This is a genomic window from Sediminibacillus albus (assembly GCF_900101125.1).
Lineage (GTDB): Bacteria > Bacillota > Bacilli > Bacillales > Amphibacillaceae > Sediminibacillus > Sediminibacillus albus.
Genome location: NZ_FNFL01000008.1, coordinates 57,672 through 115,342, shown reverse-complemented (window position 1 = coordinate 115,342; position 57,671 = coordinate 57,672). Strand labels below are relative to the sequence as shown.

At 40.6% G+C, this 57,671-nt stretch carries 55 protein-coding genes and 6 tRNA genes (2 of these 61 cut by a window edge); 7 read left to right on the top strand and 54 right to left on the bottom strand.

Annotated features, from left to right (window positions below):
- The 11 genes from BLR93_RS16520 to BLR93_RS16470 all read right to left on the bottom strand — a co-directional run.
- A protein-coding gene (locus BLR93_RS16520) for a peptidoglycan D,D-transpeptidase FtsI family protein (RefSeq protein WP_093216996.1) crosses the window boundary here: on the bottom strand, positions 1 to 747 show its beginning. The gene continues 1,386 nt to the left of window position 1, outside the view; only the first 747 of its 2,133 coding nucleotides appear in the window; it begins with the start codon at positions 745 to 747; the stop codon falls past the left edge of the window.
- Between the two features lie 72 nt (positions 748 to 819).
- Positions 820 to 2,094, bottom strand: a complete 1,275-nt coding sequence (locus tag BLR93_RS16515) for an MFS transporter (protein ID WP_093216993.1) — start codon at positions 2,092 to 2,094, stop codon at positions 820 to 822.
- Positions 2,095 to 2,257: 163 nt separating this feature from the next.
- Positions 2,258 to 2,869, bottom strand: a complete 612-nt coding sequence (gene sodA, locus BLR93_RS16510; RefSeq protein ID WP_093216990.1) for a superoxide dismutase SodA — start codon at positions 2,867 to 2,869, stop codon at positions 2,258 to 2,260.
- Between the two features lie 203 nt (positions 2,870 to 3,072).
- Positions 3,073 to 3,148, bottom strand: a tRNA-Phe gene (locus BLR93_RS16505).
- Between the two features lie 198 nt (positions 3,149 to 3,346).
- Positions 3,347 to 3,439, bottom strand: a tRNA-Ser gene (locus BLR93_RS16500).
- 9 nt (positions 3,440 to 3,448) lie between these two features.
- Positions 3,449 to 3,525 (bottom strand) — tRNA-Ile (locus tag BLR93_RS16495).
- Positions 3,526 to 3,541: 16 nt separating this feature from the next.
- Positions 3,542 to 3,617: transfer RNA gene (locus BLR93_RS16490), tRNA-His, on the bottom strand.
- 10 nt (positions 3,618 to 3,627) lie between these two features.
- Positions 3,628 to 3,704 (bottom strand) — tRNA-Met (locus tag BLR93_RS16485).
- Between the two features lie 3 nt (positions 3,705 to 3,707).
- Positions 3,708 to 3,782 (bottom strand) — tRNA-Asn (locus BLR93_RS16480).
- Between the two features lie 255 nt (positions 3,783 to 4,037).
- Complete coding sequence (locus tag BLR93_RS16475; RefSeq protein ID WP_093216987.1) at positions 4,038 to 5,663, bottom strand: Na/Pi cotransporter family protein; 1,626 nt, start codon at positions 5,661 to 5,663, stop codon at positions 4,038 to 4,040.
- Positions 5,664 to 6,047: 384 nt separating this feature from the next.
- Positions 6,048 to 6,680, bottom strand: a complete 633-nt coding sequence (locus BLR93_RS16470) for an NfeD family protein (RefSeq protein WP_093216985.1) — start codon at positions 6,678 to 6,680, stop codon at positions 6,048 to 6,050.
- A 121-nt stretch (positions 6,681 to 6,801) separates the two neighbouring features.
- Between BLR93_RS16470 and BLR93_RS16465 the strand changes: the two genes are divergently transcribed.
- Complete coding sequence (locus BLR93_RS16465) at positions 6,802 to 7,170, top strand: hypothetical protein (RefSeq protein WP_093216982.1); 369 nt, start codon at positions 6,802 to 6,804, stop codon at positions 7,168 to 7,170.
- A gap of 116 nt (positions 7,171 to 7,286) precedes the next feature.
- On the top strand, positions 7,287 to 8,396 hold the full coding sequence (ispG, locus tag BLR93_RS16460; RefSeq protein WP_093216979.1) for a flavodoxin-dependent (E)-4-hydroxy-3-methylbut-2-enyl-diphosphate synthase: 1,110 nt from the start codon (positions 7,287 to 7,289) through the stop codon (positions 8,394 to 8,396).
- Between the two features lie 42 nt (positions 8,397 to 8,438).
- On the opposite strand, the gene BLR93_RS16455 is transcribed toward ispG, so the two are convergent.
- Positions 8,439 to 8,885 (bottom strand): DUF308 domain-containing protein, encoded by a 447-nt coding sequence (locus BLR93_RS16455; RefSeq protein ID WP_093216977.1) that lies wholly within the window; start codon positions 8,883 to 8,885, stop codon positions 8,439 to 8,441.
- A 135-nt stretch (positions 8,886 to 9,020) separates the two neighbouring features.
- Complete coding sequence (locus BLR93_RS16450; RefSeq protein WP_245690183.1) at positions 9,021 to 9,758, bottom strand: transglycosylase SLT domain-containing protein; 738 nt, start codon at positions 9,756 to 9,758, stop codon at positions 9,021 to 9,023.
- 210 nt (positions 9,759 to 9,968) lie between these two features.
- Between BLR93_RS16450 and BLR93_RS16445 the strand changes: the two genes are divergently transcribed.
- A complete protein-coding gene (locus BLR93_RS16445; protein WP_093216974.1) occupies positions 9,969 to 10,253 on the top strand; it encodes a DUF2624 domain-containing protein in 285 nt (94 codons plus the stop codon).
- Between the two features lie 122 nt (positions 10,254 to 10,375).
- Here BLR93_RS16445 and BLR93_RS16440 read toward each other — a convergent pair whose 3' ends face one another.
- Together BLR93_RS16440 and BLR93_RS16435 are read right to left on the bottom strand one after the other, a co-directional pair.
- Positions 10,376 to 11,269 carry a deoxyribonuclease IV gene (locus BLR93_RS16440; protein ID WP_093217177.1) on the bottom strand — a complete coding sequence of 298 codons (894 nt, stop codon included), beginning with the start codon at positions 11,267 to 11,269 and terminating at the stop codon, positions 10,376 to 10,378.
- A 52-nt stretch (positions 11,270 to 11,321) separates the two neighbouring features.
- Entirely contained in the window at positions 11,322 to 12,635 is a 1,314-nt protein-coding gene (locus BLR93_RS16435; protein WP_093216972.1) for a DEAD/DEAH box helicase, read from the bottom strand.
- A gap of 238 nt (positions 12,636 to 12,873) precedes the next feature.
- Here BLR93_RS16435 and BLR93_RS16430 point away from each other — a divergent pair, with 238 nt between their 5' ends.
- Positions 12,874 to 13,824, top strand: a complete 951-nt coding sequence (locus BLR93_RS16430) for a 4-hydroxy-3-methylbut-2-enyl diphosphate reductase (protein WP_093216969.1) — start codon at positions 12,874 to 12,876, stop codon at positions 13,822 to 13,824.
- A 426-nt stretch (positions 13,825 to 14,250) separates the two neighbouring features.
- On the opposite strand, the gene BLR93_RS16425 is transcribed toward BLR93_RS16430, so the two are convergent.
- The 24 genes from BLR93_RS16425 to rpsU form a co-directional block, all read right to left on the bottom strand.
- On the bottom strand, positions 14,251 to 15,375 hold the full coding sequence (locus BLR93_RS16425) for a Nif3-like dinuclear metal center hexameric protein (protein WP_093216967.1): 1,125 nt from the start codon (positions 15,373 to 15,375) through the stop codon (positions 14,251 to 14,253).
- Complete coding sequence (locus tag BLR93_RS16420; protein ID WP_093216964.1) at positions 15,372 to 16,064, bottom strand: tRNA (adenine(22)-N(1))-methyltransferase; 693 nt, start codon at positions 16,062 to 16,064, stop codon at positions 15,372 to 15,374. Before BLR93_RS16420 ends, BLR93_RS16425 begins: the two co-directional genes overlap by 4 nt.
- Before the next feature lie 98 nt (positions 16,065 to 16,162).
- Entirely contained in the window at positions 16,163 to 16,555 is a 393-nt protein-coding gene (gene cccA, locus BLR93_RS16415) for a cytochrome c550 (protein ID WP_093216962.1), read from the bottom strand.
- Positions 16,556 to 16,658: 103 nt separating this feature from the next.
- Positions 16,659 to 17,186, bottom strand: a complete 528-nt coding sequence (locus tag BLR93_RS16410) for a hypothetical protein (RefSeq protein ID WP_093216959.1) — start codon at positions 17,184 to 17,186, stop codon at positions 16,659 to 16,661.
- A 197-nt stretch (positions 17,187 to 17,383) separates the two neighbouring features.
- Complete coding sequence (rpoD, locus tag BLR93_RS16405) at positions 17,384 to 18,505, bottom strand: RNA polymerase sigma factor RpoD (protein WP_093216956.1); 1,122 nt, start codon at positions 18,503 to 18,505, stop codon at positions 17,384 to 17,386.
- 31 nt (positions 18,506 to 18,536) lie between these two features.
- Complete coding sequence (dnaG, locus tag BLR93_RS16400) at positions 18,537 to 20,360, bottom strand: DNA primase (RefSeq protein WP_093216954.1); 1,824 nt, start codon at positions 20,358 to 20,360, stop codon at positions 18,537 to 18,539.
- Positions 20,361 to 20,862: 502 nt separating this feature from the next.
- Positions 20,863 to 21,675, bottom strand: coding sequence for a pyruvate, water dikinase regulatory protein (locus BLR93_RS16395; RefSeq protein ID WP_093216951.1), 813 nt, complete (start codon positions 21,673 to 21,675; stop codon positions 20,863 to 20,865).
- Between the two features lie 12 nt (positions 21,676 to 21,687).
- Positions 21,688 to 22,317: a transcriptional regulator CcpN gene (gene ccpN / locus BLR93_RS16390; protein ID WP_093216950.1), complete on the bottom strand. Its 630-nt coding sequence runs from the start codon at positions 22,315 to 22,317 to the stop codon at positions 21,688 to 21,690.
- A 79-nt stretch (positions 22,318 to 22,396) separates the two neighbouring features.
- Complete coding sequence (gene glyS / locus BLR93_RS16385; RefSeq protein WP_093216947.1) at positions 22,397 to 24,484, bottom strand: glycine--tRNA ligase subunit beta; 2,088 nt, start codon at positions 24,482 to 24,484, stop codon at positions 22,397 to 22,399.
- Positions 24,471 to 25,364, bottom strand: a complete 894-nt coding sequence (glyQ, locus tag BLR93_RS16380; RefSeq protein WP_093216945.1) for a glycine--tRNA ligase subunit alpha — start codon at positions 25,362 to 25,364, stop codon at positions 24,471 to 24,473. Before glyQ ends, glyS begins: the two co-directional genes overlap by 14 nt.
- 287 nt (positions 25,365 to 25,651) lie before the next feature.
- The gene (gene recO, locus BLR93_RS16375; protein WP_342720727.1) at positions 25,652 to 26,404 is read right to left on the bottom strand and encodes a DNA repair protein RecO; all 753 of its coding nucleotides are present in this window, start codon (positions 26,402 to 26,404) and stop codon (positions 25,652 to 25,654) included.
- Between the two features lie 276 nt (positions 26,405 to 26,680).
- Positions 26,681 to 26,830, bottom strand: coding sequence for a YqzL family protein (locus tag BLR93_RS16370; protein WP_093216940.1), 150 nt, complete (start codon positions 26,828 to 26,830; stop codon positions 26,681 to 26,683).
- Positions 26,831 to 26,968: 138 nt separating this feature from the next.
- The gene (gene era, locus BLR93_RS16365) at positions 26,969 to 27,874 is read right to left on the bottom strand and encodes a GTPase Era (RefSeq protein WP_093216937.1); all 906 of its coding nucleotides are present in this window, start codon (positions 27,872 to 27,874) and stop codon (positions 26,969 to 26,971) included.
- Between the two features lie 316 nt (positions 27,875 to 28,190).
- On the bottom strand, positions 28,191 to 28,580 hold the full coding sequence (locus tag BLR93_RS16360) for a diacylglycerol kinase family protein (RefSeq protein ID WP_093216935.1): 390 nt from the start codon (positions 28,578 to 28,580) through the stop codon (positions 28,191 to 28,193).
- Complete coding sequence (gene ybeY, locus BLR93_RS16355; RefSeq protein WP_093216932.1) at positions 28,558 to 29,022, bottom strand: rRNA maturation RNase YbeY; 465 nt, start codon at positions 29,020 to 29,022, stop codon at positions 28,558 to 28,560. Before ybeY ends, BLR93_RS16360 begins: the two co-directional genes overlap by 23 nt.
- Complete coding sequence (locus BLR93_RS16350) at positions 29,022 to 31,166, bottom strand: HD family phosphohydrolase (RefSeq protein WP_093216929.1); 2,145 nt, start codon at positions 31,164 to 31,166, stop codon at positions 29,022 to 29,024. Before BLR93_RS16350 ends, ybeY begins: the two co-directional genes overlap by 1 nt.
- Positions 31,167 to 31,246: 80 nt before the next feature.
- Positions 31,247 to 32,203, bottom strand: coding sequence for a PhoH family protein (locus BLR93_RS16345; RefSeq protein ID WP_093216927.1), 957 nt, complete (start codon positions 32,201 to 32,203; stop codon positions 31,247 to 31,249).
- Between the two features lie 2 nt (positions 32,204 to 32,205).
- Positions 32,206 to 33,441 (bottom strand): sporulation protein YqfD, encoded by a 1,236-nt coding sequence (yqfD, locus tag BLR93_RS16340; protein ID WP_093216924.1) that lies wholly within the window; start codon positions 33,439 to 33,441, stop codon positions 32,206 to 32,208.
- A 36-nt stretch (positions 33,442 to 33,477) separates the two neighbouring features.
- Complete coding sequence (gene yqfC, locus BLR93_RS16335; RefSeq protein WP_245690182.1) at positions 33,478 to 33,759, bottom strand: sporulation protein YqfC; 282 nt, start codon at positions 33,757 to 33,759, stop codon at positions 33,478 to 33,480.
- 178 nt (positions 33,760 to 33,937) lie between these two features.
- A complete protein-coding gene (locus BLR93_RS16330) occupies positions 33,938 to 34,438 on the bottom strand; it encodes a hypothetical protein (protein ID WP_093216922.1) in 501 nt (166 codons plus the stop codon).
- A 34-nt stretch (positions 34,439 to 34,472) separates the two neighbouring features.
- Positions 34,473 to 35,459: a flotillin-like protein FloA gene (floA, locus tag BLR93_RS16325; protein WP_093216918.1), complete on the bottom strand. Its 987-nt coding sequence runs from the start codon at positions 35,457 to 35,459 to the stop codon at positions 34,473 to 34,475.
- Positions 35,456 to 36,784, bottom strand: coding sequence for an NfeD family protein (locus BLR93_RS16320; RefSeq protein WP_093217172.1), 1,329 nt, complete (start codon positions 36,782 to 36,784; stop codon positions 35,456 to 35,458). The genes floA and BLR93_RS16320 overlap by 4 nt, the downstream gene beginning before the upstream one ends.
- 237 nt (positions 36,785 to 37,021) lie before the next feature.
- Positions 37,022 to 37,468, bottom strand: coding sequence for a GatB/YqeY domain-containing protein (locus BLR93_RS16315; protein ID WP_093216915.1), 447 nt, complete (start codon positions 37,466 to 37,468; stop codon positions 37,022 to 37,024).
- Between the two features lie 20 nt (positions 37,469 to 37,488).
- A complete protein-coding gene (gene rpsU, locus BLR93_RS16310) occupies positions 37,489 to 37,662 on the bottom strand; it encodes a 30S ribosomal protein S21 (protein WP_067837072.1) in 174 nt (57 codons plus the stop codon).
- 248 nt (positions 37,663 to 37,910) lie between these two features.
- Here rpsU and BLR93_RS16305 point away from each other — a divergent pair, with 248 nt between their 5' ends.
- Positions 37,911 to 38,840 (top strand): Na/Pi symporter, encoded by a 930-nt coding sequence (locus BLR93_RS16305; protein ID WP_175559400.1) that lies wholly within the window; start codon positions 37,911 to 37,913, stop codon positions 38,838 to 38,840.
- Between the two features lie 50 nt (positions 38,841 to 38,890).
- On the opposite strand, the gene deoC is transcribed toward BLR93_RS16305, so the two are convergent.
- The 13 genes from deoC to gpr all read right to left on the bottom strand — a co-directional run bounded on the left by deoC (position 38,891) and on the right by gpr (position 54,163).
- Positions 38,891 to 39,562 (bottom strand): deoxyribose-phosphate aldolase, encoded by a 672-nt coding sequence (gene deoC / locus BLR93_RS16300; RefSeq protein ID WP_093216910.1) that lies wholly within the window; start codon positions 39,560 to 39,562, stop codon positions 38,891 to 38,893.
- Between the two features lie 169 nt (positions 39,563 to 39,731).
- Positions 39,732 to 41,087 carry a tRNA (N(6)-L-threonylcarbamoyladenosine(37)-C(2))-methylthiotransferase MtaB gene (mtaB, locus tag BLR93_RS16295; protein WP_093216907.1) on the bottom strand — a complete coding sequence of 452 codons (1,356 nt, stop codon included), beginning with the start codon at positions 41,085 to 41,087 and terminating at the stop codon, positions 39,732 to 39,734.
- A 2-nt stretch (positions 41,088 to 41,089) separates the two neighbouring features.
- A complete protein-coding gene (locus BLR93_RS16290) occupies positions 41,090 to 41,845 on the bottom strand; it encodes a 16S rRNA (uracil(1498)-N(3))-methyltransferase (protein WP_093216905.1) in 756 nt (251 codons plus the stop codon).
- Positions 41,846 to 42,802: a 50S ribosomal protein L11 methyltransferase gene (prmA, locus tag BLR93_RS16285; protein WP_175559399.1), complete on the bottom strand. Its 957-nt coding sequence runs from the start codon at positions 42,800 to 42,802 to the stop codon at positions 41,846 to 41,848.
- Positions 42,803 to 43,030: 228 nt separating this feature from the next.
- A complete protein-coding gene (dnaJ, locus tag BLR93_RS16280; RefSeq protein WP_093216900.1) occupies positions 43,031 to 44,158 on the bottom strand; it encodes a molecular chaperone DnaJ in 1,128 nt (375 codons plus the stop codon).
- A gap of 247 nt (positions 44,159 to 44,405) precedes the next feature.
- The gene (dnaK, locus tag BLR93_RS16275; RefSeq protein ID WP_093216897.1) at positions 44,406 to 46,229 is read right to left on the bottom strand and encodes a molecular chaperone DnaK; all 1,824 of its coding nucleotides are present in this window, start codon (positions 46,227 to 46,229) and stop codon (positions 44,406 to 44,408) included.
- 30 nt (positions 46,230 to 46,259) lie between these two features.
- Positions 46,260 to 46,808, bottom strand: coding sequence for a nucleotide exchange factor GrpE (gene grpE / locus BLR93_RS16270; protein WP_093216895.1), 549 nt, complete (start codon positions 46,806 to 46,808; stop codon positions 46,260 to 46,262).
- A 188-nt stretch (positions 46,809 to 46,996) separates the two neighbouring features.
- Complete coding sequence (gene hrcA / locus BLR93_RS16265; RefSeq protein ID WP_093216892.1) at positions 46,997 to 48,028, bottom strand: heat-inducible transcriptional repressor HrcA; 1,032 nt, start codon at positions 48,026 to 48,028, stop codon at positions 46,997 to 46,999.
- 77 nt (positions 48,029 to 48,105) lie between these two features.
- Complete coding sequence (hemW, locus tag BLR93_RS16260; RefSeq protein ID WP_093216889.1) at positions 48,106 to 49,263, bottom strand: radical SAM family heme chaperone HemW; 1,158 nt, start codon at positions 49,261 to 49,263, stop codon at positions 48,106 to 48,108.
- Positions 49,264 to 49,404: 141 nt separating this feature from the next.
- Positions 49,405 to 51,219 (bottom strand): translation elongation factor 4, encoded by a 1,815-nt coding sequence (gene lepA / locus BLR93_RS16255; protein ID WP_093216887.1) that lies wholly within the window; start codon positions 51,217 to 51,219, stop codon positions 49,405 to 49,407.
- A gap of 188 nt (positions 51,220 to 51,407) precedes the next feature.
- On the bottom strand, positions 51,408 to 51,755 hold the full coding sequence (locus tag BLR93_RS16250; protein ID WP_093216884.1) for a DUF3679 domain-containing protein: 348 nt from the start codon (positions 51,753 to 51,755) through the stop codon (positions 51,408 to 51,410).
- A gap of 12 nt (positions 51,756 to 51,767) precedes the next feature.
- Positions 51,768 to 52,958: a stage II sporulation protein P gene (spoIIP, locus tag BLR93_RS16245; protein WP_245690181.1), complete on the bottom strand. Its 1,191-nt coding sequence runs from the start codon at positions 52,956 to 52,958 to the stop codon at positions 51,768 to 51,770.
- Positions 52,959 to 53,065: 107 nt separating this feature from the next.
- Positions 53,066 to 54,163 carry a GPR endopeptidase gene (gpr, locus tag BLR93_RS16240; RefSeq protein ID WP_093216880.1) on the bottom strand — a complete coding sequence of 366 codons (1,098 nt, stop codon included), beginning with the start codon at positions 54,161 to 54,163 and terminating at the stop codon, positions 53,066 to 53,068.
- A 166-nt stretch (positions 54,164 to 54,329) separates the two neighbouring features.
- Here gpr and rpsT point away from each other — a divergent pair, with 166 nt between their 5' ends.
- Positions 54,330 to 54,596 (top strand): 30S ribosomal protein S20, encoded by a 267-nt coding sequence (gene rpsT / locus BLR93_RS16235; protein ID WP_093216877.1) that lies wholly within the window; start codon positions 54,330 to 54,332, stop codon positions 54,594 to 54,596.
- 136 nt (positions 54,597 to 54,732) lie between these two features.
- Here rpsT and holA read toward each other — a convergent pair whose 3' ends face one another.
- Complete coding sequence (gene holA / locus BLR93_RS16230; protein WP_093216874.1) at positions 54,733 to 55,779, bottom strand: DNA polymerase III subunit delta; 1,047 nt, start codon at positions 55,777 to 55,779, stop codon at positions 54,733 to 54,735.
- A 330-nt stretch (positions 55,780 to 56,109) separates the two neighbouring features.
- On the opposite strand from holA, the gene BLR93_RS16225 reads away from it, so the two are divergent.
- Positions 56,110 to 56,244, top strand: a complete 135-nt coding sequence (locus BLR93_RS16225; RefSeq protein WP_093216872.1) for a YqzM family protein — start codon at positions 56,110 to 56,112, stop codon at positions 56,242 to 56,244.
- Positions 56,245 to 56,362: 118 nt separating this feature from the next.
- Here the strand turns inward: BLR93_RS16225 and BLR93_RS16220 are convergent, their stop codons facing one another.
- Positions 56,363 to 57,671, bottom strand: partial view of a DNA internalization-related competence protein ComEC/Rec2 gene (locus tag BLR93_RS16220; RefSeq protein WP_093216869.1) — the 3' portion only. 1,070 nt of this gene lie beyond the right edge of the window; the window shows 1,309 of its 2,379 coding nt (coding positions 1,071-2,379); its start codon lies off the right edge, out of view; the stop codon is at positions 56,363 to 56,365.

Genomic DNA, 57,671 nt, shown 5'->3' with positions numbered 1-57,671 from the left:
TTCACTCGGAATTCCTCGTTCTGAAGTAGAAATATTCCCGATGATGTCCTGGAAGGTTCCCTCCACAGCAGAAATCCTATTCCAATCAATAGTAGCATCGATACCCGTAAGTTCGTTTAAATGCTCAGACACCTGTGCATACTCTTCTTCAGTCACATTTTCATTTTTTACAATATGGGGGGATAACTCTGAGGCAGCATCCAATTCTTTCTTGATGGCTATCACTTCAAGCAGCGAATCATCCCATTCTATTTCCGCTAATTCTTCATCGGTAATTCGGTCAAGCATGGCCTGGTACTGTTCAGATACATCCATGTCTTCTGCTTCTTCAGCAGACAATTTGTCTTCTGATTCTTTTTGGTTCAATAAATACCAGTATTCTTTCTTATCTCTTTCCCTTACTTCATCTTCAGCGTCTTCTATATCAATAAATTCGGCTAATTTTTCTGCTAAGTCGAGCCTTTCTTCGGCTGAAGCTCCTCGTTTAGGCGGTGTATAAGTAATCGACCTGACCGGCTCGTTATCTAGCACAAGGCGCCCAAATCGATCATACATTTTGCCGCGCGGAACAGGAATATCAGAAACAGTATTCTCTGTTCGATTAATTTTGTCTTGCGCTTCTTCTCCATTAAGTATCTGCACGACTCCAAGTTGAAGAATTAACCCAGAAAACAGTAAAAAGACAAACAAAAACAATATATTTAAACGAAAGGGAAGTTGTGCTCGCTTCTTTTTTTTCTTTCCCATATCGCTCCCCCTTTTGTGTTAATAACATTACTACGATTATAACATCTTTAGCAGGAAGCGACTATCCTTTCACTATCTATTCTTTTCTTCAGAAAGTTCTTTAGCTACTGCTGGCTGTTTTCTAGGTTCGGTTACTTTCAGGTCAATATCTTTCACAAAAAAGTAAATGATAAAATGTCCAATTCCTACCACCATTAATAAATATGGGATGGCCGTTTCTGCCGAATAAAAACTAACAGCAATCAGAAACAAGCCAATAGAAGTAATTCTTCCAAAATTGAGGAAGACCTCTCTGACAACAATATACTCTATTCTCATTTCTCCAGCTTTCCTTGCCTTGCCAATCACATCGTATGTCATTGAAGCATAAGGAACAAATAAAATCGGGTAGGAAAAGCCAATGATTCCTGCGTATATTAACAAGGTTGTATAATCCATATGGAGGATAATCAAATAAAGCGATAAATACAATGATAACCCACCCACAAAGATAGCCTTTTTTCGCATCCGCGGCTTGATTAATCGTGTTGCTGCATAATAAAAGAGAAAAGAAAAACCAGAAAAAATTAAATTAAATGTACCAAGCGCCAACTCACTTTGCGTAGTAATAAATACCCACACAGAAATGACAAAAACAAAGACGCCTTCTCTCAATCCTTGAAAGGAATGGGCATAAAGAATTCTTTTCCAGTCTTTATTTCTTTTCCTCTCCTTGAATATTGTAAAAAAACGGAAGTCTCCCTTCGCGGATCTTCGATTCAAGAAAAACGTACAGACGACTGCCGAAATAAATAAGCAGAAGGAAATGGCGAAAATTACAGTATAGCCTTGGAACGATTCGAGGCGAGAAATCACATACCCAGCAAGTATAGGCCCGATCATTCCGCCCAGGGACTGCAAGAGCCCTTGAAATCCATTAAAAAAATCCCTTGTTTCAGGCTCTGTTACTTCAAAAGTCAATACATTAAAAGCAAGCCAGTAAAATCCGTACCCAATTCCAAGCAACCCGCCCAGCATCATATTATAGGTAGCTGCTTGTTCGCCTACGATTAATACAGTCATAAAAAAAAGGGACAGAAAGACTACCCCTAAACGTAATACGATCACCCTATCAACTTTTTTCGCCCACCTGCCGGCTAGTATAAATGTGAGGGGCTGCATAATATAAATAGAAATATTATAAAGTGCAATCGCGACATAATCACCTGATTGTTTCCATAAATAGATATTTACGAAGGTATTGGAAAGAAATATACCTAAAGAATATAACCCGCCTATTGTCAGCAGTAGCTTTAGATCACGGTCTACCTCAATGTCTCCTAGTAACAAGTGCAAAGTTTTCTTCATATTTCCCGTCTCCTTTACTGTTATCTTTATTGTTTTCTAATCCAAGGCAGATATACAAAGGAAATACAGAGAAAACGATTATACAGGAACATTGTCCGTTTGCAGACATAAAAACAAAAAGGGCTGGATGGCAGATGCCATCCAGCCCTTTTATAATTGTAGATTACTTAGCAGCTTCGTAACGCTTAGCCACTTCATCCCAGTTAACAACGTTCCAGAAAGCAGAAACATAGTCAGGACGTTTATTTTGGTACTTAAGATAATAAGCATGCTCCCAAACGTCAAGGCCAAGAATAGGTGTCTTACCCTCCATTACTGGTGAATCTTGATTAGGAGTGCTGGTAATTTCAATTTCACCGTTGTTTACAACAAGCCAAGCCCAGCCAGAACCAAAACGGCCAGTTGCTGCGCTTCCAAACTCTTCTTTAAACTTGTCGAAGCTTCCAAATTTAGCTTTAATTTTATCAGCTAATTCTCCTGATGGTTCGCCGCCGCCATTCGGAGAAAGAATAGTCCAGAATAAAGAGTGGTTCGCATGGCCGCCGCCATTGTTGCGGACAGCTGTACGGATATCAGCAGGAACACTGTCAAGGTCTGCCAGCAATTGTTCTAAAGACTTGCTTTCCAAGTTGCTGTTCCCTTCAATTGCACCATTTAATTTTGTAACATAAGTGTTATGGTGTTTAGTGTGATGAATGTTCATCGTTTCCTTATCAATGTGTGGTTCCAATGCATCATATGCGTATGGTAGCTCTGGTAGTTCAAATTTAGCCATTTCAATTCCTCCTTATTTAGTATGTACAGGAAGGATTTCAATTCTCCCTTCCATTTAACCCAAGATTATCAAAGGGAGTTTTTTCTTGCAACTTTTATGCATTATGGAAATAAAACTTAATGAAGGTTCCATGTTCAGATAAAAACAAAAAAGACAAGCAACTATCTGCTTGTCCGTAAATTTATGTATATCATAAAGTAAAATGGTGGCTCGGGACGGAATCGAACCGCCGACACACGGATTTTCAGTCCGTTGCTCTACCGACTGAGCTACCGAGCCATAGTAAAATGTTCGTTATTTATGTTGCTTGAAGTGTTTCTCCAATGTTCTGTGCGTTAAGTTATAGCTCATCCAGTGAAGAAGCGCTTCTCCCAATCCTGCACATAGCAGGTTTTCGAGAAGATCTCATTGGCTCTCAATTGGCTGAACTGCCGATTCAAGCATTTCTTCGCCGTTCAACATACCTCATTATGTAAATGGAGGAGGATGAGGGATTCGAACCCCCGCGGGCCGCGAAGCCCCTGGCGGTTTTCAAGACCGCTCCCTTCAGCCAGACTTGGGTAATCCTCCTCGAGTAAATGGTGGACCCTGCAGGACTCGAACCTGCGACCGATCGGTTATGAGCCGATAGCTCTAACCAGCTGAGCTAAGGGTCCAGTTTATTAATTATTATGGGGCGACCGGTGGGAATCGAACCCACGAATGCCGGAGCCACAATCCGGTGCGTTAACCACTTCGCCACGACCGCCATAATTATTTGGTAGCGGCGGAGGGGATCGAACCCCCGACCTCACGGGTATGAACCGTACGCTCTAGCCAGCTGAGCTACACCGCCATATGGCTCCACAGGTAGGACTCGAACCTACGACCGATCGGTTAACAGCCGATTGCTCTACCGCTGAGCTACTGTGGAAAATTATTATGCTAATGAACGCTTTGTTTACTAAGTTATTAAGTATTCGATGAAGCGACGAAATATAATTTATCATGTTTATGTAATAATGTCAACGGTTTTAAAGAAAGTTTTTAAATCGGCAACAAAAATAATATAGCACGTCCTCTTACAGCATTCAAGAGTTTTTTACCTTTTTATCAAATTCATTCCGATGTTTATGAATGAGAAAAGGGGCAGAGATTCATCTCCACGCCCCTTTTCCCGACTGTTCATTTATTCACCAAGTACTTCTTCTGCTATATTAACAGCATGATCACCGATACGCTCCAGGTTACTGATAATGTCAACAAAGACAATACCAGCCGGTCCGGAACATGATCCCTCGTTCATCCTAATAATGTGTTTCTTACGGTATGCCCGCTCCATTTGGTCAATCTGGTCTTCTTTTTGGACAACTGCCAATGCTTCTTCTCTATCCATTTCACCAAGAGCTTTAATTGCTTGCTTTACCGTTATTAACGTTAAATCGAACATGTCATTCAAGTCCTGTTGTGCTTGCTCAGTAACAACGACTTTGTTGGAAATTTTATAATCCACTAGTTCGACAATATTTTCAAAGTGATCGCCAATTCTTTCGATGTCCCGCACTGAATCCATTAGCGCTGAGTGTTTCGCGCTGTCCGCATCAGAAAAAGAAGTTCCTGACAGGCTGACTAAATATTCGGTGATTTCCTTGTCAAGATTATTTAGTGCCCCCTCAATTTGCAACGCCATATCTGCATGTTTTTGACTATGATTGTTCAAATATAAGCTGGATTCTTCCAATCCTTTGTGAGCGTACTCGCCCATCCGGATAACTTCTTCCTTTGCCTGGTCAAGGGCAACAGAAGGAGACTGCTGGATAAAAATTGGATCTAGATGTTTTGGCTTATATTCGATAATTGCGTCTTCCCCAGGTATCAGCTTAGTCACAATATAAGCCAACGCTCCTATGAAAGGAAACTGGATGATAGTATTAGCTATATTAAAGCTGCCGTGAGCAAAAGCAATAGTCATTTCCGGGTTAAGATCCCAAGTTTGTTGTAAGTAAACAACAAAGCGTGAGTATAGTCCTAGGAAGATTAAGAAAATACTCGTCCCAACAACATTAAAAATAACATGAGTGAATGCCGCACGTTTTGCAGCAATCGTAGCACCAATTGAAGCTAGAATAGCTGTGATTGTCGTACCGATATTATCTCCGAACAGGACTGGCAGTGCAGCTTGAAGATCAATCGCACCTTGGTCGAACAATCCTTGGAGAATACCGATGGTAGCACTTGAGCTTTGGACTATAAAAGTAAATAGTGTACCAATAACTACCCCTAACACAGGGTTTTCGCTCATGCTTAATGTTAATTCATGAAATGCTTGTACTTCCCGCAACGGAGACATTCCGCTGCTCATTAATTCGAGTCCGTAGAATAATGAACCAAAACCAAAGATAGTTTGTCCAATATAAGATACTTTATTGTTTTTAAAAAAGAAGAGCATGAATGCACCGGCTGCCATGATTGGCAACGCGTATTCTCCTAGATCAATCCCGATGATGAAGGCTGTTACCGTTGTTCCGATGTTAGCACCCATAATGACACCGATCGATTGTCTCAAGGTCATAAATCCTGCATTAACTAAGCCCACCGTCAATACAGTAGTACCGGAACTGCTTTGGATTAAAATAGTAACAATAATACCTGCTAACACACCCATAAATGGGTTGCTAGTAAATCGGTCTAAAATATCCCTAAGCCGGTCGCCTGCTGATTTTTGCAGGCCATCACCCATAAACTTCAGTCCGAGCAGGAATATACCAAGCCCGCCGACAAACTCAAAAATTAAAGCTTGCACATTAATATCCAACGTTCCCCATCCCTTCACATGCTGTTTAAGTTCCAAATGCCCTTCTCATTATTAATTAAACCAGAAGAGTTTGTAAAGATTTTTCGCGAAAATTTACGTTAAATTTACATTTCTCTTAAAAACAAAGCAATTAATTTCCTTAAGGTGGAAAAACAACCAATCTAATACCGGCAATAGTTCGTTATTTTCTCTCTGCTAAATATCTCCTTTCCTTGATATGTACCCCATAAGTTTAGTTGCAATCTTGCCGCATGCAAAAAAATCGATAAATCCGCATAAAAAACTTATAATATCGTAAGAACTGCGGCTGGGCTTAGCCACGGCGCGTCCAAAAAAGCATTACATCCATAGATGTAATGCTTTTTTGTGTTTTATTATCTTGTGTTACTTTGTCTGTTTTGATACAAGAATTTTCGTTCCATCTACTTGAATCACTTGTACAGGGGTGTTTCTTTCAATCCACTGCCCATTGGTTACCGCACTATATTCCGACTCTCCGATTTTAATCGTTCCTACTGGACGCATGTCAGTCAAAGTAAGCCCCTGCCTTCCTAAAAGCATTTCGTAGGTTTGATTCATCGAATTATACCCTTTGTCCCCTGTTAGCTGATCCGCCAAAGCGAGCTTAGTCCACATATCTCTTCTTTTGAAAACCTTAAGAAAAAACAGAGAACAAAAGCCCCCGACAATTACGCCAATTATGCCATAGAGCCCTGCTGTCCAATTGGGAGAACTCAAGCCAATGGATAAAATCATACAAACCGCTCCGATCGTCGCAAGCGTTCCATCATTAAGTAATTTTCCATCAATAATAATTAAGAGTAAACCCACCAGATATATTACCAGCATAGCAATAAACGCGCCAGGCGCTAAATAAGACAGAAAATACACAGTAATAAAGCCTAAACCAAGTAAGCCGAATAAGCCTCGCATGTTTATTAATAATTCCCCGAACAAAAACAGCGTTCCTAATCCAGTTATAATGAAACATATCCAATCAGCCGAAAACCCCTCCATGTAAATCGCTCCCTCTTTAAACGCTTATCTATATTACGAGCGTACATTATTTTTCGTTTCAAAAAAAGGTATTTAAATTTTTTGTAGAAATACTATATAGAAGGCGAGGGGGCAGCAGATAATGGGATTTTTTAAAAAAACTTTTATCTTCATTCTAATTATATTATTTATATCGAGTGTTTATAAGGATTTAACTGTCGGTACTCCTGTTCCAGGAAAAGATAATGGAACGGCTGTTTCAATGCCTGAAAAGCCTGAACAATCTTCGGGAAATAAACAAAAGGAAACCGACGCATTTCAAATATTAGAAGTAAAAGTGCACCCCGGTGATACAGTGCTTACTATTGTAGAGGATATCAATCGGAGAGATACACAACTTTCAATCGAACAGGTAATCAAGGATTTTCAGACACTTAATCCGGACGCTGACCCCCATCAAATAGAACCAGATATGATATATAAGTTTCCAGTATATAATAACCAACCATAGAAATACGTTACTTTTTAAGGTTTGTCACTTCTCATTTCTGCTTTTTCCCCTTATAATAAGCAATGGTACGTAAATTACCACTTTTTTTCGCGATTAAGCAAAGGAGCGATTCATTTATGGCAATAACCCACAGAAAAAATACACGTCCAGTCAAGGTAGGAAATGTGATGGTCGGGGGTAAAAATGAAGTTGTCATCCAATCAATGACAACAACGAAAACACATGATGTTGAAGCAACTGTTAATGAAATAAATCGTTTGGAAGAAGCCGGCTGCCAAATTGTCCGTGTCGCATGCCCGGATGACCGTGCAGCAGATGCGATTCCCGAAATTAAGAAAAGGATTAATATACCATTAGTCGTTGATATTCATTTTAATTATAAGCTTGCCTTGAAAGCAATTGAAGGCGGTGCTGATAAGATTAGAATAAATCCAGGAAATATCGGTAAACGCGATAAAGTCGAGGCTGTTGTCAACGCTGCAAAGGCTAAAGGCATCCCGATTCGGATCGGTGTTAATGCTGGATCATTGGAAAGACATATTATTGAAAAATATGGCTATCCAACTGCCGATGGTATGGTTGAAAGTGCTTTGCACCATATCAAAATTCTGGAAGAGCTTGATTTCCACGATATAGTTGTTTCCATGAAAGCATCTGATGTTCCATTGGCGATCGAAGCTTATGAGAAAGCAGCCGATGCAATTGATTATCCGCTCCATCTCGGCATAACCGAATCCGGTACATTGTTTGCCGGAACAGTCAAGAGTTCTGCCGGTCTGGGAGCTATCCTAAGCAAAGGGATTGGCAACACAATGAGAATTTCCTTGAGTGCTGATCCTGTGGAGGAAGTTAAAGTAGCGAGGGAATTACTAAAATCCTTCGGGCTCGCTTCCAATGCGGCGACATTGATATCCTGCCCTACCTGTGGGCGGATAGAAATTGACTTGATCTCCATTGCTAACGAAGTCGAGGAGTACATCTCGACGATTAAGGCGCCAATAAAAGTAGCAGTGCTAGGTTGTGCTGTTAACGGGCCAGGCGAAGCAAGAGAGGCGGATATTGGCATTGCCGGCGCCCGCGGTGAAGGCTTATTGTTCCGTCACGGAGAAATAATCCGCAAAGTACCGGAAGAAACCATGGTTGATGAATTGAAAATTGAAGTTGACCGGATTGCCGAAGAATATTTTGCTAAGCAAAAAGAAGAAGAAAACAAACAAGAAGCATAAGCAATGAAAAGAGCTGGTTCCAGTAAGGAACCAGCTCTTTCTTTATACAAAGGGGGCTAAAAATAACGAAATAATAATGGAAACAGCACCAGCAATAATTGCTGTGTTTCCTAAAGTGTGTGCACCACGATTTCTTGAAACGAAACCAAAAATGACAGCGGCAGCTCCAAGTACGACTGGAAGCATGAAAAAAGACAGCACTGCCAAAATGACAGCTAACCATCCAAAGCCTGTTTGTACTTCGGATTTCATATTTGTTTCCTTTTCTCCTGAGCTTACCGGCTGATTAAATTCAGTAGCGGTGAGCTCTTGCGCCATTTCTTCGTCCCTTTTATAAGGTTCATCCAGAATATACTGCTCATCTGGATCCCGGGGAGGCATAGACTGGGCGCCTTGTTGTCTTGCTGATACAGGACCTGGTGATTCCTCTCCAAACTTTGGAGCATCCTCTATATCGTCATTTTGTTTGTTTCTTGGCGTCTCATCCATAGTAACATCCTCGCTTTCTTATCAAGGTGCTTCTATAGTTTATGAAGATCAACGCTGATATTACGCGGTAGATAATTCTAATCAAGGAAAAAACAATTAGGGCTGATCTTTTTATAAGGTCAGCCCTAATGTTCGTCAGTCTGCTGAAACAACCGCTTGTTGTGTTTTTGCTTTTGAAAGGATTTCTACAGCATACCAGCTTTTCGCATCTCCGTTTTCCTGTACATATTGTTCTAAACCACCCATCCCTCGATGATAAGCGGTCAAGGCTTCTTCCCAATTTCCATACTCATGATGTAAATAATCTAAATAAACTATCGATAGCTGCATGGAATAATAAGGATCAAATAACAACTCTTCGCTGTATGGAAGTCCTGCCATCTCTGCGACCCATGGTGCGGTGTTTTTCATGAATTGGCCCATTCCATAGGCACGGCCATACTTTGTCTCGGGTCCGACTAATTCTGTGTCAAAAGTTCCTCCTGTTTCCACTTTCAACAATTCATAAACAACTTTTGGGTCAATCTCAAATTTTTGAGACTCCTTCACTAAATAAAGGGCCCAGGACTTTTTGAAATTCCCATTGCTCTCTTCTACAAATGTATCAGCAATTTGTTCTATTTTCGGCCACGTCAAATACCCGCTTTTTTCCTTAGTTTTCACTTCTTCGGTTTGTAGATACTCATTTTGGGACCGTAATTGTTTATTTTCCTGTTTTAATTGCGTGATTTCTTGTTTTATTTCGTTCTTTTCTTGCGCAATTGCATCCATTTCCTGGTTCCCATCTGCATAGCCATTCATAATAAATAATAAGAGTGCACAAAAGATTAATATGGCTAGTGGTTTGGAACCAGTATTATTTCCAAAACCCAAAGTAATTCACTCCTTACTGCTCCAACATATCATCCAATCACAAGAATCCATACTATCGGCTGCTAAAACATATTGCAATTAATTTTACTTATCCTCTTCGGCCGGCACAAATCAACAGGCTGCTTCATACAGTATGAAGAACAGAAAATCCGTATGTAAAAGGTGACTTTAATTATTTACAGATTTCCTAAATGAAGAAAGGGTTTTTGTATGAACAGCATGATAAAAACGATGATTCTGAAAAAATTAAAACAAATAAGTACAGAAGACTTGCTCTATTATAGTGAGCAATATGATATTTCTCTTTCCAGAAAACAAGCAGCTCAAATATCCGCTTACTTACAAAAGGCTGACTTTGATCCATTCAATGAAGAAGACCGAATGATGCTTTTCAAACGCTTGGCCAAAATTACTAACGTGGAAACAGCACAAAAAACAAATCGACTATTTAAACAGCTGACAAAAGAGTACGGAATTGACTCTTGGTTCAATTAATTTCCCTCTTTGTCTGCTAAGTAAACATTTCTTAATTTAATGAAAATTAAAATCAACGAAGAACCGGCACAAGCTAAAATAAAAACAGCTGCCTGTTAACAGGCAGCTGTCCATTCTGATAATTATTGAGTAACTATTTGTTCCTTTAAGTCGGTTACGAACGATTTTCCTTTTAGCATATCAATTTCAAATTTATAAGGAGGCCTTTTACTCTTTTTATCTTCGCCTACATATGGTGTTTCCAAGATTTTAGGCAGTTCTTCCAACTGCGGGTGGTGTACAATATAACGGAGTGCGTCAAATCCAATGTATCCAAACCCAATATTCTCATGGCGGTCTTTTCCGGCTCCGCAGGTATTTTTGCTGTCATTAACGTGGACAACCTTTATCCTTTCCAAGCCTATTATTCGGTCAAACTCATTTAGCACACCATCAAAGTCATTAATAATATCATAGCCTGCATCATGAGTATGACAGGTATCAAAGCATATAGATAGCTTCTCGTTATGAGTAACACCATCAATAATTCTGGCCAGCTGTTCAAAATTCCTGCCAATTTCTGATCCTTTCCCAGCCATTGTTTCTAATGCTATTTGCACTTTCTGGTCTTTATGAAGCACTTCATTTAGCCCTTCAATGATTTTTTCTATTCCTTTTTCTTCCCCGGCTCCAACATGGGCACCTGGATGAAGAACAATCTGATCAGCTCCAATCGCTTCCGTCCGTTCAATTTCACTTCTTAAAAAGTTGACGCCCAATTCAAAAGTCTCTTTTTTATTAGAATTTCCTATATTAATAATATAAGGGGCATGGACGACTATATCTGCTATACCCTTTTCTGTCATGTGCCTGCGTCCCTCTTCAATATTCAATTCTTCAATTGGGCGGCGCCTAGTGTTTTGCGGTGCTCCAGTATAAATCATAAAAGTATTTGAACCATAGGAAGCAGCTTCTTCACTGGAACCTAACAGCATCTTTTTTCCGCTCATGGAAACATGGGAACCTAATTTCAACAATCCCTCCACCTTCTTTCTCTCTTTATCTAAAAAGATTATAACATAATAATGATTATTTTTTGTACTTATTTCTATTTAACTTTTTCTTAACCTTTTGTTGTTCTTGTTTCAATTTCTTTTTATAACCGGGTTTTACTTTTTTAGGTTTTTTAACCTTGCGCCAAGCTTCCTTTTCAGTATCCGATTCTGTTTTCTTTCTTGTACTACGTTCATTCCAAGACTTCGTCTCTATCCATTCACCCTGTTTGATATCATAGCTGGTAAACGTTAACCCTTTTTTCTCCAACTTTTCAATTAACTGAATATCACTGTCCGCGAATAAATTGATAGCTGTTCCTTCCATTCCAGCTCTTGCCGTTCTGCCGACCCGATGGATATAAAATTCTTCCTCTTTGGGAAGCTGTGCGTTGATAACATGGCTGACCCCTTTTATATCAATGCCTCTAGCAGCTAAATCGGTTGCTACGATATACTGATAGCGTAAATTCTGAATCTCTTTTAAAACTCTTTTTCTCTCCCTAGGCGATAATCCGCCATGGATAAGACCCACTTCCATTCCTCTTTCTGTCAATTCCTTGGCCAACTGATTAGCAAGTTCCTTCCCATTCGTAAAAACTATCGCTAAATATGGATGAATTGCCTCAGAAATACGGAAAACCATCTCGGATGTAGAACGATGCCTTAACGGAACCAGCCGGTGTTCCATCGTTTCTGGAGAAAGTTTTTGTTCATCGGCCTTCAAGTATGCCGGACTTTCCAAGTATTTCTTTAAAAATGGCTGAAGCCTTTCAGGGATAGTCGCAGAAAAAACGAGCAGCTGAATTTCCTGGTTTGTTTTGACTAAGATTTGGTCTACTTCTTGAATAAAACCTAAATCAAGCATCAAATCAGCCTCATCGACTACAAATGATTTAGCAGCAGAAAAATCCAAAGCACCCTCATTAACAAGGTCCAGAATTCTCCCAGGAGTACCTACTACAATGTGAGGTTGTTCTTTTAATTTTTCAATTGAACGTTTTTTATCCGTTCCGCCAATTAACAGTTTGGCATGCCAACGGTGATCTTTATTTGCGTAGTGGATAATTTTCCTTACTTCGTCATGGATTTGGATTGCCAATTCCCTAGTAGGGGCAGTTATAACAAATTGCACTTCATTTTTCGCTTCATTTATTTGATTAAATAAAGGTAGTAAATAAGCATGTGTTTTGCCAGACCCTGTATGCGATTGGCCAATCACACTTTCCCCCCTTAAGACCGCCGGAATGACTTTTTCCTGTATAGGGGTTGGTTTATGGAATTCTAAACGATCAATCGTTTCATTTATTATTGGATGCAAAGAATATTGTTTAAATTGGTGACTCTTCATTTACAAACTCCTTTAAGTTGACTTATGCTACTTACCTATTATAGGGCAGACAGGTTTTTTTTGCACGATAATCCTGAAATTTCAATTCAACAAGCCTTTTGCCTTATATATTTTGAACTCCTCTAAGCTTTTCCTTCAATAATTTTTGTCATATACTAGCTTTGCCTTTATAATAAATGTGATGCCCTTAAAAACTAAAAAATGAATGTGCGAATATATATCAGAGGGGGAACCAATCATGGAAGTAATTAAAATAGCCCCGCGCGGTTATTGTTATGGAGTAGTAGATGCAATGGTCATTGCCCAAAATGCTGTAAAGGATCCAAATCTACCTAGGCCTATTTATATTTTAGGAATGATTGTCCATAATTCACATGTGACCAAAGCTTTTGAAAGCGAAGGCGTAATCACGCTAGATGGAAAGAATCGAGCAGATCTCCTTGATGAGATTAATGAAGGCACGGTTGTTTTTACTGCTCACGGAGTTTCACCAGAGGTAAAAGAACGTGCCCGAAATAAAGGGTTAACTGTATTAGATGCTACATGTCCTGACGTAACGAGAACCCATGATCTTATCCGTGAAAAGGTACAAGAAGGCTATGAAGTGGTTTATATCGGGAAAAAGGGCCATCCAGAACCTGAGGGTGCCATCGGAGTTGCACCAGGCCATGTACACCTCGTACAAACGGAAGAAGATGTCGAACACCTGGAAATGGATTTTGAAAAGATCATCGTAACCAACCAAACAACTATGAGTCAATGGGATGTTTATGACGTTATGCAGAAGGTAAAAGAAAAATACCCGCAGACAGAGATGGTCCAGGAAATCTGCATGGCTACTCAGGTGAGGCAGGAAGCTGTCGCAGAACAAGCAAAAGATGCCGATCTTACCCTGGTTGTGGGAGACCCACGCAGCAACAATTCCAATCGGCTTGCCCAGGTTTCACAAGATATTGCGGGCACTAAAGCTTATCGGATTGCAGACGTTTCTGAAATCAAATTAGAATGGTTGGAAGGAGTCAGCAAGGTTGCTGTAACTGCTGGTGCATCAACTCCAACACCAATCACTAAGGAAGTCATTCGTTTCATCGAAAACTTTGAAGCAGCGAATGAAAAAACTTGGGACCTGCAGTCGAAAGTTGAACAAAAGAAAATACTGCCAAAAGTAAAAGTAAAAAAAGCAAAATAAATTTTGGTTAGCAAAAGGCATAACGTGGAACACCCACGTTATGCCTTTTTAAAACAATTATCCTAGACCGGTCCGTCCACTCAATTCGTCGCTAACCGGGTGTCCTCCGTTTTTCTATTGTCTAACTGCGGACACCAGCGACCCGCTTGACTTCCTTCCCTGTCCCTTCAATAAGTCAAGCACAAAAAGTTCAAGCGTCTTTTTGGCTATCCTTTATCTCGGACCGGTCAGTCCACTCAATTCGTCGCTAACCGGGTGTCCTCCGTTTTTCTATTGTCTAACTGCGGACACCAGCGACTGCCTTGACTTCCTTCCCTGTCCCTTCAATAAGTCAAGCACAAAAAGTTCAAGCGTCTTTTTGGCTATCCTTTATCTCGGACCGGTCAGTCCAGTCCATTCGTCGCCAACCAGGTGTCCTCCGTTTTTCTATATAAAATGGAATGGTTCGGTGTTTGCTTTGGATATGATTACTTCTGTATCCACTTGTAATTCCTGTAATAGTTTTTGTAAGTAGTCTTTTACGGCTTGCTTCATAAATTTTTCGACATGGTGTCCTGGGTCAATGATATTTAACCCGGCTTGCCATGCATCCTGTGCTTCGTGAAAGGTTAAATCACCCGTGATATATACATCTGCACCTTGTTGATATGCCTGATTAATAAAATCCTCTCCGCTTCCGCCTAGAACAGCTATTTTTCTCACTTCTTGCTCCAGGTTTCCGACTACTCTGACTGTTGGTACATCCAGCCGTGTTTTGACATGATTGCTTAATTCCTGCAGTGACATGCTCGCTGGAAGGTTGCCGAGACGGCCAACGCCGGTACTTTTCCCTTTATTTTCTAATGGCAGGATATCATATGCCGGTTCTTCGTAAGGATGAGCTTCAGTCAAAGCTGTCAAAACATCGGATAGTTTACTTTTAGGGATAATTGTTTCTAATTTCTCTTCTTCCACGCGCGCCAGTTCATCCTGAGATCCAATGAATGGCTGTGTTCCCTCCTGTGGCTTAAATGTTCCTTCGCCAACTGTGCGGAAGCTGCAATGGCTGTAATTCCCGATATACCCAGCCCCACGGACTGCCATTGCCTCCCTGACACTGTCTGTATAATCTACCGGAACAAATACGGCAACCTTTACCAATTTGTCCTCTCCCGAAGGTACGAGTACAGACGTTTCTTTTATGCCAAGCTTGTCTGCCAAAATATCACTGACACCGCCTCTGGTGATATCTAAGTTAGTATGCGCAGCATAAACCGTAATGTTGTTTTTTATCAGTTTTTCGATGACTTTTCCCTTCGGATCTTCCAAGTTGATTTGTTTCAAGGATTTAAACAGCAGCGGATGATGTGCAATAATCAGGTTCACATCGGCTTCTATCGCTTCATCTACCACATTTTCCAGTACATCTAAGGTAACCATTACTTTGTTGACCGGGTTGGACAAAGTTCCTACTTGCAATCCGACATTATCCCAATCATATGCCAGCTTTTGGGGAGACCACGCCTCGAATAACTCAATGATGTGCTTTCCGGTTGCCAGCTTCCCATTCACGCTAAAACCCCCTTAATAATTTCTATTTCTTCTTTAAATTGGTCGATTTTTGCTTTGTCGGGTGAGGATGCATGGCGCATTTGATAAACTACATTCTCTCTCTTCTTTATTTCTGATTCCCACTTGTTGATGAAAGCCATTGACTTTTCTTTTAATAAAAACGGACCGCAGAGTAATTCTACTTCATTCATAGCCGCTTTCACTTCAGATTTATCAGCTGCTAAAACCTCATATATATGGCCTGCCTCTTCAATTATATCTTCACCTATCAATTTGTACCCATTTTCCTGAAGCCATACACGGATGGATCTTGCCTCTAGATTCGGCTGAGTGATAATCCGGCCAACAGTCGAGAGTTTATTTTTCCCATTTTCAAGTATGTCCGTTATAAGACTGCCACCCATCCCGGCTATAACAACCTGTTCTACTTCATTTGCCTTTAAAATGGACAGGCCATTGCCTTTTCGGACTGCAATCCTAGCCGATAGCCCTTGCTCCTCAACATTTCTTTTTGCACTTTGGAATGGCCCTTCATTTAACTCTCCCGCAATAGCCAAGGCTTGCTGATCCTGCCGGCATACATATACAGGCAGGTAAGCATGGTCTGATCCTATATCCGCAAACACTGCGCCTTCAGGCAAGAAAGAAGCAACACTTTTCAGCCTGTCGGACAATAATCTTCCATTCATCTTGTAACTCCTTTCTAAATAGACAGGTAATTTAGCCTGTATACTACCTGGCAAAAAAGAAAAAGCCTCCTGTATACAGAAAGCTTTTCCTTCTCTGGTTATTGATGTTCTGAGAGCCACTGAGCAAGCAAGTCTGCTTCTTTTTCTTCTACTAAACCGCCCGGCATGGCAGTACCCTCAATGCCATTAATGATGATTTCTTTGATTTCATCCTTCGAGTACCGGCTGCCAACTTCTTGTAAGTTGGGGCCTGCACCACCAGATAAATCTCCGCCATGGCAGCTTGCACAGTTATTTTGGAAAATAGCTTCCGGATCATCCGATGCTGTTTCTTCTCCTCCGCCTTCTCCAGACTCCTCCTGCTGGCTTCCTTCTTCTCCAGCTTCCTGAATATCCTGGTATTGATCAAGTCCAACAATAGATAAAACAATCATAGTAAGTATTCCCAATACTGCGATAATTGCAAAAGGGATAACTGGGTTTCTTTTCATGTCTTTGTCCTCCTTATGTAATCCCCATTCTTGTCCTAGCAGACCAAACTATATTTATTTTACTTGAAAATATAAGAAGAGAAAAGGGAAATGACAAGAAATTTTAATTAATAATATAGAATGTTAACAAAATCATACCAATCATTCCTACTGTAAACAAGTACTTGTCTTTTTGTTTGCGTCCGAGCAGCATCCACCCGACAAATTGGATATACATCATTCCTGCGATTATCCAAATATTCCTGGAAATGAATCCAATTATATAAATGGAAACTAAAAGCGAAATTAGGAGCAAAATGATAAGCGAAAAAGGTATTTTTAAAAATTTGACCTTACTAAAATACTTATAGCAGGCAAATGAACCTGCAAAAAAAATAAATACCAGGAAGATTTGCAATCCCTTTCCGATTTCAGTAAAATTAATGACAAGATATGTTAACGGTAACAACATTATATTAGAAAAGAGCAGCAACAATAGCTTTATGTTTATCGCTGGTAAAACTTTCTCGTCAATTCCCTCTCCTTGAGAATAGAGAGCCAGCAGAAAATCACAATATTTACTTGGCAGCAGCTTACTCTGTTTCCAGCTGATTATTTCCTGTATGATGATTTCTTTTTTATCATCGGCCATTTTCTTCCCCCATCCTGTTTGCATTAAGCCAGCCAATAAAGATGTTTTTATGCTTTAAGCTTATCAAATCCCGGCAGAAATTGGAATGCCAAGCAGCTATGAAGACGGATGGGAAAATGGCACTAAAGAAATCGAAGCCATTGCACATAAAGCACAATGACTTATTCCCATATCATGAAAATGGAATGCCAGCCGATTTATTCAAGAAAGTCTTTTAAACGTTTACTGCGGCTAGGGTGGCGCAGCTTGCGAAGAGCCTTAGCTTCTATTTGCCTAATTCGCTCTCTGGTTACGCCGAACACTTTTCCGACCTCTTCCAGTGTCCTGGTTCTTCCATCATCTAAGCCGAAGCGCAGACGCAACACGTTTTCTTCACGATCTGTAAGTGTATCCAATACATCTTCCAGTTGTTCTTTCAGTAATTCGTAAGCAGCATGATCAGAAGGAGAAGTGGCTTCCTGGTCCTCGATAAAGTCTCCTAAATGAGAATCATCTTCTTCTCCAATCGGCGTCTCAAGGGAGACAGGCTCTTGGGCGATTTTCAAGATTTCACGTACTTTATCAGGAGTCAATTCCATTTCTTTTGCTATCTCTTCTGGTATTGGTTCCCTGCCTAAGTCCTGCAGTAATTGCCTTTGTACCCGAATCAACTTATTGATTGTTTCTACCATATGCACCGGAATCCGAATCGTTCTTGCCTGATCAGCGATTGCTCTGGTAATTGCTTGTCTAATCCACCAAGTGGCATACGTACTGAATTTGTAACCCTTACGGTAATCAAATTTTTCAACTGCCTTGATAAGGCCCATATTACCTTCCTGAATAAGATCCAGGAATAGCATTCCCCGACCGACATACCGCTTAGCAATACTAACAACTAATCTAAGGTTAGCCTCAGCCAATCTTCTTTTTGCCTCTTCTTCGCCTTCTTCTATCCGTTTGGCTAAGTCAATTTCATCGGTGGCAGATAGTAAATCTACTCGTCCGATTTCTTTTAAATACATGCGGACAGGATCATTAATCTTGATTCCTAGAGGAACACTCAAATCATTAAGATCAAATTCCTCTTCTTTTGAAAGTTGTTGCATACTCGGATCCTCTTCTGAATCTCCGATAACTTCTACACCTTGTTCATTCAGGTACTCATAAAACTCGTCCATCTGATCTGATTCCAACTCGAAGTTGGACAAACGCTCTGCAACTTCTTCATATGCTAACACCCCGCGTTTTTTTCCCAGCTCAAGCAGTTGATCCTTTGCTTGCTCCAGGGTGAGCTCATTTTCATTTTCTTTAGAACGTGATGGCTTGTTATCTGCCATGAGTCCCCCTCCTTCCAGACTTACTTCTATATCAATGATTTGAATTCTTTAATTGCTTTCTGATCTCTAAGATTTCCATGGCGATTTGGGCAGCCTTGACAGGTTCATTTTGTTTTTCAGCCATCTTTTGCTCCGCCTTTAGAGATTTAATTTTGGCTTCATCACTATGTTCATTACGGATAAGCCTAATATAATCATTAATCTCCCTATCGCTGATATCTTGATGGATAGGCATCATTGCAATTTCCACAACTAAACCTTGGATAGATGGATCAGGTAATTTCTCCACAAAATGGCTGACGTTAGGACCATGACCTTCCTCATAATGGGCATATAAATATGTGACAATCACTTGGTGATTCTCCACATTAAATGCTCCGCCCAATTCTTCTTTTACCTTCTCGGCTATCGTCCGGTCATTCAGCATGTATGAAATCAACTGCTTTTCTGCGTTATGGTAAGCAGGCAGCAGCTTTTTAGCTTTATAAGGAGCTTTTGCCATAATAGTATTGCTCTTTTGGCCTATCTTATCCTGCCTAGGGCCTATCTTTTGCCTTCTCGCCTGTATTTCTTGAGACAAAGTATCCATAGATAATTCAAATTCATTAGCTAACTCTTTTAAATAATGTTCCCTTTCCACTGGTCTTTCAATTAAGGCAACTTCATCAAGTACACTTTCAACATATTGTATGCGATCTCCTTCCAAATTTAGATTATAATCTCTTTTTAAGTATCTCATTAGGAAGGACATGTACGTGTCGCTTAAATCGATTACTTCCGTTTTAAAACGCTCACCGCCGTATTGTTGAATGAACTCATCAGGGTCTGTGCCATCAGGCATGTTGGCGACCTTAACTGTGCATCCAGCGTTTTTTAATATTTTGGCTGCCTTATAAGAAGCCTGGATACCGGCCTTATCTGCATCATAGCAAATAACTACAGTATCTACATATCTCCTAAGCAGTTTGGCCTGCGCTTCGGTTATCGAAGTACCCAATGTTGCCACGCCGTTAGTAACACCGGCTTTGTAGGCTGATATAACGTCTACATAACCTTCAAATAAAACGGCTTCTTCTTTTTTTCTAATATTGCTTCTTGCCAGATCAAAGTTATATAATAATTTTCCTTTATGGAATAACTCTGATTCAGGACTGTTGAGATATTTGGGTTCCTGATTGTTAATTGATCGCCCGCCAAATGCAATGCTTTTTCCTAGATGATTTCTAATGGGAAAGATAACCCTTCCCCGAAACCGATCAGAAATTTGCTGTTGATCATTCATGGACAATAGACCTGCCTTCACCATCGTTTGGGGATGAAAGCCTTTTTTTTCAAGGAATTGCACAATGAATTCCCTTGAACTTGGTGAAAATCCCAACTGAAAAGTATCTATAATATTATCTGTAAAACCTCGATCAATTAAATATTGATACCCTTCCTTACCTTCCTTCGTATGACGAAGTAAATGGTGATAAAGCTTGGTCAGCCATTCATATGCCCGCAGGACGTCCTGGTTTTCTGTGCTGACATTCTGCTGACTGTCTGAGGCTTGATAGCTTTCCGGCAAGGACAGCCCGCTCTTATCAGCCAAGTGCTTTAGTGCATCAAAAAAACTGTAACCTTCGATTTCCATAAGAAAGGTGACGGCATTGCCTCCCTTTCCACATCCAAAACAATGAAAAATCTGCTTGTCCTGTGTCACTGAAAAAGAAGGAGTTTTCTCACCATGAAAAGGGCACAACCCAAAATAGTTTCTACCCTGTTTCTTTAATTGAACGTACTCCCCGACTACATCGACGATATCATTTGATTTTCTGATTTCTTCAATCGTTTCTTCCGGGATTTGGCCACTCATTTAATAATCACCATGCTCTACGTTTATTCTATAAAGACTAAGAAAACCCTGCAAAATTCGACAATCTTTTTTAAAAAAATTTAACTTAGTGATTAATAAATAGTCTTGCAAATTAAATAGCTGGGTCATGCAAAAAGCTATCTAATCATAATGTAACCTTTGAATATGCAAATGAAACCAATCACGCTCTAGGAGGAATTAGTCAAAGCATCAAAAAGGGAAATGACTAGTTTGTTATTCTACATAAAGTAAAATAATCCTTCCTTTTTCCTATCTTTTTATTTTTCAGAATTTATTTACTATCCTGATAGGAAGAACGACGTAAATAAACTTTAATGAAATATATCATAGAAACATTTTTTCACAAAAATTAATTATAATACAGGAAAAAAGAAAATGCTAATATTTTTTCTTTTAATGACGAATAATTTGCGGTGCATGAGGAAACCCCTGCCGCCTATTTCATCATCGCAAGGGTTTCCGGGTCTCACATTACTCTAACTTATAAAGAAGAGTTTTTGGTTATGTTAAGAATAACATTAGCTGTTTCTTCTACTGCTTTATTTGAGACATTGATCACATGGCAGCCAATTCGTTCGACGACTGTTTCAAAGTGCTCCAGCTCTTGCATGATTCTATTCATATTGGCATAACTCGCCTGATTCCCAAGCCCTAATGCCTTCAACCGCTCTTTTCTAATATCATTGAGCTTTTCCGGACTGATTTTCAATCCTATGCAACGGCTTGGATCAACATGAAACAATTCTTCAGGCGGATTGACTTCAGGGACTATGGGGACATTGGCCACCTTCAGCCGTTTGTGGGCAAGATATTGGGACAGCGGCGTTTTAGAAGTCCTGGAAACACCAATCAATACAATGTCCGCCTTTGAAATTCCTCGTGGGTCCCGGCCATCGTCATACCTTACTGCGAACTCAATAGCTTCGACTCTTTGAAAATAATCTTCGTCTAACTTATGAACGAGGCCAGGTTCAAGCTTAGGCTTCTGTTTAAATACCTTTTCCATCGCATCCATCATCGGACCCATAAGATCAATACATTCCACACCCTTGGTTTTGCACTGGTCCAGAACATACTTTCTAAATGCAGGATTAACGAGGGTAAAACCAATAATCCCTCCATTATCACTAGCAAGTTGAATGGTTTCCTCTAATATTTCCATATTTTCAACATAAGGTACTCTGTGAAGTTCTAAATCCCGTCTATTGTCAAACTGGCTTAACGCAGCCTTTACAACCAGCTCTGCGGTCTCTCCAACAGAGTCAGACACTATATAAACGAAAGGTTTTTCCATTTGGCTACCTCCCTATCTCCTGCGATTCCCTGCTAATTCAACTAACGCCTTTGTCATATTTGACTTTGTAATTCTTCCAACTACCTGCAGTCCCTCTGGTGTTTGATCGACAACAGGCAAGCCATCAATCTGTTTCTCAATCAATTTGCTGGCAGCATCTAATAAATAATCATCTTTTTTACAGATAGCCACATTCGGCATTCTGGTCATAATGATATTCACCGGCAGACTGGCTAAATCCTGATTGCCAAGGCTCGCTCTTAGAAGATCTTTTCTGGAAACAACTCCTGTCAGTAACGCCGCCTCATCGATAACAAACAACGTCCCGACATCTTCTAAAAACATCGTACTAATCGCATCATAAACGGAATCATTTTCTTTTATCACGATGGGGATGGATTGATACTCCGCCACTGTTATTTTTTTAAGTTTGTCAGCAAGCAATTCATTTCCTGTTTTCCCTGTAAAGAAATAACCCACACGCGGCCTGGCATCAAGAAAACCAGCCATAGTAAGGACGGATAAATCAGGACGAAGGGTAGCTCTAGTCAAATTCAGTTGATCAGCAATGTGCTCCCCTGTAATTGGTCCGTGTGATTTAACAATTTCAATAATTTGCTGTTGGCGCTTTGAAAGTTCCATCCTTCCACCACCCTCCACTCCCATTGTGGCATGCTTTTATATTATAGACAAACAGAGATACCTTATAAACAGCGGACTGTTAATATTGCTGCTTCCATTGTACTTTTGTCAAGTCGGCATACGTTTGAATCATGATCGCAATACTGTTTAATAAGGCCAGCCGGTTGTTCTTTAGTGCTTCATCCTTTGTCATTACCATTGTATGATCAAAGAAACCATGAATCGGTTGGGCGAGTTCTTCAAGAAAATCCAGAGCTTTTTCAGCTTGACGAGCGGCTATCGCATTTTGATATTGATGTGTTACACGTTGATAAGCTTCATATAGCAGCCTTTCTGATTCATTTTCAAACAACTCGGTTTTAATACGGTCTGTTGTAGCTTTGTCTGCCAAATTAATCGCCCGGACTAAAGCTTCTTGTATCGTTTTAAAATTCTCATCCTGCCGCTTATCCTTTAATAACGATGCTTTTTCGAAAGTGAAATCAAAATAACCAATACCCGCATCCAATGTTGCCTCTATAACGTCCTGTTCGATATTCGCATCCTTCATTATAAAAGATGCACGATGTTTAAAAAACTCTTCTACATCCTTGATGATCTCCCGTTTCTCTCTTGTCGGGATGCCAATAGCTGCAAACTGTTGATACGTTGCTTCAATCAATTGTTCTAGGCGGATTGGCCATTCTCGGACTTTGATAATTTGCAATACTCCCATAGCTTGGCGCCTTAATGCATAGGGGTCCTGAGATCCGCTTGGGATAATACCAACAGATATACATCCAATGATAGTGTCCAGCTTATCCGCAACACTTACCAATGCACCTTCCACTGTTTTTGGCAGATTATCGCCAGCATGGCGCGGCATATAATGCTCATTTATCGCTGCAGCTGTTCTCTCGTCCTCTCCGAACAGGCTTGCATACCTTTCTCCCATGACACCCTGCAATTCAGTAAACTCATTAACCATATTGGTGACTAAGTCAAATTTACTTATTTCAGCAGCCCTGATTGCTCTCTGTCTAGTATTTGCTTCCAAGGCTAATAAGTCTGCAATACTTTCGGTCAGTCTTGTCACACGGTTAGTTTTTTCTGCTATAGTACCTAGCTTTTCCTGGAAAACCATACGTTCCAACTTTTTTAAATTGTTTTCAATCGTTTGCTTTTTATCTTCCTCGTAAAAGAATCTTGCATCCGATAACCTTGCTTTTAACACCTTTTCATTTCCTCGGGCTACCGTATCTAAATAACGATTATCGCCATTTCTGACTCCAATAAAGTTAGGCAGCAGTTTACCTGCCCTCGATCGAACTGGAAAATACCGTTGGTGCTCTTTCATGGAGGTAATTAACGCCTCTTCGGGAATAACCAGGAATTCCTCATCAAATGCGCCGGAAAAAACGGTAGGATATTCCACAAGATGCTTTACTTCATTAAGTAAATCTTGATCTACTGCGACTTGCCACTCATTCTTTGCTTGTAGCTGGTCTATTCCATCTCTTATCATCTTTTCCCGTTCCATTGGTTCCACAATGACATATTGTTCTCTTAATACCGCTTGATAGTCTTCCGCAGAACGAAGCTCTACTGATTCACCTAAAAAGCGGTGCCCGTAAGTAATGTTAGAGGAAGCTGTACCAGCAATCTCTAAAGGTATCACTTTATCGCCATACAAAGCAGCTATCCACCGTATCGGGCGTACATAACGAAGGTTCAAATCACCCCATCGCATACTCTTAGGAAAATTCAAATGAAGGATTACCTCCGCGAAATTGGAAAGTAAATCAAAGGTATGCTGGCCTTCAACAAATTTATTGACAAAGATATATTCTGTTCCTTTAACTTCTTTAGTATAGATATCTTCAACGGATTTTCCTTGCCCCGCAGTAAATCCGACGGCAGCTTTTGTCCATTCTCCTTTATCATCAAGGGCTATCTTCTTTGCAGGCCCTTTCGCCTCTTCCTCGATATCAGGCTGTTTCTCGGCAGCATTTTTAATAATCACTGCCAGACGGCGAGGCGTAACGAAAACAGATATATCTTCATACGGAACACGCAAGTCTTCTAGCCAGGCTTTCGTTTTAACTTCCAACTGATGTTTGGCTTCATCAAGGAAACGCGCTGGAATTTCTTCTAATCCGACTTCAAATAAAATATTAGTTGCTGTCATTTTTTGCTTCCCCCTCTTTCAACATCGGAAAACCTAAGCGCTCCCGCTCTTCCACGTAAAGTTTGGCAATCGCTCTAGCAAGGTTTCTTACCCTCGAAATGTATCCGGTTCTTTCTGTGACCGAAATAACTCCTTTGGCATCAAGCAAATTAAAAGTGTGGGAACATTTTAAAACATAATCATAGGCAGGGAAAACCAGTCCTTTTTCCATTGTCTGTTTTGCTTCTTTTTCATAGGTTGCAAATAGACCAAATAACATATCTGTATCCGATTCTTCGAATGTGTATTTGGAATGTTCAAATTCTGGCTGATAGAAAATATCCCCTACTGTCACACCGTCGTTCCACTCTAAATCGAACACATTTTCTTTATCCTGGATATAAGATGCCAGCCGTTCGATCCCGTATGTCAGTTCAACAGCAACCGGTTTTGCCTCCAAGCCGCCAATTTGCTGGAAATAAGTGAACTGGGTAATTTCCATGCCATCCAGCCATACTTCCCAGCCTAGCCCCGCCGCACCGAGGGTCGGGTTCTCCCAGTTATCTTCAACGAAACGAATGTCATGTTGTAATGGATCAATTCCTAGTGCTTGCAGAGATTGCAAATATAATTCCTGGATATTATCCGGTGAGGGCTTCATAATTACCTGGAATTGATGGTGCTGATAAAGTCTGTTCGGATTTTGGCCATATCTGCCATCAGCAGGACGGCGGGAAGGTTCAACGTATGCCACATTCCAAGGCTCTGGCCCCAAGCTCCTTAATAATGTCATCGGCGACATAGTCCCCGCGCCTTTTTCAACATCATATGCTTGCATCAGTATGCAGTTTTGGTCTGACCAATGCTTTTGCAAGGTTAATATCATTTCCTGGATATTCATTTTCTCATTCCTCCGATTTTCAAGATAACGCAAAAAAACCGTCCCTACGCCTCTTTGAGACGTAGGGACGGGGATAACCGCGGTTCCACCCTACTTGCCTTCCAAAACTTTCTGGAATGCCACTTTATACTATTGCTCAAGTGCGCCTTCCCCGGGTTTTTCTTTTCCAGCTTACACTGTCCTGGATTCGCTTGAAGAAAAAAGTTCCGAGTACTATTCACTATCTACGCAGTATGTAAATTTTGTATTAAACATACTGAAATTTACCCAATTTGTCAACAATTAAGCTAGCGGAGCAAATCAAGCTGTTTCAGAAATTTTTTAGATTTTATAAAGTAGCCTCCGTATTGTTCATAATATGCGTCCATTAACTGTAGTAACAATCGTTTGTTTTCTGGTTTTATGGAAATATTACCGACTCTTTCCATATCAATTGCCGAAAACATGGAAAATACCTTGGCAAGCTTCTCAGGAAGCTGGATTGCATGGTCATCTATATACCTGCATTTCGTACAAAGATATCCTCCTTCTTTAACCGAAAACGCATACGGACCCTGTTTATTCCCACAATTGACACATTCATGGAGCGTTGGAGCAAAGCCCGCTTTTTGGTAAATCTTTAATTCATAAATAATCGTCAATATTTCAGCATCTTTTCCTTCTGAAATCCAGGTAAATGTTTGCAGCAGCTGATGAAATAAAAAAGGATCATAATGCTTTGGCTCGATCAATTTGTCTGTCAGTTCAGCCAAGTATGTTGCATAAGCTGTTTTTACAATATCTTCTCTGATTGGCCGGAAGGAGTTCAACACTTCTCCCTGCTGTAAATTCCCTAAATTCCTTCCTGTTTGAAAGAGGAATTGACCGTGGATGAAAGGCTGCGTTATAGCAGCCATCCTGCTTTTTGGTTTTTTCGCCCCGCGGGCGACTACACCTGTTTTCCCACTTTCTTTTGTTAACAATGTCACAATTTTATGAGTTTCTCCATAATCCTGCGTACGCAGAATAATCCCCTCTGCTTTATCAAACAAAGCCTTCACCAATCCCTTTTATCAAAAGAAAATCTCTATTTGAACACATATAATGGTTTCTTAGACGATAAGCTTTAAATAGAAATTTTGTATCGCCGCAATGGGCGGCAACACCGAACCGTCCGCAAAGCGCTCAGTGCACGTGCTTCTTTCAAACGAAACTCCTGTACCTCCGTCCGATTTAAAAAACAGCAATTTCATACTGCTCAGCGCAGTTCCTTAATCTCCTTTGGCACAGTCCGATTCCTGCACAACTCTTTAAAGTGGTGCACTATACTTCATTGTCTACAGGTTTCTATCTAGTTCTTTCATTTCTTCGTTAAGATCTCTGGCTCCTGTTGATTCTTCATCGTAGTAAGTTTCCATTTCTTTCATTAGCAAATAGGTTTCAATGTTTCCTGTCTGACTGAATACTTTCCAAGAAAAGTCGATCACAAGAAACCCCACCTTTCTATTAACTTAATTATGTTTTGAAGAAATTCGTACTTATAGGATGACCTGCTCCGGACCGAAGCATGTGTTTAAATATTTACCATGTATGATTCACCGACCGTTCACAGCAAAAAGCAGACATTAATATTCGTTACTGTTAAATCCATATTCGTTTAACTGGCTTGGACGGTTGCGCCAATCTTTTTGAACTTTCACCCAAAGCTCCAAATAAATATTTGTACCGAGAAGCGATTCAATATCTTCTCTCGCACGCTGGCCAATTTCTTTTAGCATTGAACCTTGTTTGCCGATAATAATACCCTTTTGCGATTTCCTCTCGGTCACTACAGTAGCCTGGATAAAGACGCTGCCACCCTTGCCCCGTTCCTCAATGTTATCGATAACAACAGCAATCGAGTGAGGAATTTCTTCACGAGTCAACTGCAGTGCCTTTTCCCTAATCAACTCACTAATAATAAACCTTTCCGGGTGATCGGTAATTTGGTCCTCGGGATAATATTGCGGCCCTTCCGGTAAATGCTCCTTTAAAACAGCTAATAAGTGGTCTACATTATTTCCTTGCAGAGCGGATATTGGAATAATTTCTTCAAAATCATATTTATTTTTATATTGTTCAATTAGCGGAAGTAATTCATCCGGGTGGACTTGGTCTATCTTGTTGATGATCAAAAAAACTGGATTCTTAACATTTTCCAGCCTATCCAGAATAAATTGGTCTCCCCGGCCATATCCTTCTGCGGCATTTATCATAAACATGATTGCATCGACTTCATTTAGAGTATTCTCGGCGACTTTTACCATAAAGTCACCAAGCTTATGTTTTGGTTTGTGGATTCCTGGTGTATCTATGAATACAAACTGGGCATCCTTTTCCGTCAAAACACCTTGTATTTTATTTCTGGTAGTCTGGGGTTTATCGCTCATTATAGCTATTTTTTGGCCAATAACCCTGTTCATGAACGTTGACTTTCCGACGTTTGGCCTTCCGATTATTGATATGAACCCTGATTTGAATGTTTCAGCCATGTTGTTTCCTCCATTGTAATCTCGTTTGAATCCATCTTACGTTTCTTCTATTTTACTATAAAAACTCCCCCCTTTCATACTTTCGACAAAACCTCTCTAAAAAAGTTGTAATATATTAACAACACTGAAGTTCATGGAAAGTATGACCTGGTGTGAAAAGGAATTTTATTAGTTTGTTACGATCCGCAATAATTATTGATGATAAAATTCTACCAGCAGTAAAAAAACCTGACAACCTTCGAGGTGCCAGGTTTTTCCTATAATACCTCTTTCCCTTGAAGCGGGAGGTATTTTCATTTAAATTCACGCTAAATCATTAAATATAAAATAGAAATGCATTTATTTTTGGCAGGAATATAATCATTGCTACTAATAACGCAACAATTACTGCCAGTAATACTGCGCCTGCGGATATATCTTTGACTGCACCAGCAAGTGGATGGAATTCCGGTGAAAGATAATCCAGCAATCGTTCAATTGCTGTATTGACTACTTCTAAAGCAAGCACCAACCCAATCACCATTATGATAATGATCCATTCCACGGCTGATAACTGAAGTAAAGCCGCAACTATCAGCGTGAGCGCAGCAGCGCAGAGTTGTATTTGAAAATTTCTCTCGGTAAGTGCTGTTTTTTTCAATCCTCTGGCAGCATAGTTAAAACCAACAGTCCGCTTCTTTTTACTATCTTTGGAGTCCGAATTCATTCAATATTTCCTCTTGTCGTTGAAACATGATTTGTTCGTCTTCTTTCTTTATATGATCATAGCCTAATAAATGCAGAAAACCGTGCAGAGCCAGAAAACCGAATTCTCTTTGCAAGGAATGCTGGTACTCTTTTGCCTGTTCTACAGCTTTGTCTACAGAAATAACGATATCGCCAAGCACAAGCGGAATGTCCTCCCCAATAATCTTCATCTCACCCTCGCCGTCTTCCTGTAAAGCAAATGAAATAACATCTGTCGGATTGTCCTGCTGGCGATAATTTCGGTTAATTATTTGAATTCCTTTATTATCAACGAAATTCATCGACACTTCCGACTCTTTTGTCACGCCCTCTTTTTCTGCTGCGAATGATAGCAGCCTTTGTATTAAATCAATAGTATCTTCTTCTACTTGATTCGTTTCGTCATGAAAATCGATATGCATTAATTTGCCTCCTTTACTTCTTGATTTGTTGGATATTGGATACGGGAATGAAAAATTCCATTTAATGCTTCGCATACAGCCTGGCGGATTTTTTCTAATTCTTTAAAGGTTAGGGGAGAATCGTTAAGCTGGCCATCCATCAGTTTGTCATTAATAATAGAGCTTACTATCTCTGCAATCTTTTCTTTGGTAGGCTCTTTTAATGATCTAACAGCAGCTTCGACGGAATCACATATACAAACAATAGCCCCCTCCTGGGTCTTAGGCAGCGGTCCTGGATAACGGTAATCTGCTTCTTTTACATATTTATTTTGTTCTTTCGCTTTGAAATAAAAATATTTAAGTAAGCTAGTGCCGTGATGCTGTTCAGTTATATGAATGATTTCTTTAGGAAGTTTATGTTTTTTTAATAACTTCCCGCCCGCATAAGGGTGATTGATAATAATCCCAGCGCTTTGTTCCGGCTGCAGCATATCATGCGGGTTTGTAATCCCCATTTGGTTTTCGATAAAATAATGAGCCTTCTCTGTTTTACCGAGATCATGGTAATAAGCTGCGACCCTGGCTAGTAATCCGTTTGCTCCAATTGCTTCACAAGCAGACTCACTTAAGTTTGCTACCATTACACTGTGATGATAAGTGCCCGGCGCTTCGATCAAGATTTTTCTTAATAATGGGTGGTTGGGATTTGATAAGGTTAACAATTTGGTATCGGACAGAATACCCAGCCCAGTTTCAAAAAATGGTAACAGGCCAATCGTGAGAACTGTAGATAAAAAAGCTGCCACTGCTCCAAATCCCATATAAGTAAATACATCTGCCATGGAATATTTCTCAAATGAAAGAAATAAAAATAATAGTACAGTAAGTATGTGTACTAGGGTTATTCCTATTCCCGCTTTTAAAATAGCCATCCGATCCTTCAAATTGACTAAAAAGGCAATTCCAGCCAACTGGGAAAACAAGATAAAAATGCCAGCTTCCATGTTCAGTGAACCAGGAATTTCCGAGTTAAATATCAAACTCGCTAATATGGCATACATCATGGACAATACCAATGCCAACCGTTCATCGAGCAAGATTTTCAGCAGCATTGCTCCCGTGGCAGCAGGAACGATGAAAAACAACTGGTTCACAGAACCGGTGAATAAACTCGTCACCTTCATTACGGCTACCATCAAAACACTTATCAAAATTATCGAAGCAATCTTTCCTGCGTCCAGTTCCCTTTTTGCAGCGTAATTATTCATTTCATAGGAAATCATGGCTCCAATCAGCAAAATTAACAGAATTAAGCCAACTAACGGATAGACATTTCTGTCGTCACTTAACAAACCGACTAACTTCAATTCTTCGTATATTTCGTTAGTTATCGTTTGTCCTTCTGTGACAATTATTTCTCCAGCCCGTATCATGACAGGTTCCACATTACTAGAGGCATGTTTCTGGGCTTCCACCGTTTTTTCAGCATCATAAAATGAATTTTCAACAACGGCAAATTCGCTGATTAAATACAGAACTTCCTTCAAGCTGGCATCCAAGCTGGAATATTGTAATTTCTCTTTAATGTTATCTATCCCCGTCTGCATGTTTTCAGTAGTTACACCGTCATTCATTACATCGTATAAGGAAGTAGTCAACAACTCTTTGCCAAGCGATCGATGATTCGGGCTTGCTGTGATTAATTGAATTAAATCCTCTCTCTGGAGGGCATCGCTTATTTCCGGTGAAATCATTTGCTGCAGGTCTTGTGCTTTCTCTTTGTCGGAGACAGTATTACCGTCATCCCCGCTCTGGCCGGAATCATTCTCTTCCTCATCGATTTTGTCAATCGCTTCAAATAATTCATTGACATAGCCGACTCGTTCTTGGGTTATTTCGGTGGAAATTTCATACCTGTCCTCCACCGACTGAATGGCTGCTCTTCTTTCCCTTTCCGTTTCTTTTTCATTTTCTATAGAAAGCGGTGAGCGTATCGTTTCCTTCGCTTCGGTAAATCTTTCTATGCTATAAGTTTCTGTGTAAACATTAGAGATGGTGATCAGGAAGAAAAAAACACTTAGAAGCAAGGAGGCCAGGCTTATTCTAAACCACTTGTGTTGATAAAAGGGATAGTGCTTAAACCGATACCAATAATTCTTCATCACTTCACCTCTTTTTCTAAAGAGAAGTTTATATAGAAATAAGACCCGTTAATTTGGGTCTTAAATCTAGATTGCCGAAATCAATCTTCTTCATAAGCGTCAATGATCTTCTGAACAAGCGGGTGGCGGACTACATCAGACTGCTTAAGATAGATGAAAGATATTCCTTTTATAGAGGAAAGCCTTTGTTCAACAACCTTAAGTCCTGAAGTAACCCCTTTTGGCAGGTCGACTTGTGTAATGTCGCCTGTAATAACCATTTTCGAGCCAAAGCCAAGCCTGGTCAAAAACATTTTCATTTGGGCAGGGGTGGTATTTTGTGCTTCATCAAGGATAACAAATGCATCATCAAGCGTGCGTCCCCTCATGTAAGCTAAAGGTGCTATCTCAATCGTTCCTCTTTCGATCAGGCGTAATGTATGCTCATTTCCTAATACATCGTGCAGAGCATCGTAAAGAGGCCTCAAATAAGGATCTACCTTCTCCTTCAAGTCACCTGGCAAAAAACCCAGACTCTCTCCAGCTTCCACTGCAGGCCTTGTCAGAATGATTTTCTTTACCAACCCTTTTTTTAGTGCGGTTACTGCCATAACTACTGCTAAATATGTTTTTCCTGTGCCAGCGGGGCCTATTCCGAATACCAAATCATTTGATTTAATTGCATTGACATAGTTCCGCTGTCCCAATGTTTTTACACGGATTGATTTTCCTTTTGCATTTTTTGTGATTTCATCTTCAAATAATGTTTCGAACTGATCTATTTTTCCTTTTTTAGCCAAATCAACGGCATAAACAACATCACGTTCTGAGATAGTCAATCCTTTACGAACGATACCTAGCAAAGCCAACAAAATTTCTTCAATAAGCTTGACATCTTCCGAGCTGCCAGAGACACTTACCTGCTCACCTCTAGTGATGATGGAGATGTTCAGCTGTTCTTCAATTTGTTTTAAATGTCTATCTTCTGTTCCAAATAATGTTAGAGCTTCATTTGGATTTTCTAGTTGTAAATCGATCGTCTTTAAATCTTCAGGCATAATCAATCTCCTTGAGATATTGGTTGGATTTTTGATATATTTTCCTTCGCTTTGAAGTAAAGGATTAATTTAACTTTACCATTCTCTATTCGTTCGTGCAAAACTTTTTGAAAGGAGATATCAGCATCTCTTCCTAATTCTGTCTGCAACTGTTTGGATGCTTGATCAACAGCCGCTGACCTTGCTTCATCTTCCGTCCTCTTTTGTTGATACGATTCCTGTTCATGAACTTGTTCTTCCACAACAGATAGCGGTAATGTCCATTTAAAAAAGTAGATAGGTTTTATATTCGTTTCTTTATATGTTTGTTCGTAATCGGCATCCTTAAATCCCCACACAGGTATTTGGAGATTGCCAAGCTTTAGCCGGTATTTCGCATTGCTTTCACCTGTCAATACTTGATAACTCGTTTCAAGCGGAATCGTTGTTTTCACTCTGTACCAGGTTTCGGCGAAAATATCACCTTCTGCACTAACTAATTGCCCATTCTTGCTATCCGCCGCATCGTCCTTATCTGCATTTTTGTCTTCCTGCTCTTTTTTATCATTAAGTCTTCCAGAAACCAATACTTGTCCAGCTTCGACGACGTCATTAACTTTTACTAACGGAAGCCCTTTAGCAACAAACATATCGACTATCACACCTTTTTTGGCGGCAACAATGTTACTGGGTCCTGTCGCTTTCTGTTCTTCGACAATCGATTTCTCGACGGCTTCTAACTGATAGGTTGTCCCTTTTTCGGTCACACCAACCCATAATAATTCCGGAAGGTCGTCAAGCAGACGCTTCTGGATGGCAGCCGGAGTGCCTAAGGTAAACTTCAGGGCTCCAGGCTGTATGCCATATGCGTCAAGTTTTTGCGAAATTTTCTTTTCAATTTCCGGGTGAACGCCTTTTATCTCTACATCCCAAACGATATTGGATAAAAACACAACAAATAAAAAACTCAACAATAAACCTGCCACAAAAGGTTTTTGGCGAAAAATCTTTTTGATCAAAAACGGCAGCCCTCTCCTGGATGGAAACGAAAGCTTATATACGGTTTTCCTGCGGAGCACTTTAAGTGAAGGTATATCACTTAAGCGGATATTGCCGAGACACTCTGTATCATTTATTTTTTTCACATTCCAGACAGTTATTCCTTCTCTTGCACAAAGGTCGAAAAATAGTTCGGGATGATGGCCCGAAGCTTTTACAGTAACTGATCCAGTAAAAAAAACATCTTGAGTATGTTTCATAACTGCCTCCTTACCATTAGATAGCATCTTGTCATGTTAATCATCTATAAATCTCAGTTCTTTAATTTTTCCTTCCAGAAGAATCTCCTCAGGCAGCATCATTTTCAACACGAAATTTTCCCCCGCTATCCGTAGGTGGCCATCCTTCATACGCAAACGAAGCTCAGTATCCGAAAACAGAATGAGTCCCTTATGGTTTTCTATATAGGCATGTAATTGGCCAATGGTAGTGATTCTAGGCAGTTCGAGGATAACATCGGAAGGAAGTTCAAGATGTTTTGTAAACATGTTCTCGATGCGCTGTTTCCATTTTTTCACCCAGGATGCCCCCTCTCACATCATATGTATGAAAGAAAAGATCAGATAAGAACAGTAATATGCTTACCGAAGAAGTTCAGTCAGCAGTACTGGACGCGGATATTCTCAATCAATGACTAAAAGATTCAGAAAGAACAAAAAACCCTTTCGCCTAATGGCGAAAGGGTTTTTTTCTGGATTATTTAGTTTGCTGACTTCTCTTATAAGGACGTAAAGCCCGAGGTTGGCCAAGTACTTCTGCCATTACAACACTTCCAGCTATCCCATTTCTGGATAGGTTTCTCCGTATCGATAATTCAGAAGAGGAACCATTTGACCTGCTGGCTTTGTTCCGATCCTCTTTAACTGAAGAGGTTCGTTCTGTCCGACTATTATCATTTATAGACGCTCCTTGATTAATCTCGGAGCGATTAATGTTCGTCTGGCCAGTTTTTAACTCGGACATTTTTTCTCTCTTTTTTTCGTAATAAGTTTGTGCTCGGGATTCCTCTCCTGCTTCCATCGCATGTTGCTCAGGATTGCTCTTCCTGGTTTCGGTCTGGGCTGGCCCAGGAGTAGTCTGAGGAGGCTTAGGAACTGGTTGGCCATTGTTCTCCTCTGAATCCTCGTTTTTAAACATCCCAAACAACCACCCAACCACAGCAATAAGTGGAATTATAATGCCTAATAAATCTTCCATCAACAATCCTCCTTAACCGGAGCGTGGGAATTAATTATTTTTCATCATCTTCTTCTTGAGACAGTTTTCCGATTGTGTCACGCATATCCGTATCGGCATTTATGTTTTTATAATTCATATAATCCATGACGCCCATATTACCGGAACGCAACGCTTCTGCAAGAGCAAGCGGTACATCTGCTTCAGCTTCAACAACCTTCGCACGCATTTCCTGCACTCTTGCAACCATTTCCTGCTCTTGAGCCACAGCCATCGCACGACGTTCTTCTGCTTTTGCCTGAGCAATATTTTTATCTGCTTCAGCTTGGTCTGTGGATAGATTAGCACCAATATTTTTGCCGATATCTATATCAGCAATATCAATGGATAAAATTTCAAACGCCGTTCCCGCATCAAGGCCTTTGGAAAGTACGTTATGAGAAATCGAATCAGGGTTTTCTAATACTTTGGTATGGCTGTCAGAGCTACCGATCGTACTGACAATGCCTTCTCCGACTCGGGCGATCACTGTATCTTCTCCCGCGCCACCGACAAGGCGGTCAATGTTAGCGCGAACAGTAATTCTTGCTTTTGCTTTCACTTCAATTCCATCCATCGCTATACCCGCAATAAAAGGAGTTTCAATTACTTTTGGATTAACACTCATTTGAACTGCTTCAAGCACGTCACGGCCTGCTAAGTCAATTGCAGCCGAGCGCTCAAAAGTAAGTTCAATATTGGCCCTTTGAGCCGCGATTAAAGCATTAACTACTCTGTCTACATTACCTCCAGCCAAATAATGGCTTTCCAACTGGTTGGTATTAACGTCCAGTCCTGCCTTATGTGCTTTGATTAATGGGTTGATAACCCTTGATGGCACAACTCTTCTCAAACGCATTCCAACTAAAGTGAAAATACTGACACGAACCCCGGCAGCCAGTGCACTAATCCATAGCATAACTGGAATAAAAGTAAATAGTATAGCAACTACTATTATAATTAGTCCGATAATAATAATTGGTAATAAATCTGCTATTGTCATTTTTCATCCTCCTGTGTTAAGTGATTTTTTATTTGTCTTACCACTATTCGCGAGCCTTCTGTCTTAACTATTTTAACTGGGCTGTCCTTCTCAACAAACGCACCTTCTGTAACCACATCCAGTCGTTCATCATTGAATACAGCCGTCCCGGAAGGGCGCAGCATTGTCAGCGATTTGCCTTCAAGGCCGATGAGGTCCAGCCTGTTTATCGATGAAACATACCCTTGTTCGGTTGTAGTGGCGTCCTTTAAAATAATGTTTTTGAAAAAGCCCTTTTCCAACCCGATTGTTTTAAATAAAATTACAGAAACAATAATCGAGACTATTAAGGCAATCCCAATACTCATTGCCATGTGGCCCATATCAGCAGAGGACATAAACAAGGCACCAACCACAGCTCCTATGCCGAGAAGACCGATAATTCCTCCAGGAACGAAAAGTTCGACGATTATCATTATTATACCCAGCACTAGTAAAATAATAGCTTCATATCCTGCAAGTCCTGCGACAATATGTCCATAGAAAAACAGCACAAGAGATAATAAACCGATAGAACCGGGAATGCCAAACCCTGGTGAATATAATTCCACGATCAAACCGATACTTGCTAGTGATAGCAAAATAGGCACGACTACAGGATTGGTTAAAAACCTGGCTATTTCCTCCGCCAGTGTGGTCTCGGTTTCCACGAGCTCTGCACCCTGCAATCCTAACTTAGCCAAAAGCTCTGTACGATGGTTGACAACCGCTTCCGCATAGCCAACCTCGACAGCCATTGTTGGCCCGAGCGTCAGAAACTCGCCTTCAGGCGCCCCATATTCCGGTAAGTCAATGGCTGGGTTGGCCATTGCTTCCGCGTAAAGGGGATCTCTGTCTTTAGATGTTGCTGCACTTTTCATAGAAGCTATCCAAGCCGACTGTGCTTTTTTATCAGCGGCTGTCCCATCTGAATTTATAACACCGCTAGCTCCCATGGTTGCTTGAGGTTTCATATAAATATTATCAGTGTTCAATGCTATGTATGAACCTGCAGATAGCGCTTCGTTTGTAATAAATGCAGTAGTTGGTATCTCTACATTTTGAAGCATCTCAGCTATTTGCCCCGCTGCATCTACTCGCCCGCCTGGTGTATCAATCTCAAAGACAATGTGATCTGCATTTTCTTCCGCGGCTTCTTGTGTAGTCCTCTGCAGAAATGCTTCAAGCCCTCGTTCTACTTCCTTTTCTACAGGTATGATATAGACAAGCTTTCCTTCCCCTTCTGCAGCCTGAACAGCAGGAATGTGAAATAGATGCGTAAGCAGGCATACGGAAGCGCCGGCCATTAAAACGAAAGCACTGATTATTTTTTTGTTCACCAACTATCCCCCTTTCTAACTCTTCAAGTTTATATACGAATTGCTGGCCTGGTATGTTTCAGTTTAACACAATTCATAGCTAACATTTAGTATACCTTTCTATTATAAAAAATTCACAGAAAAATATGTATGTAAAAAACAACCCCCTGCTTTATTGGCAGGGGGTTGTTTTTTTATGCGCTCACTTGTTTAATTACATGTTCATTAAGACAAATGTTTGGAGACAAGCTGGTTCACTTGGGAACCGTCGGCTTGCCCTTTAACTTTAGGCATGATCGCACTCATTACGGTGCCCATGTCCTTTTTGGAAGTTGCGCCAACTTCTGAAATAGTTGCTTGAACAATTTGCTCAAGCTCTTCTTGTGAAAGCTGTTTCGGCATATATGCTTGTAAAACTTTTATTTCATCATCAAGTTTTTCTGCAAGATCATCGCGTCCAGCTTCTTTAAATTCTTGGAGGGAATCTTTTCTCTGTTTTAATTCTCTTGATAAAACAGTCAATTCTTCTTCTTCAGATAATCCGTCTTTCCCAAGTTTAATAGCCTCATTCTGTAACGAAGCCTTAACCATGCGAATGACACTTAAGGTTTGTTTATCCTTATTTCTCATTGCCTGTTTCATGTCTTGGTTCAGACGTTCAGCTAATGACATATCTCTTTGCACCCTCTTTATTACTTACGCTTTCTAGCAGCCTCAGACTTCTTCTTGCGACGCACGCTAGGTTTTTCATAAAATTCACGCTTACGGTATTCAGACAATGTACCACTTTTAGATACACTGCGTTTAAAGCGACGAAGAGCATCTTCAAGAGACTCGTTTTTACGAACGCGAGTTGTGTTTGACATGCAAATTTCCCTCCCTCCGAAGCATACAACCAGTTTGTGCGACATATGTACCCTTACATATGCCTCCCGCCAATTATAATATATTGGCTTTTTCTGGTCAACTTATTTTCCCATAGATTCCTTAATATTTGTAAATAACCTCTGTGAATTTGCAATTCATTACAGATGCCCCTGTATTTGATGTCCACGGTTATCTTTTTTAATCATGTTTGCCAGGCGTGTCCATATAATATATGGAGGTGAGTTGTTTGGCTGATTTTTTATCATTATCTGCTGTATTTCTAATGTTGTTTTTTCTAGGTTTCCAGGTTTTGCGGACAGGCTTATACCAGCTAACTTTCACAAAAGTCGAAACGCTCCTGGCAGAGATGACCCAGAACCACTATATAGGTATTATGACAGGTCTTCTGGCAACGGCTGTATTACAAAGCAGTTCATTAATTATGATCTTAACAATAAGCTTTGTCAGTGTAGGTTTATTGACCTTCAAGCAATCATTGGGAATTATTCTCGGTGCCAATATCGGAACAACAATTACCGGTGAGCTGCTGACCTTCAGCCAGTATATCCCTGAGTGGGGATTTGTTGTCCTTGGTTCACTTTTTTTGCTTTCTAATATGCGGGTTTTGTTTGGTCTGGGTACCATTTTGTTTGGAATAGGGTCCATATTTATTGCTTTAAACGGTTTTGAATCCCTTGCTCCTCTAATTATTGAACTGCCGATCTTATCAGATGGGATAAAATATACCGATTTAAACCCAGAGATAGGTGTTCTTGTAGGTATGTTTTTTAGTGGAGCTATTCAGTCATCCAGTGCAACCACAGGGATAACCATGAGTTTTTTAAATGAGGGATTGATCAGCATGGCCGCCTCAATTGCCATTATCCTTGGCGCCAATATAGGAACTTGTCTTACCGCTGTGCTTGCAGCCTTAGGCACAAAAAAACAAGCAAGCTTAACGGCTATGGCGCATGTATGGTTCAATATTTTAAGCGTTCTTCTGTTTCTCCCTTTTTTAACGGGATTAAGCACGCTAGCCGAGTATCTTTCCGTTTATCCAATTAAACAGCTCGCCCACATTTCCGTGTTATTCAATGTAGCCTCTGTACTTCTCTTCCTGCCATTTATTGGCGTATTTGAGCGGTTTATCCTTAGGTTACACGGTAATAAACCATAAAAACCCAAAAAAAGAGCGCCTGTCCGAAGGGAAGGGCTCTTTTCCTATTATTAGTAATCGCTGTCGCCTTGTTCACCTGCAATGATTTGTACTCCTGAGCTTGCTCCAATCCGAGTAGCTCCAGCTTCTATCATTGCTTCTGTAGCCTCCCGGTCGCGAACACCGCCAGATGCCTTCACTCCCATTTCATTTCCTACTGTTTTTCTCATCAATGCGATATCTTCAACCGTTGCACCGCCTCCTGAAAAACCAGTAGAAGTTTTAACGAAATCAGCACCAGCCTGTTTTGCCAATCGGCATGCTTCGATTTTTTCGTCTTCCGTTAGTAAAGCAGTCTCAATGATCACCTTCGTCAAAGCTTTATTATCAGCTGCTCTGGTTACAGCCTTAATATCCTGCTCTACTGTTTCCGTGTCACCAGACTTCAGGGCTCCGACATTGATTACCATATCTACTTCTGTTGCTCCATTCTTTATTGCTTGCTCTGTTTCAAACACCTTTGTTTCGGTAGTGGTTGCTCCTAGCGGAAATCCGATTACCGTACAGACTTTAACATCAGTAGCTTTTAACTGTTCGTAACAATGGGACACCCAATATGGATTGACACAAACCGAAGCAAATCCACTGTCTTTTGCTTCCTGGATGATTTGGTCTATTTTCTGTTTGGTGGTGTCTGGCTTAAGTTGCGTATGATCAATCATTTTCGCTAGTTTTTTTTCCATAAATATCATCCCTTTCGTTGTACGTACCTCTTTGCTAATCATAGCATTTACGGCTATAGATTACCAAACAATCTACAGAAAAAGTGTATTTGAGTGGTAACGCGTTCTTTTTCTGGGGAAATAAGTCTTCAAGCAAAACAAGAAAAACCCGGGGCGAACCGGGTTTTTCTTATGAAATATTAGCTTTTTGGTTCATATTCGGCTCGTCCATAACACGGACAAATTGCCCTTCACTGTAAGGATAGCCAGCCTTTACTATTTTCACTCTTACGATTTTACCAATCATATCATCAGCTGCTTCGAACTTTACCTTTAAGTAGTTATCTGTGTATCCTACAAAGATGTTGTCTCCAGCCTGTTCATCAAATCGCTCTTCCGGAATTACTTCCAGTACTTCTCCTTCATATTGGGAAGCGTAAGCTTTCGCCTGCTGTTCGGACAGCTCAATCAACTTATGGACACGTTCATTTTTGATTTCATCTGCTATTTGATCAGTCATCCGTGCTGCCGGTGTCCCAGTACGCCTGGAGAAAGGAAACACATGAAGCTCAGAATAGCCGATTTCTCTAATAAAGTCATAGGTTTCTTGGAATTCCGCTTCTGTTTCTCCCGGGAAACCTACAATCACATCGGAAGTGATGGCCAAGCCTGGAAGGGCCTGCTTGATTTTTTCGATTTTCCCTCTATAAAAATCAGTAGAATACTTCCTTCTCATCCGTTCTAAAACAGTATCTGAACCAGATTGAAGTGGAATATGAAGATGGCGGACGATTTTTTCAGACTGGTCCAGCACTTCGATAACCTCATCCGTGATTTGACTTGCTTCAATGGAAGAAATACGTATCCTCTTTAACCCGTCAACTTTCGTTTCAAGTTCCCTGAGTAATTGGGCAAAGTTATAATCTTTCATATCCTCGCCATAACCAGCTGTATGAATACCCGTCAAGACGATTTCCTTATATCCGGCATCCACTAACTGTTGTGCCTGCTTCAAAACATTCTCGGGTTCTCTTGACCTTAACAACCCCCGGGACCATGGAATGATACAAAACGTACAAAAGTTATTGCAGCCTTCTTGAATTTTTAAAGAAGCTCTAGTCCTGTCGGTGAAAACCGGCACGTCCATCTCCTCGAATACCCGGTTTTTCATAATATTAGAAACACCATTTATTGGCTGGCGGTCCCGTTTATGTTCCTCGATATATTCAATCATTTTTTCACGATGCTGGGTACCAACAACTACATCCACTCCTGGAATTTCCATGATTTCGCCAGGAGAGGTTTGGGCATAACATCCAGTCACACAGACTACCGCTTCAGGGTTTTTGCGAACAGCCCTTCTGATTACTTGTCGGCTTTTTTTATCACCGGTATTGGTCACAGTACAAGTATTAATAACATATACATCGGACTGATGGTCAAAATCGACACGATCATATCCTTGTTCCTTAAACTTTCTCCAGATTCCTTCTGTTTCATAATGATTTACTTTACAACCTAATGTATGAAAAGCCACTGTAGGCAATTTCAACACCCCAATTCTTCAAAATGGTACGATATGCCTGCCAACAAATATAATGGTGCTGTCTCGGTCCTCAGTATTCTTGGCCCTAGTCTTACGGTCTGAAAGCCGTGCTGTTTGAAGGCATTGACTTCCTCTATTGTATAACCACCTTCTGGTCCAATACAAGCAATGATTTTCTGTCCGGCTTCTGCATTGGATAAGATGCCGCTTAAACTTTGGTAATTGCTGCTTCTAGCCTCATCTTCGTAGGCAAATATTTTTACGTCATAAGCTTCACTGGCAGCTAGCAACTGCTTTACTGACATTAACGGATGGACCTCGGGTATACTTGACCGGTGTGACTGCTCACTAGCTTCCTTGACAATTTTACGATATCTGGACTGCTTTTTCTCGGCTTTTTTTCCATCCCATTTAACAATAGACCGTGCTGCTTGAAAAGGAATAAAAGCAGAAGCGCCAAGTTCGGTTCCCTTCTGTAAGACCAGTTCCATTTTATCACCTTTCGGGAGTCCCTGAGCAATTGTTACACTGACAGGAAGATCGTTTGACTCTTCCAGCCAGCGTTGGACATGCGCAGTAACTTGATGCTCTGTTATCTCCACAATTTCACATTCTGCACTCATTCCCTCGGGCGAGCTGCAAATAATTGAGTCCCCGGCATTCATTCTCATTACCCGGGCGATGTGATGACGGTCATCTCCGGTTATCATAACCTGTTTTTCTTGCCAACCATTTGGCGGAATAAAATATCTTTGCACCTACAGCACCTGCTTTGTTTCCGGTTTTTTGGCAATAAATGATATCCAATCTTCCATTTGATCGACTTCTTCAATTTCAAAACCTTCAGAGATAAGTTTCTCTTTAACTTCTTGTTTCTTTGCTTGAATAATCCCCGAAGTAATAAACCAACCGCCAGGCCGTAAACATTGATATGCTTCTTTCACAAAACGGACGATTATCTCCGCCAGGATGTTGGACACAATCACGTCCGTCTCGATACTGACATGGTCAAGCAGGTTGTTTTGCTTAGAGATAATTTGATTCTCGACATTGTTTAATTTTGCATTATCGACTGTACTTTGGACGGCAATATCATCTAAATCAAATGCGTTTACTTGCTTTGCTCCTAATAGAATAGAAGCAATGCTTAACACCCCTGATCCGGAGCCTACATCAATCACCCGGTCTCCCCTGGATACACATCTTTCTAAAGCCTGCACACTTAAGACAGTTGTTGGATGGGTTCCTGTCCCGAAGGCCATGCCAGGGTCTAATTCAATAATAATTTCATCAGTGGAGACAGGGCTGTATTCTTCCCAAGTAGGAATAATCGTAATTTTTTCTGATATTTTGACAGGTTTATAGTATTTTTTCCAGGCAGTGGCCCATTCTTCCTCATGCACTTCACTTAATGTTAGCTTGTTTTTTCCCAGGTCAATGTCATAAACAAGCAGGTTGTTGATCGCTTGTTTGATTTCTTCCACTGTTTCACCTAAAAAACTGTTCATCGCTAAATAAGCTTTCACATAAACGCCTTCTTCAGGATAATCACCTGGGTTGAGTTCATAGACCTCTCCATAAAAAGAATCGCGCTCTCTTACCAAGTCTTTCGGGTCTTCAATAACGACCCCGCTAGCTCCTGCTTCATGAAGAATATTGGAAATTGGTTCAATAGCCTCATTAGTAGTATGGATACATACTTCCGACCATTTCACTTTAATCAACTCACTTCTTAACAAGGATAACCTGAACGTCCAGGCTTCATACCGTTTTTAAATGTAAAGCAATATGTAATATAATGCCGCTGGTTGCTCAATTTAGTGGCCAAAGCTGCAATTTCACTTTTTCTGTAAGCCCTTTGATTCTTTCAAAAAAATAGAGACCGACCGGGGTATTGCCCAGCCGGCCTTTGTTTCTACTAACTTCAGCAATCAGCCTTTCAACTATTCACCCTTGAAAGCCCTCTTCACCCTTTGAAAAAAGGTGCCATGCTGCTCATCTGTTGGTTGGTTACCGCTAATATCATTAAATTCCCGCAAAATTTCCTGCTGTCGGTCTGTCAGGTTGGTTGGAGTCACAACCCTAATCTTCACATGTTGATCCCCATGTCCATAACCTCTGACATTCGGAGCACCTTTTCCTTTCAATCGGAAGGTTTTTCCTGTTTGAGTACCTGCTGGAACTTTCAATTTAACTTTGCCGTGGACCGTTGGAATCTCGATTTCATCTCCCAAAGCAGCTTGGGTAAAAGTGATTGGCATTTCACAGAATATATGGTCACCTTCACGGTCATAAAACTCATGAGGTTTAATTTGGGCGACTACATATAAATCACCCGGAGGTCCGCCATTGGCTCCAGGCTCTCCTTGACCGGATACTCTGATTTGCTGGCCTTCATCAATCCCGGCAGGAATAGTGATATGGATTTTTTTCCGCTTTTTCACTTTTCCAGCTCCGCCGCAAGTATTGCATTTATCCGGAATGATTTTTCCAGTACCTTGGCAATAGTGGCATACACGTTTGTTAACCACACGGCCGAAAGGCGTGTTTTGTTCCATATTTAATTGGCCGGTACCTTCGCAGTGAGAACATGTCTTTGGATCGGTTCCTGGTTTAGCTCCTGATCCGTCACATGTTTCACACGTTTCTTCCCTTGGAATTTGAATATCTGTTTCTTTTCCAAAGATTGCTTCTTCAAACTCCAAAGTCATTGTATATTGAAGATCAGCGCCCTGGCGTGGAGCATTTGGATCTCGGCGCCTTCCGCCACCGCCGAAAAACATGTCAAAAATGTCGCCGAAGCCGCCAAAGTCTTCAGCACCTCCAAAGCCGCCGCCAAATCCTTGACTTTGTGGTCCCGCATGGCCAAACTGGTCGTATTGGGCACGTTTTTGTTCGTCGCCCAACACTTCATAGGCTTCTTTCGCTTCTTTAAACTTTTCTGAAGCATCTGGTTCATTATTTACATCTGGATGATATTTGCGCGCTAATTTTCGATACGCTTTTTTTAATTCGTCCTTAGAAGCATCCTTCGAGACACCAAGAACTTCATAATAGTCTCTTTTACTCACTTGACGATCACTCTCCCGACTCTCTATAGCATAAAATTTATGATAACATTGATCCTATTTGTTGAGCAAATGTTTCTCACTTGCTGGCCGTATGAATAGATAGCTAAACAGCAGGGGTACGGGGCAATAAAACAGCAGTTTAATAGATGTTTGCTGATCTGGTCTCTCCTGCAAAGATTAAACGTGTAAAAAGCCAAAGCCAAGAGAATCCTGACTTTGACTTTTTTTACACACCCTTTATTATTCTTTACTTTTTGTCGTCCTCATCGTCTACTTCCTCATAATCGGCGTCGACTACTTCGTCGCCGTCCTGGCCTTCTTCACCTTGTTGAGCTTCGGCCTGTGCTTGTTCATAAAGCTTAACAGACAATGCTTGCACTTGTTCTTGCAAAGCATCTTTCTTTTCTGTGATTTGATCTAAGTCTTCGCCTTCAAGCGCTTTTTGCAATTCTTCTTTTGCAGCTTCCGCTTTTTGTTTTTCTTCATCAGAAACTTTATCTCCAAGATCCTTAATGGTCTTGTCGGTTGTGAATACAAGCTGGTCTGCTTCATTTCTTAATTCTATTTCTTCGCGTCGTTTCTTGTCAGCCTCGGCATTTTCTTCGGCATCTTTTACCATTTGTTCTACTTCATCATCAGACAAGCCGGAAGAAGACTTAATTGTAATGGACTGCTCTTTGTTTGTGCCAAGGTCCTTCGCACGAACATTCACGATTCCGTTGGCATCAATGTCAAAAGAAACTTCAATTTGCGGTACTCCCCGTGGTGCCGGCGGAATATCTGTCAATTGGAAACGGCCCAACGTCTTATTATCCGCTGCCATTTCACGCTCTCCCTGTAAAACGTGTATGTCAACCGCCGTCTGATTATCAGCAGCAGTAGAGAATACTTGGGAGTGGCTAGTCGGTATAGTTGTGTTTCTTTCGATTAATTTGGTTGTAACACTGCCCATTGTTTCAATTCCCAACGATAGCGGTGTAACATCAAGTAATACTACATCTTTGACATCGCCTTGGAGTACACCGCCTTGGATTGCTGCACCAAGCGCAACAACTTCATCAGGGTTGACTCCTTTTGACGGATCCTGGCCAATTTCTTTTTTGATTGCTTCTTGAACAGCAGGGATTCTAGTAGAACCACCTACAAGAAGTACTTTATCAATTTCGCCAGCTTTCATATCGGCATCTTTCAATGCCTGGCGTGTAGGTCCCATGGTGCGTTCGACAAGGCTAGAAGATAATTCATCGAACTTAGCACGAGCCAAATTCATCTCCAGGTGAAGCGGACCTGCTTCCCCAGCTGTGATAAATGGCAGGGAAATTTGTGTTTGAGCAACACCAGATAAGTCTTTCTTAGCTTTTTCAGCAGCATCTTTTAGACGTTGCAAAGCCATATTGTCCTTGGACAAATCGATGCCATTTTCTTTCTTGAACTCCGAAACCATATGGTCAATGATTACTTGGTCGAAGTCGTCTCCACCTAAGCGGTTATCCCCAGCTGTTGAAACAACTTCAAAGGTGCCATCGCCAATATCAAGGATGGAAACGTCAAAAGTACCGCCGCCAAGGTCATATACTAAGATTGTCTGGTCTTGGTCGTCCTTATCAATACCATATGCAAGGGCAGCTGCAGTTGGCTCATTAATAATACGTTCAACTTCCAATCCAGCTATTTTACCAGCATCTTTTGTTGCCTGGCGCTCTGCATCATTGAAATATGCAGGAACAGTTATAACCGCTTTTTCAACAGATTCGCCTAAATAATCTTCAGCATAAGATTTGATATGCTGTAAAATAATCGCAGAAATTTCCTGTGGGGTATATTCTTTCCCTTCGATTTCTACTTTATAGTCTGTGCCCATATGGCGTTTGATAGATTGAATAGTGTTTTTATTAGTAATGGCTTGGCGCTTAGCGACCTCACCTACTTGCCTTTCTCCATTTTTAAACGCAACTACTGATGGAGTCGTCCGATTACCCTCAGGATTGGGGATTACCTTTGATTCTCCACCTTCCATAACAGCCACACAAGAGTTTGTAGTTCCTAAGTCAATGCCTATGATTTTTCCCATGACTAAATTCCTCCTTTACAACGTATGTAATTATTGATTTACCTTTACCATCGCCGGACGGATTATCCGGTCTTTAAGTTTATATCCTTTTTGCAATTCTTCCACTACCACATTGGATTCATACTGATCGTCCTCCACCTGCATTACTGCCTGGTGGACATTCGGATCAAATGGTTCTCCTTCAGTCTTTATTTCTTCGACACCTTCTTTTTCCAAGGCATCCTTCAACTGGCGGTACACCATTTCTATCCCTTCTACAAAACCAGCAGCAGAATCATCTCCAGGCGCTGTGCCTAGTGCTCTTTCAAAATTATCAACGACCGGCAGCAGCTCTGTCACGATTGCTTGTGACTTATACTTTCGGTCAGCTTCTTTTTCTTTCTGGGTTCTTTTACGGAAATTATCATATTCGGCTTGCAATCTTAACAACCGCTGATATATTTCATCTTTTTCCTGTTTCAACGCTTCCATTTCCTGGTCAGGTTGATCTTCATTCTGTACATCGGACTCTTCAACAAGCTCTTGTTCAGGCTCCTGAACTACCTCTTGTTCTTGTTTTTCCTGATCTTTTTCTTCCACGATGGTCACCTCCTATGACTCCATTAATTAAACCATTCTAGAATATACCATGAATGAGGAATAGTTTAAATTGATACGATTGTAAACGATCATTCATTTTAAAGAACAATCTTAAAAGCTGGTACATCTGTGCCACGTAAAGAAGGGATGGGAAAAGAAACTTCCCACCATATCAACTATACCCGCATTTATTCCTTTTCATACAATGAATGAAAGGTTGTCGTCAACCGCTTGGAAAGTACATTCAACAAGCTTATCACCCTTGAGTACTCCATTCTAGTTGGCCCCAGAAGTGCTAATGTACCCATTTGCCGATCACCAATTGAATATGTTGCGGTTATCAGGCTGCAGCCTTGCATGGCATCAAGCTTATTCTCCTGTCCGATCGATACCTTAATACCATCGGTTTCAGGGCGGAGCAAGTTAGCAACCAACTCTTCTTGTTCCATCATGGAATATAAGGATCTGATTTTCTCAATATCCTTAAATTCCGGCTGCATCAGAATGTTGGTTTTGCCTCCGACATACAATTTAACCGGGTTTTCATCAAACAATGCGCCATTAATATAATGGTAGGCAGCCTCAAAGTCTTTCGTGTATTTCTTTACCAATGCAGCGATTTCTGTCTGCAACCTATCCTGCAATTTAATAATTGGCACTCCAGTCAACTTATCATTTAAAATATTGACTAATTTCTCCAAATCAACGGCGTTTATCTCGTTTGGAACGTTAAACGAACGATGTTCAACGTGACCGGTATTAGTCACTAATATTGCAACAGCACTATTTGCCGTCAAACTTATGATTTGCAGTTGCTTCAGCTTCGTTTCAAAAACTTCCGGTCCCAGAATGATAGAAGTATAGTTTGTCAGGTCAGAAAGAATCCCTGCCGACTTTTGTACTACTCGTTCGAACTCCAACATGCCTTCATCGAACGTATGGGTTATTACATCTAATTCTGAGTTGGATAATGAAAAAGGAGATAAAAGATGGTCGACATAAAACCGGTATCCCTTTTCAGAAGGCACCCTGCCTGAAGAAGAATGTGTCTTTTCAATAAAACCCATTTCTTCTAAATCAGCCATTTCATTTCGAATCGTGGCAGAGCTGAACGATACATCATCCTTCTTGGAAATTGCTCTGGAACCGATTGGCTGCGCTGTAGTGATGAATTCATCAATTATAACCTGCAGTACTTGAAGCTGTCTCTTTGATAACATCGATGATCACCCCTGTTAGCACTCTTATCTGTTGAGTGCTAAATCTAATAATAAATTATCAAAAGGATTCTTGATTGTCAATAAGTAAGTTCCAATGCATGATCATCCAGTAAAAATTCCTGGAATACTTCATTTCCAAACAAAAGGCCTGAAGAAGTCAATCGTATAAAGCCCTCTGTTTCGTCTAACCATCCCCTGTTTTTTAACAATTCGATAGAATTACCATACAGCTGGTTTATATTTTTCCCGTATTTAGAAGCGAACAACTGCTTCGATACTCCCTGTCTTTTACGAAGGCCCAAAAACATTTCTTCTTCAATCTGCTCTTTCATCCCAATAGGTTCCGTATGCAGAACAGGTTTTCCATCTGCCATTGCTTGTTTAGTATAAGCCGGCAACGGACGGAGATTTACTGTTCTCCGGCCTGGCAAATAGCCATGCGCTCCTGCCCCCATGCCATAATAATAGTCATTATTCCAGTAAGTCAGATTGTGCTTACTTTCAAAACCTGGCTTGGCAAAGTTGCTTATTTCATATTGGTTGATGCCGTGTGATTCCATCATTCTGCTCAGCATCTGATACATATCTGCTTCTACTTCTTCTTTAGGTTTATGCAGCTTGCCTTTTTTATATCTCTGATAGAAAACGGTTTTCGGTTCTATCTGCAGCGAATACGCAGAGTAGTGAGGAAGTCGGAATGATAACGCCTCTTTCAGCGTTCGTTCGAAATGTTCCAGGGTTTGATTTGGAAGACTGTAAATCAAGTCGATACTGATATTATGGAACCCATGCTGTATGAGAGCATCCACGTTATCATACACATCTTTCACGCGGTGCAGCCTGCCGATATATTCAAGCATATTATCGTCGAACACTTGGACACCCATCGAGATTCGCTGAACTCCATAGTTCTGTAACAACTTTATTTTCTTCTCATCCAAATCTCCGGGATTTGCTTCGAATGAATATTCCTCGCAATCAGAAACTTCAAAATACGTATCGATCATTTGCAGCAATCTTTCCAATTGGGCGGCGTTTAATGCTGTCGGAGTTCCTCCGCCAACAAAAATGGTGTTCATTGATTGCTTGGGTGTCTGGATGTAAGTAGCCATTTCATTTTCCAAAGCGTCCAGGTAGTCATTGACCAAAGTTTCATTATAAAAAAACTTGGTAAAGTCACAATAGTGGCAAATTTGCTGGCAGAAAGGAATATGAATATAAACGGATTTTACCATTCGCTGTCTCTCCTTCTAAATGAATGAATAAACCTTCTTTTGTCGTCATTCATGCTGTTAGTTTATCAGTGAAGGAGCTGTCCTAAATAAGAACAGCTCCTCCCGCTTATTTATTCAATTAACAATTGGCTAGGCAGCCTCTTAATCTTCATCCATTTTCAGAACAGACATGAAAGCTTCTTGAGGTACTTCTACAGAGCCTACCATTTTCATTCGTTTTTTACCTTCTTTTTGCTTTTCAAGCAACTTCCTTTTTCTGGATATGTCTCCGCCATAGCATTTGGACAACACGTTTTTACGCATTGCTTTAATCGTCGATCGCGCCACGATTTTATTGCCAATTGCCGCCTGTACTGGAACCTCGAATTGCTGTCTCGGTATTAAGTTCTTCAGTTTTTCAACGATTTGCTTTCCTCGTTCAAAGGAAAAGTCTTTATGGACAATAAAAGAAAGCGCATCGATTGTATCACCATTTAAAAGAATATCCATTTTAACCAGGCTGGATTGTTTATAACCTATTAATTCATAGTCAAAGGAAGCATAGCCCTTTGTTTGTGACTTTAACTGATCGAAAAAGTCATAGACGATTTCGGACAATGGAATGTCATACACGACATTGACCCTTACATCATCCAGATATTGCATATCAATGAAATCGCCGCGTTTCTTTTGGCATAACTCCATTACAGAACCAACATAATCATTTGGGACCATAACAGTGGCTTTCACATATGGCTCGCGGACTTCCTGCACTTTTTGGGCGTCGGGCATAACGGATGGGTTGTCCACTTCGATTTCTTCACCATCTGTTAACGCCACCTGGTAAATAACACTTGGTGCTGTGGTAATTAATTCAATACTAAATTCCCGTTCAATCCGCTCCTGGATGATTTCCATGTGGAGCATTCCCAGAAAACCACAGCGGAATCCAAAGCCTAATGCCTGTGAAGTCTCAGCCTCATATTGCAGAGATGAATCATTCAACTCAAGCCTTTCCAAGGCTTCTCGTAAATCATTATAGTTGTTGGCATCTACTGGGTACATCCCGCAAAACACCATCGGGTTTAACCGCTTATAACCCGGCAGGGGTGTTGCCGCAGGATTGTTGCTCAGTGTGATGGTATCCCCTACCTGGCTATCGCCAACGTTTTTAATCGATGCTGTCAAATAGCCAACATCCCCAACAGTTAATTCATTTTGCGGAGCAGGTTTAGGATTAAAGACACCAATTTCATTTACCTCAAATTCCTTGCCTGTAGCCATCATTTTGATTTTGTCTCCGACCTTCACCGAGCCTTCTTTCACACATACATAAGCAATCACGCCCCGGTATGGATCATATAACGAGTCAAATATCAATGCTTTTAAGGGCTCTTCCGGATCCCCTGCAGGTGCAGGGATTCTTTCGACTATTCTATCTAAAATTTCATCAATTCCGATTCCGGATTTACCGCTGGCCAAAATCGCATCGTCAGCCGGTATTCCTATTACGTCTTCAATCTCCTGTTTAACTCTCTCAGGATCAGCGCTCGGTAAATCGATCTTATTGATAACCGGTATAATTTCCAAATCATTATCAAGCGCTAAATAAACATTGGCTAATGTTTGAGCCTCTATCCCCTGGGCAGCATCAACGACTAGTATTGCTCCCTCACAAGCCGCTAAGCTCCGTGATACTTCATATGTAAAATCGACATGGCCTGGAGTATCTATCAGGTGAAATAAGTACTCATCACCGTTTTCCTGCTGATATTTCAGTTGAACAGCATTTAACTTTATCGTTATACCTCGTTCTCGTTCCAAATCCATCGCATCGAGAAATTGTGCTTTCATTTCCCGCGAGGTGAGCGCTTTTGTTTTTTCCAAAATGCGATCAGCCAGTGTTGACTTCCCATGGTCAATGTGGGCGATTATTGAAAAATTGCGTACTCTATTTTGATTTCTTGCTTTTGTCAATGGTGATCACTCCTATTTTCGAGCAACAATAACTAGGATTGATTATAGCAGTAGGGAGCGATACATTCAATCAAAAACAGATAAACCGTCTCTGGCGAACAGCGATATTATTCAATGGGATCCATTCAGTTTGGTCCACACCATGCAAATAATGCTGTCCTGGTAGCAAAGGCAGACACTTGAAATTGTTAAAAAAGAACTTGTACAAGCTCATAGGCCGAAACGATCAGTTGATTGTACACCCAGGTCATCACACCTTCTAACGCTCCAGCCAGCTTTTGCGTGAAATGGCTTGATTCGATTGCTTCAGGTTTCTCCCGGGTGCTCTCCAGCACCTGCAATGGAGATTCTTCTTGGCTTTTTTCCATTAATTCAGCGTCCTGCTTATCAAGATTTGTGTGAATCAATTGCCCGGCATTCTCTGTGGGATATTCCTGGTTGATCAGAGACCCAGTGGATGTTTGATGGATCCCTGTCAGCATTCCTCCTAAAAATAACACTGCCATGATTAATAAGGTGACAAATGACTTAACCATCAATCAACCCTCCTATGGATTTGCCTGTACTTTTTCTGCATCCCAATAATAATCGCTGAACACCTCTGCCAGCGCTGCAGCTGAACGATATAATTCGTCCATGTTATTGTCGACTCCGCCAAATTCGATTGTTAGAGCATTATCAGAAACGTCCTGATTGTAAACACCGTTTCTGCCTGGCCCTCCATACTTTTCCACCCCACGACTCAAGCCTGGATATTTTTCTTCCAATTTATTATGAAGGTCGTTTGCCAATTTTAGGTTTTTCTCAAAGTTCGCATTCTCGCTCCCAAGCACAAACATCAGCTTGGCATAGTCCTTGCCATTAATCGTCTTCGTAGTTATTTCACGTCCCATGCTGTCGCGATGGAGGTCAAATACATAATTAAGATCCTTATTAGCAGCTAGCGCCTCCTCAACGATTGGTTTTGATGCACGGTAAGAATCGGCCGAGTAATCCCAATCATTTTTTTGCAATATATCGGTGATGTCCGTATGGTCCACTTGTGTCCCTACCCCGAGTTCCTCTAACTTTTTCTTGAGTTGATCACTTACTTTCGTGATATTCACTTCAGCATGGAACGCTTCATTAGGGGTTGTTGCGCTAGGCAGATGGGGTAAGAAAGATTCCCGGTTATGGGTGTTGTAAATAAACACGACTTTCCGTTCACCCGTTGATGGTTTGCTTGAATTTTCTGAGTCATCCACTTTTTCATCCGTTGTTTCATCATTGTCTTTATCCTCTGGCATGGAAGCTTCCCTGTCTTTTAGTACGACTTCCAATGGTGCCGATGATTCAACCGTAAGATTCGTATAATCCGTCCCTTCACCGGCGACGAGTATTTCCCTGTCAAATTGCTGAAACCCGGGAAGTTCTCTTCCCAGCAGGCTGCGTGGATCTTCCGACTTCAAGCTGGTAGTTAATTGAAAAGCTAAACTGGATGTATCCAGCGGTTCGTAATCTTCCGGATAGGCATCTTCAAATATTTTGTTTTCCATCCCCATAATATATAAAAAAGACGACCCTTTAATTTGCCTTGTCCAATCATTAATCGTGTTAGATGAAAGGCGGTAAGCCGGTTGGATTGTGGTCAGGACCCCTATAAATAGAAATAATACAGTTAGGCTTAGCACCAGCATGCTTCCATTTTTGTACCAAGGCCTTGTTTTATTCAGGAAACCCTTGATAGATGTTTTGTGCATCGACTTCTTCATCCTTCCACCCTTTCTCTTCGTTCTATCATCTTTAATAGATTCTATGAAGAAGAAAAAGGAAGTAGAACAGGGAAATAGCCGATAGTTAAAAATTTTTATCTTGTATAGGAACCAAAATTTTCAACATTAATATTTTCATGTAAAGCAGCATTGAGACCGGACGCAATTAGATGGGCCATATCTTCCATATATCCGTCGACTTCTTTGGGGGTTACCATTAAATTGTGCCCAAGCGGCGTAAGAACTTCTTTAATTAGAGAACGTTTTTCCTGTTCAGTCAAAGCCCCAACCATTCCAAGTACCGCCTTTCTCTGTTCTGGCCCTGGTAAGTCTTCTTCTGTTAAGTGACGGTCACCGAACGTCATTCCCGACGGAGTTAGTGCTTTTGAGGGCTTGTCCTTTTCCCTGAATTCTCTGCCAAAATGCTTCAGCAAATAATCGATTGTATCGCTTGTGATAGTTACTGCATCCACTACCGTTGGAACTCCTAGTGCAATAACAGGAATGCCCAGGGTATCCTTGCTAATCTCTTTCCTTTTATTGCCCACCCCTGATCCAGGATGGATGCCTGAATCTGATAACTGAATCGTGGCATTGACACGTTCGACAGATCTGGAGGCGAGAGCATCTATCGCAATGACAAAATCAGGTTTCGTCTGTGCAATCAGCCCAAAAATAATATCACTCGTTTCTATCCCTGTTACCCCCATTACTCCCGGAGTCATAGCCGAAACAGGGCGGTAACCTTCCTCCACATATTCTGGATGAAGATTGAAGAGGTGGCTGGTTACCATGACTTTTTCAATCGCCATGGGGCCTAAAGCATCCGGAGTGATATTCCAATTCCCTAACCCAACGACAAGACAAGTTGCATCCTCCGCAATACCACTTTGTTTTATTAATTCCTTCAATTCTTTGGCAAGAACCTTTGCTGTCTGTTCCTGACTTTTCGTATCCTGCTTTTTAACTGCCTCCGAATGAATAGTGATATAGTTTCCTGCTTTCTTGTCTAACGCTTCAGCACCTGTCTTATCTATTTGAACATACGAAACGCTAATATCGCCCTCTTGTCTTTCTTTCGTGGTCACCCCTTTGATTTTATTTTCTTCTGTCTTTTCTTTTTCCACATACATATCTCTTGCTTCTACTGCCAAATCTGTCCGCACTTGAAAAAGCTGCTGCTCGTTATCCATAAAACTTATCCTCCCTTTTTTGTTTAGGGTGACCAGTTTTGCTATGAATCATACGAATTATTGTTTATACTGAAAGATAGCTATTGAAAAGCGGTTGAGGCTTTGGTAAAATGGCTTTTGTTCCAAATTAACATTTAAGTGATGTTTTCTATGGAGGTGAAACATAATGGCTAATATTAAATCTGCAATCAAACGCGTTCGTACTAATAACGATCACCATTTACGCAACCAGTCTTTCAAAACGGACATGCGTACACAAATTAAACGCGTAGAAAACTTTGTTAATAACAATGATGTTGAAAATGCTAAAGCTGCACTTAAAAATGCTGCTCATAAAATTGACAAAGCTGTACAAAAAGGTATTGTACACAAAAACAAAGGCAATCGCCAAAAAGCCCGTCTTGCTAAAAGAGTAAATGAAATAAGTGCATAAAGAACGGCAATTATGACCAACACTAACGATCCTGCTTCAGGGTCGTTTTTTAATTATCCTTTTTAACCATTCATAATTAATAAATCAAGGCATAAAAAAACGCGCAAAACTTCCTGGAAGCTTTGCACATTCTCTGCTAGTTCATTAATTGTCCTGCCTCTCTATGGTGAATTAACTGGTAAAGCAGTAATTCAAAGGCCAGCGTCTTATCCATTTTCCCTTGCTTAATCTGGGCGTCTGTTTCCGTGAAAATATGAATAAATCCCTGCAGCTCCTCTAAAGAGAAGTTCCTCTCTCGTTTTTGGGACATCTTGACTACGTAGGGATGGACTTTAAGCTGCTGAGCCATTTGTTTTTGTGAATATCCCTTTTTCTGCAAAATCTTGACATGCATGATTGTCCGAAATTGAGAAGCAAGCAGTGAAATTAACCCTATAGCATCTTCATTGGTTTTTTCCAGATCTTTAAATATGTGGATAGCTTTGCTTAGATTTTTTTCAATTACAGCATCGACTAGCTTCAGCCCTGAAGTATTGGTATTATGGGAAATCAATTGTTCCGCAACATTTTTGGAAATTGTTTCATTTTCCCCAGCATATAGGGCCATTTTATCAATTTCCTGTTTTAGCATTAATAAATTGGTACCGACTTCCTGTCCAATCAAATCATAAGCTTCTTCCTCAACAACTACTCCCGCTTCTTTCGCAAGGCTTTGTATCCATTTTGGCAAGTCCCACTCCTTCACAGGCTGGCACTCGACATACTCACTACCCTTCTTGAGCGTTTTCGTTATTTTTTTCCGTTCATCTATTTTTTCATAAGGAGCGATAAAAACAAGAATGGTGGATTCAGCTGGTTGAAGCAAATAATTTTGAAGTACCTCTATGTTATGCTCAGCAGTTATTTTATCCGGTTTTGCTTTCAGGAATACCGGGTTATTTGCAAATATGACTTTTCGATCGCTGAGAAATGGATAGGTTTCTGCATCCTCGATAACCTCCTGGATCGATGTCTCTTCTAAATCGTATGTAGAAATACTTGTATCCCTGTCGGCAACTTCTAAAGCATAACGAATGATTTGCTGCCTGATATCCTGAATTAAATAGGATTCTGTCCCATATACTAAATATACTGGAGAAAAGTTCTTTTTTTTGATATTTTTTATTGTGTCTAAATAGCTCATCGTTTCAACTCCATCCTTGCTGATAAAACTATCGTAAAACGAAAAGACGCGACATGCAAGGAGAGCTTTCATAATAGAAGGGAGAAAACGGCATGGAAGCCATTTTCTCCTTAAGGAAAGCAATCTATATTAACGCTTGAACCCCAGCCCCGGGTAACTGTTCTTCAAACGATATTTTGCTTGTTGATTATAGATTTGCCAATTCATCTGTTTCTATGGGTGTTAAGTCTTGCTAACAAAGGTAAGTAAATTTAAAAGTAAAATGACAATCAAAAGTGGATTTTTTAGATATAATGACTTATACTAAAAATTGATATAGGAGGGGTAAATGTGAACGAATTCGAAAGAGAAGTGCAATCTAAAAATAATGATGTCATTGATTCAGGTAAAGGATTTATTTTCTCATTCCTTTTCTTTTTCATCATTTTCTTTATTGGTGTTATTGTGAAAGTAATCGGTTCTTAATTAAGTATTGTTTCAAGGAAAGAGGCTGCATTGGACAGTCTCTTTTTTTATTTCACCTGGGAACTTCGATAGGTACCTATATCCCGATTAGAAAGGTTTTGTGTTGCTCATGATTATCCTATGGCATGAACCATGAAAACGTTCCTTCCTCACCCTTATAATTATATTGCACTGCTCCATGTTCATCCGTCCGCAATATTTCCAATTGGTATTTTTCTAATCTGTCGATCACTTGTGGAGAGGGGTGACCGTAACGATTGTTTGAACCTACAGAAATCCATGCCATATCAGCCCCCAAAGTCTTTAAAAGGTTTTCAGAGGTAGAAGTTTTGCTTCCATGGTGCGAAACCTTTAATATATAGGCTGTTAGGCTTGGGTAATTCTTTGCCAGCTTAATTTCCATCTGCTCACCAATGTCTCCAGTGAATAACCAGCGTTTGCCCCCTAATTCTGTGAAAATTACAAGGGAATTTCCGTTTGAATCCTTGTAATCATCCCGCGGTGACAAAACATAAAAGGACTGTCCCTTAACGGTTATCATTTCGCCGGATTGGCTCCTCCTCACGGAAGCATGTGAACCTCTAATCTCATTAGCTAAAGCACTGGAAATTTCATGGTATCGACTCACGATCACCTCATCCACTTGAAAATCAGCCAATAGATAAGGAATGCTTCCTGTATGGTCTAAATCATCATGTGAAAGAATCACCATATCAATTTTGCTAATTCCTTTTGAGTATAAGAAAGGTTTGATCACTTGCCGGTAGATTTTATCGTTTGGTGTTTTGAAATCATCTGCAACAGTGCCAGCAGCATCTATTATAATTACTCCTTTGCGATAAGGAAGTTCAATAATAAAACAATCTCCCTGCCCAACATCCAGCATGGTAACCGTCCCCGTGGAACGAAAATAGGGGGCTATCGAAATAGACAATAATAAACAAGTTATCAGCAGGCCATACCTAAATGCCCGGTTTCGATTTTCATCCATAACCCTTCCCATAAATAATATAAACAAAATACAGTAAGGAACAAGGAGCAATGGCGGAAAACGTCCGAGTATCCACGAATAATCGAGATGCTGATTGACCCATGCTAATAAAGCAAGAAACTGTTGGTGAATCATTGAAAAAATAACATCCATTACTTGCGAGAACAAAGGAATGACTAAAACGGTCACTTCTAACGCGAACATGAGTGGAATGACCACGATTGTAAAGTACGGAACAACAAATAAATTCACCAAGATAGCTAATGGTTGAAAAAAGTAAAAATTGTTGATCTGTATGGGCAAGATCACTAGCTGTGCAATGAAACTGACCAATAAAGCTATCGACAGCCTCGAATTCTCAAAAGCAAGTTTCCTGGCTGATAACAGCAAGGCAAATGTTACTAAATAAGAAAACTGGAAACCAATTTGGTGGATA

Bases quoted from the DNA above. Each gene is read 5' to 3' on its own strand.
- BLR93_RS16515 (WP_093216993.1), bottom strand. From the start codon at position 2,094: ATGAAGAAAACTTTGCACTTGTTACTAGGAGACATTGAGGTAGACCGT.
- sodA (WP_093216990.1), bottom strand. From the start codon at position 2,869: ATGGCTAAATTTGAACTACCAGAGCTACCATACGCATATGATGCATTG.
- BLR93_RS16470 (WP_093216985.1), bottom strand. From the start codon at position 6,680: ATGGAGGGGTTTTCGGCTGATTGGATATGTTTCATTATAACTGGATTA.
- BLR93_RS16465 (WP_093216982.1), top strand. From the start codon at position 6,802: ATGGGATTTTTTAAAAAAACTTTTATCTTCATTCTAATTATATTATTT.
- ispG (WP_093216979.1), top strand. From the start codon at position 7,287: ATGGCAATAACCCACAGAAAAAATACACGTCCAGTCAAGGTAGGAAAT.
- BLR93_RS16455 (WP_093216977.1), bottom strand. From the start codon at position 8,885: ATGGATGAGACGCCAAGAAACAAACAAAATGACGATATAGAGGATGCT.
- BLR93_RS16445 (WP_093216974.1), top strand. From the start codon at position 9,969: ATGAACAGCATGATAAAAACGATGATTCTGAAAAAATTAAAACAAATA.
- BLR93_RS16435 (WP_093216972.1), bottom strand. From the start codon at position 12,635: ATGAAGAGTCACCAATTTAAACAATATTCTTTGCATCCAATAATAAAT.
- BLR93_RS16430 (WP_093216969.1), top strand. From the start codon at position 12,874: ATGGAAGTAATTAAAATAGCCCCGCGCGGTTATTGTTATGGAGTAGTA.
- BLR93_RS16420 (WP_093216964.1), bottom strand. From the start codon at position 16,064: ATGAATGGAAGATTATTGTCCGACAGGCTGAAAAGTGTTGCTTCTTTC.
- cccA (WP_093216962.1), bottom strand. From the start codon at position 16,555: ATGAAAAGAAACCCAGTTATCCCTTTTGCAATTATCGCAGTATTGGGA.
- BLR93_RS16410 (WP_093216959.1), bottom strand. From the start codon at position 17,186: ATGGCCGATGATAAAAAAGAAATCATCATACAGGAAATAATCAGCTGG.
- rpoD (WP_093216956.1), bottom strand. From the start codon at position 18,505: ATGGCAGATAACAAGCCATCACGTTCTAAAGAAAATGAAAATGAGCTC.
- dnaG (WP_093216954.1), bottom strand. From the start codon at position 20,360: ATGAGTGGCCAAATCCCGGAAGAAACGATTGAAGAAATCAGAAAATCA.
- BLR93_RS16395 (WP_093216951.1), bottom strand. From the start codon at position 21,675: ATGGAAAAACCTTTCGTTTATATAGTGTCTGACTCTGTTGGAGAGACC.
- ccpN (WP_093216950.1), bottom strand. From the start codon at position 22,317: ATGGAACTTTCAAAGCGCCAACAGCAAATTATTGAAATTGTTAAATCA.
- glyS (WP_093216947.1), bottom strand. From the start codon at position 24,484: ATGACAGCAACTAATATTTTATTTGAAGTCGGATTAGAAGAAATTCCA.
- glyQ (WP_093216945.1), bottom strand. From the start codon at position 25,364: ATGAATATCCAGGAAATGATATTAACCTTGCAAAAGCATTGGTCAGAC.
- era (WP_093216937.1), bottom strand. From the start codon at position 27,874: ATGGCTGAAACATTCAAATCAGGGTTCATATCAATAATCGGAAGGCCA.
- BLR93_RS16360 (WP_093216935.1), bottom strand. From the start codon at position 28,580: ATGAATTCGGACTCCAAAGATAGTAAAAAGAAGCGGACTGTTGGTTTT.
- ybeY (WP_093216932.1), bottom strand. From the start codon at position 29,022: ATGCATATCGATTTTCATGACGAAACGAATCAAGTAGAAGAAGATACT.
- BLR93_RS16350 (WP_093216929.1), bottom strand. From the start codon at position 31,166: ATGAAGAATTATTGGTATCGGTTTAAGCACTATCCCTTTTATCAACAC.
- BLR93_RS16345 (WP_093216927.1), bottom strand. From the start codon at position 32,203: ATGCCTGAAGATTTAAAGACGATCGATTTACAACTAGAAAATCCAAAT.
- yqfD (WP_093216924.1), bottom strand. From the start codon at position 33,441: ATGAAACATACTCAAGATGTTTTTTTTACTGGATCAGTTACTGTAAAA.
- BLR93_RS16330 (WP_093216922.1), bottom strand. From the start codon at position 34,438: ATGGAAGATTTATTAGGCATTATAATTCCACTTATTGCTGTGGTTGGG.
- floA (WP_093216918.1), bottom strand. From the start codon at position 35,459: ATGACAATAGCAGATTTATTACCAATTATTATTATCGGACTAATTATA.
- BLR93_RS16320 (WP_093217172.1), bottom strand. From the start codon at position 36,784: ATGGCCGGCGCTTCCGTATGCCTGCTTACGCATCTATTTCACATTCCT.
- BLR93_RS16315 (WP_093216915.1), bottom strand. From the start codon at position 37,468: ATGTCATTAGCTGAACGTCTGAACCAAGACATGAAACAGGCAATGAGA.
- rpsU (WP_067837072.1), bottom strand. From the start codon at position 37,662: ATGTCAAACACAACTCGCGTTCGTAAAAACGAGTCTCTTGAAGATGCT.
- deoC (WP_093216910.1), bottom strand. From the start codon at position 39,562: ATGGAAAAAAAACTAGCGAAAATGATTGATCATACGCAACTTAAGCCA.
- dnaK (WP_093216897.1), bottom strand. From the start codon at position 46,229: ATGGGAAAAATCATAGGCATTGACTTAGGAACTACAAACTCTTGTGTG.
- hrcA (WP_093216892.1), bottom strand. From the start codon at position 48,028: ATGTTATCAAAGAGACAGCTTCAAGTACTGCAGGTTATAATTGATGAA.
- hemW (WP_093216889.1), bottom strand. From the start codon at position 49,263: ATGGTAAAATCCGTTTATATTCATATTCCTTTCTGCCAGCAAATTTGC.
- BLR93_RS16250 (WP_093216884.1), bottom strand. From the start codon at position 51,755: ATGGTTAAGTCATTTGTCACCTTATTAATCATGGCAGTGTTATTTTTA.
- spoIIP (WP_245690181.1), bottom strand. From the start codon at position 52,958: ATGCACAAAACATCTATCAAGGGTTTCCTGAATAAAACAAGGCCTTGG.
- gpr (WP_093216880.1), bottom strand. From the start codon at position 54,163: ATGGATAACGAGCAGCAGCTTTTTCAAGTGCGGACAGATTTGGCAGTA.
- rpsT (WP_093216877.1), top strand. From the start codon at position 54,330: ATGGCTAATATTAAATCTGCAATCAAACGCGTTCGTACTAATAACGAT.
- holA (WP_093216874.1), bottom strand. From the start codon at position 55,779: ATGAGCTATTTAGACACAATAAAAAATATCAAAAAAAAGAACTTTTCT.